Source organism: Onishia taeanensis (assembly GCF_013349955.1).
Classification (GTDB): Bacteria; Pseudomonadota; Gammaproteobacteria; order Pseudomonadales; family Halomonadaceae; genus Onishia; species Onishia taeanensis_B.
This window is the reverse complement of record NZ_JABVXC010000004.1, coordinates 1-57,671: the sequence shown is the minus strand read 5'-3', so window position 1 is coordinate 57,671 and position 57,671 is coordinate 1. Positions and strand designations below refer to the sequence as shown.

Genomic DNA, 57,671 nt, shown 5'->3' with positions numbered 1-57,671 from the left:
AAGCCCTGTCGAGCCGAATCCGGTAGCTCAGGTCTCCTGTCACTATGGTGAGCCACTGATCCGGATATGGCGGACTGCCAAGAATGATCTCTTTTGCTTAGGTCTAAGTTATGCTGACATCTGCAGGGATTTTGTTGTCCATGATGCCACTTTAACCTTAGGTGGCCCGTAGTCGGAGCGCAGTGTCAGTGGTGGCTGAACACGACCCAGAGCCCCTAGTCGATAAATCAGCGCTTCCTCCAAGGCAGCCTCCGCTATTTTGCTGCTGCCTTTGTCCGACAATCGCCAGCCATGGAACTCACGCGTAAAGCAGTCGATGATTACCGCCAGTCTGGCCCGCCGATCTTTACAACACCACACATGGGTGAGATCCGTGGCCCAGCGCTCATCTTGTCGTGAGGCCACGGACGAAAGACTCCTGACGCGAGGGCAGAAGCCCTGTGGTCGCTTGCGCGCCAGCCAGCCCTTCAACTGCAGGATGCGCTGTATCAGCTTGTGGTTCTCTCCCAGGACACACACCAGGCGGCGATAGCCGTAGGTGGGGACCGCTCCAGGGCCAGCTTTACCCGGGCTGCCAGATCAGTATTGATGACACGTCGCCGCGCCTTGGACTGGTAATACAGGCTTCGCAGTAGCAGCTCCAATCAGCGACAGAGCTTGGTTAGGGATACTACATAGCCCTCCAGGGCCAGTTCCGCCTGCAGCGACCTTACAAGTTCCCGTCCTCGTCGAGCAGGCGGCGAAACTTTTTTAATGAATAGATCTGCAGATGGGCCTCGCCCAGCGCTTCCTTAGTTTCCCGGAGCTCGGACTCGAACTGCTCACGGATATCCTTGGCACGGGCCTTGAGCCCATTTCCATGCTGCGCTGGGCTTCTTCGATCCAGCCGAAATCGTGCTGGAGGCCACTTCAGCGACCGTGGTCTTGCCCTTTAAGGTGTCCATGACCACCGCGGCCTTGCGCTTGGCGGTCCAGCGTTTGACGGTAGGTTCGTTGCTCATCGCATCCTCCTCATCGCTGCACTATAGCCTATGCAGCCATGGAGGGGATCACTTCACACATCTAACAATCTTACCAATCGGAGAGTCTAAAAATTTCATCAACAACGATATCGGCCCCCTTCTTGGATAAATGATCGTCATCATAATAAAACGGGACGCTATTCCGTTGAACTACACACCTGCCTTGCACATAGTTGTTACAAAATAGGGCACTAACGACTACCCGCTTAATACCGGGAGCCGGTATACTATCAAAAGCATCTATGACGAATTTATTTCTTGAATAAAAGTCTTCATAAGGGAATGTCACCTGCTCAAGAACTTGATTATTTTCCGAGTAATAAAACCGATTCATCTTTTCAATATCAATGCCAGTCTCAGGAACTGGGTAAACGAGATAAAGAGACCTAGCAACTTTCGCCATTTCTTCAATATACTTTATCAAGTATTCTCTCTTGGTTTTCGCGTCGCGATAAAACTCACCAGAAACCAGCACGTCATATTCTCTGTAGTTGGCATCCCTCTCGGAAAACCCTTCGCTGTTTCGATACGGCATTTTATCAATCACGCCCTCAATAGGAAAAAGCTTGAAGCTCCAACGACTAGCAAGTATCACCTCTGCATCTTGTCGCTTTATGATACTCGTAAATTCCTCGAATCTTTCCTCACAGTTTTCAACCGATCTATTCTTGTTTCTTCTTATAAAGGGCACGGTCTCACAGCCGTCCAAATTGAAAACTTTTCCCTTGATGTTCTGTCTTCTAAACACCTGGTCAAGTGAGTAACTGATGGCTTGAGCATGTGAATCACCGATCAAGATTACGACTTCACTGGAATCCTTGTCCCCAAAGGTACACTCAGATACCCAATGTGAACCCTCGGTCCTTTGTGGCACACAAACATCGCCGATGGTTTCTACTTTTTCACCAAAAGATCGAAACTCAACGTTTGGAGACATTATAAAATCACCGTTGATATATCCATTTTCGTCGTGACCGTATAAACCTATAGATACAAACATTACCAACCCTGCCGAAGAGAAGAAAAATAATCTCCTGCTGTCAATTTTTTCCTTCCTTCGAAACGGCTGCTCAATAATTTTCCAACTGACGACAGCTAGTGCTACTGAAAAACAGCTCAAAAATAGCATTAGCATGGGGCTTGGCTCCGATAGACTTTGTATCCGCGCAAAGGCAAACAGTGGCTGATGCCACAAGTAAGCGCTATAGCTAATAAAGCCTATACCGACGAGCAGGCGAGTGTTGAGAAGTCTTGCGGCGAATGTTTCCTTGTCCGCAAAAAGCACCAAGAGTACGGCGCCTAAAACTGGTGCAAGCGCATATGCACTTGGAAAAGGGGTGGCTTCATCGTAAACGAACACAGATACTAAAATTGCGGCCAAACCGACTAATGCAAGCGAATCATTCTTGACCACTCCACGCCGCTGCACGACAAAAGCCGCCATAGTTCCTGCAAGCAACTCCCACGCTCGCGTTGGTGCTAAATAGAAGTTAGGAGTTGATTTATTTCGCCATCCCCATTCGCTCAGTAAAAAGCTGATTGCGGAAAACAATACGATCATCCAAAAGACGCGATTTTTTCCATATCGCCAAGCTAGAAAGAGAAAAATTGGGAATAAAACGTAGTATTGTTCTTCGACAGCTAAGCTCCATGTGTGTAACAGAGGTTTTTCTTCGGCAGCCGCATCAAAATAACCACTTTCCTGCCAGAATAGCACATTGGACGAAAACAAGCTGACTGCGACAAGGCTGTGAGAAAAATCATCCAATTGGCTTGGCAGCATCCACATCCATGAAAACAAGATGCTGCAGAGCATTACAAAGAAGAGTGCTGGCAAGATTCGCCGTGCACGACGCTCATAGAAATCTAAGAAGCTGAATCGCTTATTATCAATATCTTCAATTAAGATGGTCGTAATGAGGTAGCCGCTGATGACAAAGAAAACATCTACGCCGACAAATCCTCCGCTAAAAATCGCAAATCCGGCGTGGAACAATATCACTGAAACAACAGCAAGTGCTCTCAAACCATCAATTTCGGAACGATATTTCAAGGTAATTATCCTTGGTTAAAAAAGCGGCCTTGATAACAATTCTAGGTTCTGTCTGAAAAGTCGGCACGCAAGCAACGGTCTATGCAAGCAAGGCATATCATTGCCCCGAAACTGCTGGCCAACTTGTCGTACCGGGCGCAGACCCGGCGCAATTCCTTGATCCAGCCGAAACAGCGCTCGATGATGTTTCGCTCTCGATAGCGAGGCTTATCGAAGCCCCGCGGAGCGCCAGGACGCGGTTTTCGCTTCATCTTGCGCCGGGCAATGATTGGCTTCATACGATGCTGGTCGCAGTAGCGACGCAACGGTTCGCTGTCATATCCCTTGTCCGCCACGATGAAGCGGCAACGCTTGCGAGGCCTGCCGGAGGGGCCAGGCAGCTGAACGCGCTCCAGGGTGGGAATAAAGTGCCGTGTATCTGAGTCCTGTCCCGGTGGCAGGGTGAAGGTCAGCGGCCAACCCTGCCGGTCACAGACCATGTGAATCTTGGTCGTAAGGCCGCCACGACTCCGTCCAAGGGCATGGCCTAAGGGGGTCTTGCTGCCCCCCTTTTTGCCGCCTCCTGAGGCGGCCCGGGTGGCGCGGATCGATGTCGAGTCAATCATCCATGTGTCCAGATCCATCAGCCCGTCTTCACGCAGCTTGAGGTGGAGTCGATCCAGCGCCGCCTCGAAAGTGCCATCGTCTCGCCATTGCCGGAAGCGGTCATAGACGGTCTTCCAGGGACCATACCGCTCTGGGAGATCGCGCCATTTGGCACCGGTGCACAAGATCCAAAAGATCCCGTTCAGCATTTGGCGGTCATCCCGGAGCGGGCGGCCCATTGTCTGAGGCGGTGAGACGATGTCTTCGATCATCTGCCAGCTTGCGTCGGAGAGTTCGTGACGTCCTGCCATGCATCACCTATGCAGTTACGGCATCGGAAACATTAGCAAATCAGACTTTTCGGACAAAACCTAACAACTGCCCCGTCATGCACCTTGTTGCCTTAACTCATTGCTATCGCCATTCTTCCTGCTCGCGCTCGTCTTACTGCTAACCTAGAACGCCACGAGCGTGGCATCTGTGCGCCCCTTCAGCGGCGTAGCGCGCCGTAAGGAGCTAGGCCCCAATGCACAGAGCCAAGTTCATACGGCATGCCCTTCCATATAGCCAGCATAGCCAACATGTGTGACTCCAACACCCAAGAAGGCGACCATTTTATCCTGTACCTCGATGACCTAATTGCTCGGCATGTGTATGGAACTGGAGAACGGCGCCAGAGAGGGCCTCAATCCGGTTCCGCACAGGGCTGCGGTTGCGATATGAAGCCACCCGATAGTTCGCCCCCTATGTCGGCGATTACTGGGAAATCTTATGCCGACATGGCTGACTTGGCTCGTGCCTCGTGGGATGCCACCGGGGATACTGGCGTCGTCACCGGCGTGAAGATGTGGCTCTTATCCAGCCCTAACGTCATAATGGTTCGCGCTGAGGCCTCATAAAATATGCGAAGAATCAGGATCTCTCGGTCCTGACCCTGCGATGCGCTCTAGGTCAGAGAAAGGGAGACATGGTTAGCCCGCACAAGATCGATACTGGCGCCCCGAAACGCCTTTCCCGTGCTTCATGGCGACGCATCATGTTGGGCATGGCGGTACTTACCGTTTTTCTCGCCACCGCTCTGGTGCTGTGGCGAACCGGCATGCTGGATGCCTTGCTGGCCGGCGACACCCTCGAACAGGCAGTGATACGGCTTGGCCCATTCGGTCCAGCACTGGTCGTTGGCCTAATGATGATCGCCATCGTCATGAGCCCGATCCCAAGTGCCCCGATCGCGCTCGCTGCCGGCGCGGCCTATGGTCATGTCTGGGGCACACTTTACGTGGCCATCGGCTCCGAGGCCGGCGCGCTCATCGCCTTCGCCATTTCCCGCCTGCTAGGATATGACGCGATGAGAGCCTGGTTGGGCATGCGTCCCTCCAGCGGTCTTCTTCATCGTTTCATCACCTCCCAGAACGCCCTGATGGCCGCCGTTTTCGTGACCCGGCTGATGCCGTTCCTTTCCTTCGACGTCGTCAGCTATGCGGCCGGCCTCTCGCCTCTCAAGGCCTGGCGCTTCGCCATCGCGACGCTGCTCGGCGTCATGCCGGCGAGTTTCCTGCTGGCGCATTTCGGCAACGAACTCGCCTCCGACGATCTGCGCCGTGCGGGCCTAACGGTGCTCGCGCTCGGCACCCTCACTCTGCTGCCGCTGGCCTGGAAGGCGGCGCCGACACGCTACCGATCCGCCCTCAAGCGCTTGCTGCATCTGAGGTAGCCGGTCAGCGTCTCACCAAACACCCGCTGAGGCCGGCTATGACTTGCACCCCGGACATTTCTCGCTGACGTATCCATGACATCCACAACAGTAGCTCCCATTCAGCCTTGGTTCAGCTTTGTCGCCCAGGCTGATGGCGTGCGACGTAGGAGTGAGAATTGCATAACCGTGATCCAGGACTGGTGCTGCCCACCCTCTAGCGGCACACCACAATTTGACCATTGGGTAACACAAGGGTTGTAGGATACTCACACATGATAAGTGGAGGCTCCGCCTGCATCATCCGGGCTGCTCCGTTCTGCGAGCCCCGTCCGGAACGATCAGAAAATCGCCCCCCTGCAGGGAAATGACGCTAGCGAGGTCATGACGACACAGACAAGAAGGAGTGCTCCACATGTCCAAGAATGAACTCCGTCTAGGCGTGAATGAGATCCATCTAGTGACGCGTAAGTTGAAGCTCGAGCCCTGCGATGCCGATGCGTTACGTCTGGCCATCGCACAGATAGACGAGCTATTCGGACTGCAACGCGTCACCTACGACACCGACAAGTGCAAGCTCATCATGGCCTATGACGGGTCGCGGCTGTGCATCGACCATATCGAAGCGATCCTCGCCCGGCACGCCATTGAGATCAGTCACGGCTGGTGGAACCGCTTCAAGGAAGACCACTACCGGTTCGTCGACCAGAACATCAAGGACAATGCCAACAAGGAGCCCTGGAGCTGTCATTGACGGCTCCCGTCGTCACCGACGCCAGGTCGTTCCACGCGGCATCGATGGTGCGGAGTGCCCCGTATTTACGTCAGACGAAGATCCCCCACTGTCAAGCTAGTTGGAGCCTCAGCGGCTGATAGACTCTGAACCCTGGAGGGGCGAGACGAGGCTCCGATGAAGTAATCCGACGAGCGCCGGGAAGCTATCCTCAAGAAGCTATTCCCGCCCCATAACCGCACGGTCGCGGAGGTAGCTGAGGAAGAAGGTATCTCGGCGACCACGTTGTACAACTGGCGGAATAAGGCCCGGAAAGCGGGTCGTCTGCTGCCCGACCAGGCGGATGATCCCGAAGGCTAGAGCTGATGTGACAAATTCCATGCCGTGCGTGAAATGGCCGCGCTGAGTGACGCCGAGCTGGCCGAATACTACCGGCAGCGTGGTTTGTACCCTGATTAGTTCCAGCATTGAACGTGCGTCAAGCGTTCGGGCGATGGGCCAAGCAACGCCCACCGGATCATAGATTTCACCGACGTGTAACTGGCTACTCTGGAGGAATAATGAACGCTACGCAGCAATACGTTCTGCTACTTGGCCTGGCGCTGGGTACCGTGGGTATGGTGCTTTCCCTTTACAGCTTGTCCCGCGCCATAGGCCCGACACGCGGGGAGCCGGGCAAGGATGTGCCGGCGAGTTCCGGAGTCCTGTCGCGGGATCCGGTATGGGGGCGGTATCACGCTCGTTACTATGGATACGCGTTGCTGTTTCTGGCTTTCGATATGGAGATGGCATTCATGTACCCGTGGGCCGTTGTGTACAAGGAAGTAGGAATGGTTGCCTTGCTTGATATGGGCGTGTTTCTTGCCATTCTTTTTCTCGGTCTGCTCTACGGGTGGAGTCAGGGGGCTTTCAGGCGGCAATGAGTTCTGATCCAGCAATAAACCTAACGGGCGCACGGCAGAAACGTTACTCAGTGCTGCAGAAGCTGGTTTCCCGGGCCCTGGCGCGTAACCTGAGCTGTCTGATCGTTCCGGGCCCGGAAGTGGCCCTGGCGCATGGTCTGGACGTGACTGCAGCAGGCTTGCGCATTGCAACCACGCCACGCGATGCCAGCGTGCTTCTGATTGTCGGAGATCTGCCCGGGAAAATGGGGGATGCCGTGGCAGTGCTCTACGCGCAGATGCCCCGGCCGCGCGCGATTCTCATGGTAGGCGGGCAGACACCGTCGACTTTATCGGGTGACGATATCTCCTCAGACCTCTCGCAAGAAGATCTGACCGAAGCCGTAGGTCAGCTAAAGCGGGCATTGGCTGACGGTGCCTTTACAGACTCGCCGGAGGATTTCGACGCCTCTGTAATGCACGCCAGGATCGAGTATGTCTGCCCCATGCATCCCGAAGTTGTGGAGGATGAGCCGGGTAGCTGCCCCAAATGTGGCATGGACCTGGTAGCCCGCGAAGCCGGGGAGTCGACCCCTGAAGGCGGCAGCGATCATGAACATCACGAAGATCACGAACACCATGGCCACGAACACGAGCATTGCCATGACCAGGAGCACCAGAGCCACCATGAGCACCAGAGCCACCATGGGCATCATGAGCATCATGATGGCCATGATCAGGACCACGGCCACGACCACGACCACAATAACGAACACCAACCGGAACACGCTCCCGAAAATGCTGGGACCGAATATACCTGCCCCATGCACCCCGAAATTGTTCGGGACGAACCGGGCAGCTGCCCGAAGTGCGGCATGGATCTGGTAGTCCGTGAATCTGACGACCACTCAGAACATGAACATTCCGGCCATGATCACGGTGAACACGATCACGGTGAACACGATCACGGTGAACACGATCACGGTGGGCATGATCATGAAGGACATGATCATGGTTCCTCGGGATTCATGTCCATGATTGAAGTCACCAAAGACCTGCCGCGCAGCGCCGACGGCCTGCAGATGGACTGGCTTGAGGTGCCGTTCGGTCCGGTCTTCCCTGGCTTGCCCGGCGGACTGAAGTTGACGCTGACCCTTGATGGTGACGGCGTAACGGAGGGGCAGGCGATCTCCCTGGTGGGGGTGACCAGCAAAGGTGACAATGTTGAAGAAAGTGAAGAGATGGATGCCGAGACCTTCATTGCGTATCTGTCAGCTGCAATTCCGCTCGCGCCGGTGAGCTACCGTCTTTTGGCTTGTCTGGCAATAGAGCAAGCGGCAGGACTGGAGGACGATTCGGCAAACGCCGGTGCCCGCACTGGCGCCCTTGAGCGTGAGCGCATCGCCAGTCATCTTGGCTGGCTGGCTCAGTTAGGGCGCCAGCTCGGCTTCGCCTGGCTGACGCAACGGGCTTCAACTCTGCAACTGCAAGTCAGAGAGGCTAACCGGGACAGTCTTGCTGCCCTGGAGCCAGCGCTGCGTACATTGGGTACCCGCCTTGAACGAACGCCTTTGCTTAAATCGCGGCTGATGGGAGTCGGTATACTGCCAACGGAATCTTCTGGTTTGCGCGGCCCCGTAGCGAGTGCTGCCAACGAAGGCGGAGATGCCTGGGCGCGCCTGTGGCAGCGCCTGGCCGAAATTTCGGCCAGCCTTGACCTTATAAAGTCGGGCGCAGAACCGGAGCTGCCGGTTCTGCGCGACGTTGGCGATGTGTCAGGAACCGGTGAGGCAACCGTTGACACTCCGCGCGGCGAGGCCCGGCTAAGTCTGAAACTGGAGCGCGGCCATGTTAAGTCATACGAGCTGGACACCGCCTGCAGTCACCATATCGGCCTGGTCCCGAAGCTTGTCGAGGGCCAGGAACTGGGCGATGCGCTGCTGGCAGTCGGGTCACTGGACCTTTCGCCCTGGGAGGTGACTTCGTGACTGTCGCCATCGTTTTGCTCGCGCTGCTTGGCAGCGCCTGGCTGCTGGCTGTGATTGAGGGCTGGATGGCCACTGGGCGTCTGAGTCCGGCGGCGCCGCTGTTCAACGGCCTGGCTCACCTCGGACGTGAATCTATTGTGCCGCGCTCGCCGGACCGGGTCTTTTTCGAGGCGGCGCCGGTGCTGCTATTGGTCGTAGCAGTGCTTGGCATGGCGGTCCTGCCGCTGGCGCCGGATCTGATCATCGCGGACCTGGGCACCGGCGCGCTCTTCATCAACGCGGCCCTGGCCTATGTGCTGGTCGCGGTGATCATGGCTGGCTGGGGGCCGGATGGCGCCTACGCGATGATCGGCGGCTGGCGTTTTCTGGGCCAGCTTATTGCCTATTCCATGCTTATTGTCATGCCGATCACGGCCGTGGCCATGCGTGCAGAGTCCCTGGTGAACACCGCGATCGTTGGTTCCCAGAGCAGCTTGTGGAACATCGTCTACCAGCCTCTGGGCTTCGTGCTGTTTTTCATTGCCGCCATGGCGCTGGCGTTCCGTGCCCCCTTCGATCTGCCCACCGCAGAAGGGGAGCTTGGCGGAGGTGTGGACGCCGAGTACACCGGGGTGCGCCTGGCAGTGCTGCGCCTGGCCCGACTGACGCTGGTGGTTACTCTGGCTTCGGCGACCACGGTGTTTTACCTCGGCGGCTGGCATGGCCCGCTGCTGCCGCCCTGGGCCTGGAGCCTGATCAAGACCCTGGCCGTAGCCGTGTCGATGCTGCTCGTCGGTCGCTACCTGCCACGCATTCGCGAGGCGGATCTGATGCGGTGGTGCTGGATTATGGGCATCCCCCTGGCACTGGTTAATATCATTATTGTCGGTTTACTGATCCTGGTGGTTCCCTAATGTACGCACAGGCTTTTTTTGTCGCTGTGTTCGGGCTGGCCGCAATCGGCTTCGGCCTGGTGGTGTTTCGCACATCGTCCATGGTCCGTTCCGCACTGGCGCTGTTGTTTTCGCAGACCGCCGTCGGCTGCATGTTTCTGGCGATGCAGACCGAATTTCTGGGTGTACTGCAGATCATGATGATGGCCACGGAGATGAGCATCATGGCCATCTTCATGGTGATGTTCATGATGGATCCCGGTGGGCTTGGCGGTATGGATATGAGCCACCAGAAGCGCTTCTCGATCGGTGCCGGGGTCAGTGCCGCCGTTGTTGCCATCGCCATTGCACTGCTGTCCGACTGGGGTCCCTTGGCGGACCAGGTGCCGGACGCGGAGGCGCAGACACGGGCGCTGGGCATGGAGCTGCTCGGGCGCTCGATGATGATCTTCGAAACCGCTGGCATCACCATCCTGACCGCGATGATTGCGGCCACGGCGGTGGCAATTCCGGTGCAGAACCTGGCGAGTAAAAACGACAAGGAGTCATCGGAATGACCGCAGTTCTGATAGTAGCGCTTCTGATCGGCGCAATACTCTTCGGTATCGGTATCTATGGCGCACTGTCCCAGACCAATCTGGTGATGATCATGATGGGCGTGGAGCTAATGCTGGCGGGCGCGATGGTGAACCTGGTCGCTTTCTGGCGCTTTCTGCACCCAGAAGCCTATTCCGGCCAGATGTTTGTGCTGGTGGTGATGACGGTTATGGCGCTGGAGATGGCGGTCGGCTTTGGCATTGCCATCGCCCGCTTCCGGGCCAAGGGCTCGGTAGAGATGGAAGAAGCGGAGGACCTTAAAGGATGAATGCAGTGGTCCTGCCGATATTACCGCCGCTGATCGCCGCCCTGGCCGTGTTGATACTGCGCCGGTGGCCGCCTGCACTGGCCCTGGCTGGCGCAACGCTCAGCCTGGCGGGAAGCCTCTGGCTTCTGGCCCGGGTGGCTAGTGGTCAGACCGAAACCCTACTTATGCCCGGTCTGCCGGACATGCCACTGCGACTGGTCGGCGTGCCGCTTACGGCGTTATTGGCCGTGACGGTGGCCACGGTGGGTACATTCGTGCTGATCCATGCCGTCGGTTACATGAAGCGAGAGTCTGGTCAGGCGCGCTTCTACGCCGTAATGTCCCTGTTCCTGGCCGCCATGCAGGCGCTGGTGCTGGCCGGCGACTGGGTTCTGCTGCTGGCGGCCTGGGAACTGATCGGCCTCTGCAGTTACCTGCTGATCGGCTTCTGGTTCCAGCGGCCCGAAGCCGCGAACGCAGCCAGCCGCGCTTTCCTCTATACCCGCAGCGCAGATCTCGGGCTTTACGTTGCGGTATTCATACTTATCGGGTCGGCAGGTACCAGTGAGATTGCCGTCTCCCTGACCGCTGGTGGTAGTGCCTCGACCGCGGCCGGGCTTCTGTTACTGCTGGCCGCCATGGGCAAGTCGGCCCAGGTTCCCCTGCAGGACTGGCTGATGCGCGCCATGGCGGGCCCGACACCGGTCTCGGCGTTGTTGCACTCGGCCACGCTGGTGGCGGCGGGCGCGATCCTGCTGATCCGCTCGGCCCCGCTGCTGACTCCTGAAGCGCTTTTCGCCATTGGGCTTGTTGGTGGCGTTACCACGGTGGCAGCCGGGGTGATTGCGCTGGCCGAGCGTGATCTCAAACGCCTGCTCGCGGCTTCTACGGCCAGTCAGTACGGCCTGATGCTGATCGCAGTGAGCGCCGGGGTTCCGCTGGCCGCCCTGTTGCACTTGCTCGCCCATGCTGCCATCAAGAGCAGCCTGTTCCTGGCTGCCGGTGATTTCCAGCATGCGCGTGGCGATACCACTTTCGATCGGCTGAAGGGCGTTGGCCGCTCCAGACCCTGGGCCTTCGCTGGCTTTGCTCTGGCGGCGCTGGCACTGGCTGGCATTCCACCGCTGAGCGGGTTCTTCTCCAAGGATGCGGTTATCACCGCCGCTCTGTCTGCACAGGGCGCCGTCTGGCTCGGCCCTCTGGCCCTGGCAGGCACTCTGCTGACCGGCGCCTATATGGCCCGGGCTTTACGCTTGCTCTGGCAGAGCTCCGGCGATACCCGGCCGGTCGCCGGTACTGGCTGGATGCGCGCTGGCATCTGGGGTCTGGCGATCCCCGCCGCAGGCCTGGGTCTGGCCTTTGGTCCACTCGAAACAATGCTTGATCTGCCGGTGCCGGAAACCGCAGGTATCGGCGCCATATTGTCCGGACTCGTCGCCGCCTTGGGTGGTCTGGCGCTGGGCTGGCTGGTGCCGGTCAAGCGTCTGCTTGGGCCTGCCCATCAATGGGCAGCATCGGGGCTAGTGGTTGCGGGCGGGCTCACCGCCTGGGTAGGTCGGCCCGTAATGGCTGTTGCCCGGCGGTGTGACCGTCTGGAAGGCCACCTTTATGCGGCCGCGCTTGGCGTCGGTCGCGCCAATCTGGCGGTGGGTCGCTGGGTTCGGGGCGGGGATGAGCGTGGTATCGACGGTCTGATCTTCGCCCTGGTGGCCGGTGTGCGGGCCCTGGGCGCGCGGGCGAGAACCCTGCAAAGCGGCCTGATCCATCACAGCCTGGCGATCAGCGCCGTAGCCACCGCTGTGCTCCTTGTCATCCTGTTTTCAGCTTCACTGAGTTTCTAAAGGAACCCTGTATTCATGCTACCACTCGTATCTCTGACCTTGTTTTTGCCTCTCGCCGGCGCCGTGCTGATTCTGTGTTTGCCGAAGCCGACGGCGCGGACAGTGCATGGCATAGCGATCGTCAGTGCCGCCCTGACTCTGGTCGGCGCTCTGGCCATGTGGCTGCAGGGGGTGAGTGGTGAGGGCTTTTCCCAGGTTGAAGAGCTGGAATGGATGCCGGCCATCGGCGCCGCTTATCGGGTCGGGGTTGATGGCATAAGCCTGCCGCTGGTGCTACTGAGTGCCGTGCTTTTCCTGGTTGCACTCATCTACGCCTCGTCGCTTCGCGATCGCCCGCGGGCCTACGTGGCCCTGGTCCTGCTTCTTGAGACCACGGCAATCGGTACCTTTACCGCCCTGGACGGGATTCTGTTCTATGTGTTCTTTGAAGTTTCCCTGGTGTCGATGTATTTCATGATCGCAGGGTGGGGACACGAAGACAGGCAACGTGCAGCGCTGATGTTCTTTATCTACACCCTGCTGGGCAGCCTGCCATTGTTGCTTGCTATTCTGGGGCTTTACCTCGGCAGCCCTGATCCTACCTTCGATATGCGGGCCTGGATTGCCCATCCTCCGCTGGAGGGGGCGGCGGCCATGTGGGCGCTGATCGCCATGCTGATTACCTTTGCGGTCAAGATTCCCGCCGTACCGTTGCATACCTGGCTGCCGGCAGCCCATGTTCAGGCGCCGACCGTTGGTAGCGTCATCCTGGCTGGCATCATGTTGAAATTCGGGACTTACGGGCTTGTGCGCTTCGCCCTGCAAATGACCCCTGACGCTTTCCGCGAAGCCGGAATCGTTGTTCTGTTCTTCGGTGTCGTCAGCGCGATTTACGGCGCCTTTGCCGCCCTGGCACAGACGGATCTCAAGCGCCTGGTGGCCTATACCTCAGTCAACCACATGGGCTACGTGATCGTCGGCGTCGCCGCGGCTGCGCTAACACTGGATCCTGCCGTGCGTGCCACCGCTCTGGACGGTGCCGTGCTGCAGATGTTCAGTCACGGTCTGGTCACCGGTGCCCTGTTTTTCCTGGTGGGCATGATCCAGGAGCGTGCCCAGACCCGCGAAATGAGCGAGTTTGGTGGCCTGCTCAAAACAGTTCCGCTGCTTGGCTGGCTCTTTGTGCTGGCAGCTTTCGCGTCTCTGGGTCTCCCGGGCCTCGCGCACTTCCCGGCTGAGTTCCAGATATTCCTCGCGACTCTCGGTACCACTCCCATTGCCGTTATCGTGATTCTGGGCATTGCCATTATCGCCGGAACCTTTCTCAAGGCACTGCGTGAAACCTTTCTGGGTGAGCCCCGGGAGCGCTGGAATAAAATGCCGGATCTGAGCCCGCGCGAAATTCTCGCTGTGGCGCCCCTGCTAGTGCTCACTGTCGCCACAGGTGTTGCGCCGTCCTGGGTGCTGGACATCATTCACCGGACCACATCGGTACTGGTGCTGTAATGGGTCGAGATCTCGCATTATTAATCCCGGAAATTGCCGTCCTGTTGACGGCTGTCGGTGCGCTGATCGCGGAAATGCTGCGCCGGCCCCGAATTTCGCTGGCTGTCGCCGTCATCGGCTTGCTCGTTGCCACGGGGCTGACCCTGCGCCTGCTGGGCACAGACACAACGGTGTTTGGAGGCAGCTTTCGAATCGATGCTCTGAGCATCTGGGCCAAGCTTATTTTGCTGCCTGCTACAGTGCTTTCGATGCTGTTGGCGCGGGTGGATGTTCGGGGGAGCGCCCGCGAAGGTACGGTCTATAGCCTGCTGATCTTTGCCACCCTCGGCGCCCTGGTTCTGGCAGGGGCAGGGGATACCATGTTCCTGGTACTGGGTACACTGCTGACCGGCCTGGCCACCTTTGCCCTGGTTGCCTATCCGGATACTGATCCGGCGACCGAAGCTGCGATGAAATTCTTTGTATTCGCTTCGGTCACCACATCGATCATGATTTTCGGCCTGAGTTACTGGTTCGGCGCTTCGGGCTCCACACTGATTGCCGATCTGCCGGGGATGGATACGATGCCGATGGCTGTCATTCTCGGGTTCGTGGCTGTTGTTGTTGGTCTGGGCTACAAGGCATCGCTGGTTCCGTTTCATTTCTGGGCGCCAGATGCCTACGAGGGCGGGCCCCTCTCGATTGCAGCTTATCTGTCTGTAGTGCCCAAGGTTGGCGCCCTGTTTGCGCTAACGCAGGTGGTTCGTGACCTGCCCCCGGAAACCGGTTGGACTGCCGTCATTGCGGGCCTCGCGGTTCTCAGCATGACCTATGGCTATCTCGCTGCACTGGTGCAGGACAACGTCATCCGGCTGCTGGCCTATTCGTCGATTGCCCAGTCCGGTTATTTTCTTCTGGGCATTGTGGCGGTGGGCTCAAGTGAGCTTGCACTACCATCGATCATTCTGTTTGCCGCCGCCTATGCGGCCATGAACCTGGGTGCTTTCGCGGTTGCCGCCGCAACCGGGCGCACTCTGAACGATTTTGACGGGCTGGGACGTGCACGGCCGATTATGGGTATTGCAATGGTGATCTTCCTGCTGTCGCTGGTCGGCATTCCGCCGCTGGCCGGCTTCGTCGGCAAATTCATGCTCTTTGCTGCTGCCATCGACGTCCAGTTCACCTGGCTGGCAATCATAGCGATCGTCAACAGCGTGCTCTCGCTCGCGGTGTATCTACGCATCGTAGTGCCAATGTACCGGACGGCGGAAAAGACAACCATTTCACCGGGCACATGGCCCGGCATCGTGGTCATGATCACGTTTGCCGCCACACTGATCATCGGACTGGCCGCTCAGATTTTCCTAGCGGGACTGGCGACGTGATCGGACTCGCTATCAAAACGTCCGAGACCATAGACTCACGGACTGGCGGAGCATCTAGGTATCGTTCTTTAGGCTTTGACACCTGGACTCAGGACAATAAACTTCTTATAGCTGCGCCTCTCCTTATAGGCGCATCAGCAGGTTAGCAGTATTTCGGAGGTCGGGCTCACGGGTCTATGTAGTTATAACCCGGCAATTTCACAGATCATCCATCCTCCCCGTCTGACGAACAAGGCGCATTGCTTCGTGTTGCTCCAGCTCAAGAAGGGATTCGAGTAATTCCTTTGCTTCAGGAATTTCTGCCTTACCTATGAGGTTGCGATAAAGGTCCGTCACCTGATCATGGAAATCGAAGATTTCCCGGCAGATCTCATTGAAACCCAGCGCAGCATAGGGTGCATCACAGGTTCGATGCGTACGGATCGGGCTTGTGTTCCAGATGATCATATATATAGGTATTCAATGCTTTGGGGGCGGCTCGACGCTTGAACTCTCTGACAACAAATTCCATCTCATTCTCATGATCCGCCAGATAAGTAAGCAGCATCCTGGCACGCTCTTCTTCATTATGATCGGCACAATGAGAAAGACAGCGTGCCAGATTCTCATGAAGCTGGCGTGTCCAGTCGACCAGATCACCAAACGTTTTTACCTCCATGATCCTGCTCCTCTGAAATCAGTGGGAATGCATGTTGTCGCTGTGATTTGATGATTCTTTACGAGACAGAAAGAGACGTTCGCCAACCAAGATAGCCGCCATGACAACCGATGCTACTATCAGCACCAGGGGATCTGTCGTCGCTTTTACCCAAAGGAAGCCTGCCAGCACGACGACATCCAGCAGTATCGCAATAACCAGCACGATTGGGTTGGCACCGACTTCCTTGCGAAGATGACGCAACACCCCCCAATGAATAGCGATATCCATGATCAAGTAAAAGATGATACCAAGTGCGGCGATACGGCTAAGGTCAAAAAATGCCGTCAGAACCAAACCAAGCACGACGGTATAGACCAGGGTATGCTTCTGGATACTTCCTGGCATATGAAAGTGACGATGCGGCACCAGTTCCATTTCCGTCAGCATTGCCAACATGCGTGAGACTGCAAATATACTGGCAATGATGCCACCCGCGGTGGCCAGCATGGCAAGAATGACGGTAAACCAAACGGCGGCCTCTCCAAAAGCCGGCCGCGCAGCAGCCGCAAGTGAATAGTCTTTAGTTTCGATGATTTCCGTCAGGGACAAGTTACTCGCTACTGCAAACCCCACCAACGCATAGATAACGACGCAAAAACCGATCGATATCATGATCGCCCTGCCGACATTGCGATGGGGATCTTTTATCTCTGAGCCACTGTTGGTAATCGTCGTGAACCCCTTGAAGGCCAGAATACCCAACGCAGTCGCACCCAGAAAGCCTGTAAAAGACCCCTCAGGAGCCGATGCCGAGGTTTCCATACCGACGGAGTCGGCGAATATGACACCGACGACGCCAAACAATAGAATCCCACCAATTTTTATGAACCCGATTACTGATGCAACGCCCTGGATCAACTTGTTGGCGGTGAGGTTGATTAAGAATGCAGAAATAAGCAGCGCCACACCCAGTAGAGGCACATACAGAGACCTATCTCCTAGATCGAAGAGTTCAAGTGTGTAGGACCCGAAGGTTCTCGCCAGGAAACTCTGAGCGATCACCATGGAGAAATACATCAAGAGCGCATGAAAAGCGGTAGGTAGCGTCGATCCATAAGCTTTCTGCAGATACATGCCGATCCCACCTGCCGAAGGATAGGCATTAGACATCTTCACATAGGAGTAGGCACTGAAGGAGACGATTAGTGCCGATGACAAGAAGGCAAGAGGGAAAAGCGCTCCCGTCATCTCGGCCATCTGTCCTGTCAAGGCAAATATGCCAGCTCCAATCATGACCCCGGTCCCTAAAGCAATCGCGCCGACCAGAGACAGGCTATCTTTTTTATATTGTGGCGTTCTATCCATTGGCTCCATTATCTTTCTCCTAGCAGTTCACCTTGCGTCTCATCGATGCTTGGTTCCCGTGCCGATCTAGTACAGGCCGATCCCCTTCTCGATCACGCAGTAGATGCCAGTCAGCCATGCGACGATTCATGCCACACCCAATCGATGGCATATAACCGGCCTGGCCATGCCCCCCTGATGTGCGCTAGCTGCCATGAATCCTTCTCGATCGTAAGAAGAAATAATTCTATCGCGTGTCCAGTGAGATCTGGTGACCTATTCCATCGAGCGAAATGGTGTATAGAACCTCGAGAGAAGCCGGGTCGAGCACCCAGAGCTTGCTTTCCTCACGACTGGTGACAAGCAGCCGGCCATCATCCGGTACCACCGCCAGATGGTAAGGGGCCGTGGACAGGGTGATACTCTGCCGAGTCCCGTCGTCGAGCGTAATCCGGACTAACCGATCATCGCCCTGGCTGGTCGCGTAGAGGATTTGCCCATCTGGGCTCAGACCGACACCATGGGGGGCATCGCCGACCTCATATTCGCCCGTCACGCTGCCGGCAGGCAGATCGATCACGACGACGCGTCCGGCCGAGTCATCATTGACATAGAGCCGCTGATTGTCGCGTGAGAGCACCATATGCTCCGGGCTGCCGCCGACACGCAGGTTTCGCTCAACGAACCAGTGCTGAGTGTCGATTTCGCTGACCGTCCCGTTACCCGCGTTGCTGACCAGCAGCGACTGACCGTCTTCGCTTTCGACGACGTAGTTCGGATTCGGACCCGTTGCCACCGTCTCGATATGCTTTCCGGAATCCAGCGACACGACGCTGATGCTGCCCCCCATGGGATGAGTCGAGACGGCATAGCGACCATCGGCCGTCACCAGCACATGATGAACCGGGCCGGGAACTTCCAGCTTTCGCACAATGGCATTGGTGGTCGTATCCACCATATACAGCACGCCGGTGTTCTGCTGATTGGCCGCTGACTTTTCTCCGCCACCGTGATGGGCCGCATGTTCGTCTTCCGTCACGCCCTCCGGGGGGCTGACGTTTTCCTTCGTATCGCGTGGTGTGAGGCTGCCGGCGATCAGGTAGCGACCGTCCGGCGTTAGTGCAGAACCGTGCGTATTGAGGGTATTCGGAATGGAGGGCATCACCTGGTAGCTCTCCAGGTCAATGACGCCAATGGCATCTGCCGAGCCCATCGGCACGAAGGCGCGACTACCGGCTGCCATCGCGGCCATCGATGCGCCCAGCATGACCCCTGCCACGATTGCGTTGAGCCATTGCTTCGTTGATTTGCGTTCCATGCTGGCACCTCTTTGCTGGATACGCCGCGGGACGTAGGCCCCATAGGGGCGATGCCCACACAGCACTTAGTTGTTGGGTCCCGAGAAGAAGTCCTAGCGCTTGTCCTCGACCATGGTCAGATCTTCACCCGACGCAGCCGCAGCGAATTCGTGACCACCGACAAGGACGACGCGCTCATCGCAAAGGCGGCGAACATCGGCGAGATAAGGATACCGAGGAACGGAAACAGGACCCCGGCCGCGACAGGCACGCCGGCCCCGTTGTAGATCAGCGCGAAGAACAGGTTCTGCTTGATGTTGCGCATCGTGGCCAGCGACAACTTGCGGGCCCGCACGATGCCGTCGAGATTGCCCTTGACCAGGGTGAAGCTTGCGCTTTCGATCGCCACGTCGGCGCCGGTGCCCATGGCGATGCCGACATCGGCCTGAGCCAGGGCGGGGGCATCATTGACCCCGTCGCCCGCCATCGCCACCTTGCGGCCTTGTTCCTGCAGTTCACGGATGATGCGGGCCTTGTCTTCAGGCATCACATCAGCGCGGATCTCGTCGATGCCCAGTCGCCCAGCCACCGCTTTCGCCGTCCGCTCGTTGTCGCCCGTCGCCATGATGATGCGGAAGCCCAGTTGGTGCAGCGCCTTCAGTGCCTCGGGCGTTGTCTCCTTCACCGGGTCGGCGACACTGACCAGACCCGCGATGGCGCCGTCGAGTACGACGAACATCACCGTCTCGCCCTGGTCACGGCGGTCATTGGCGGTGTCCGACAGCTTGCCGCCGTCGAGGCCCAGTTCGGCCATCAGCTTGGCATTACCCAGCGCCACCGGCTTGCCGTCGACCACACCCTTGACGCCCATGCCGGTCACGGCCTCGAAATCGCTGGCATCGGCGAGTGTCACCCCACGTTCCTCGGCGCCGCCTACAATCGCCTCGGCCAGCGGGTGTTCGGAGCCGCGCTCCAGACTGGCCGCCAGGCGTAGCACCTCGGCCTCGTCATGCCCCTCTTCCGGCAACACCGCCACCAGCTTCGGTTTGCCCTCGGTCAGGGTGCCGGTCTTGTCGACCATCAACGTATCGACCTTGGCAAAACGCTCCAACGCCTCGGCATTCTTGATCAGCACTCCCAGCTGGGCGCCGCGCCCGGTGGCCGTCATGATCGACATCGGCGTGGCCAAGCCCAGCGCACAGGGACAGGCGATGATCAGTACCGCCACCGCCGAGACCAGCGCATAGGACAGCGCTGGCGCCGGCCCCCAGATCGCCCAGGCGATGAAGGAGAGAATGGCGACGCCGATCACCGCAGGGACGAACGTGCCCGCCACCTTGTCGGCGAACTTCTGGATCGGCGCGCGGGAGCGCTGGGCATTTGCCACCATCTCGACGATCTGGCTGAGCATGGTATCGGCGCCGACACGGGTGGCTTCCATGACCAGACTGCCGGTGCCATTGATCGTGGCCCCGGTGACCTTGTCGCCGTCGACCTTTTCCACAGGCACCGGCTCGCCCGTGATCATCGACTCGTCGATCGAGGAGCGGCCTTCGACCACCACGCCGTCCACCGGCACCTTGTCACCCGGCCGCACCCGCAGGTGATCACCCACCTGCACGTCATCCAGCGCGACCTCTTCTTCGCTGCCATCGGGCCGGATCACCCGCGCGGTCTTGGCAGCCATGTCCAGCAGCGCGCGAATCGCTTTGCCGGTGCCTTCACGGGCGCGCAACTCCATCACCTGACCCAGCAGGACCAGCGCGACGATCACCGCAGCGGCCTCGAAATAGACGCCGACATTGCCGCTCTCGTCGCGAAAGCCCTCGGGAAAGATGCCCGGCGCCAGCAGCGCGACGATGCTGAACAGATAGGCCGAGCCGACTCCCATGGCAATCAGGCTGAACATGTTAAGATTCATCGTCCGAAAAGAGTTGACACCGCGGACGAAGAACGGCCAGCCCGACCACAGGATCACCGGCGTCGCCAGGACGAATTCGATCCACAGCGTGGTGCGCTCGCCGAAAACGTCGCGGATCGCCGTGAGGCCCAGGAAGGGAGACATCGTCAGCACCAGCAACGGGACCGTGAAGATGGCCGCGACCCAGAAGCGCCGGGTGAAGTCGATCAGCTCGGGATTCGGCCCCTCATCGCCGACCGCCGACGATTCCAGCTCCAGCCCCATGCCGCACAACGGGCAAGCGCCGGGGGCGGTCTGGCGCACCTCGGGGTGCATCGGGCAAGTGTAGACGGCGCCGGCATGCCCGGCCGGCACCTTGTCGTACTTGCCGCCACGCACCGGCGTACTAGCCTCATGGTTGGCATTATGGTCCGCCTCGTGCTCGTGACACTGGTCGTGGACAGTATCGTCATGGCCGGCGAGGGCCTTTGGGTCATCGCTTACCACGGGCACGAGGTGCATGCCGCATTTCGGGCAGTCACCCGGCTGGTTGGCCACCACCTCCGGGTGCATCGGACAGATGTACTGGTCGACACTCTGGTGGTCTCCCTGGCAGCCGGCAGAGACGTGGTCCGTCTCGCCACTGCCTCGTGCTGATACATCATGCGATGCATGCCCGTGACAATGGTCGTGCTGATCTTGTTTCATGGAATCGTCTCCGTCGCCTTCATTGGCAGATGGAATCTCAGGATCGCCTGTTCCGTGATCGATTTGTCGCCATGGTGCTCATGCAGATCCATCAATGACGCAGATCGTTCCTGCGTTGCTCGTATTCCTCACGGTCGATCTCTCCCCGGGCATAGCGTTCTTGAAGAAGGTCCAGTGCCGTTGGCCGGGGCGGGTCCATGGCGTCGCCCCGCCCCCGGCTCAGGCGACGTACCAAGAAAACGGCCAAGGCGATAACGGCGCCCCAGAACAGCACCATCATGAACCCGCCGAAGAGCACATGCCCCCAGCCATCGTTGCCCATATACCCCATCATATCGCCCCACATGGTCGGATCTCCTTTCGTCATGAGGCACTCTGATGTCAGGCTAAGACCTGTGTGTTGCCCAAGGGTCAAGCTGAAGAGGCGAACGCATGCAGCTCTCGACTTCGGTCAACGTTCGGCCTGGATCATGGCATTTCGGCCTTAAGTGGCCGCTACTCCGGGATTCTGGCAAGAGCTCTTAGTGCCGCCCTGCCTGCTCATCATGAGAAATACGTGATCCATCGGCTAGCGTTCGCCACTGCCCCCAGCGAGGAATGAACATCGGCACCCTCCGCTGATAGGCGCGATAGGCGTCACCGAAATGGGCCAGCATCTGCTGTTCCTCGCGATGGGCCAGCCAGGCATAGGTGATTACGATCAACGGAAACAAACCAACCGAGAATAGCGTTGGCCAATGCACCACCCCCTCACCGAACAAGGCGATGAACAAACCCGTGTATTGCGGATGCCGTACGAGGGCATACAGTCCTCCGGTAACCAGGCGGTCCTCGCGCCGTGCCTTGTAGACTTGCCGCCAGCCTTGGATAAAGATCCCGATACCGGTAAACGCCAGTCCATAACCGAGCAGCATGGAGACAAGCATGCCGGTTTCTCCCAGCCCCACCAGCGTCGACCAGAGACTGGCGCTAACATACTCGCTATCCAGGCCGAAGAAACGCACCAGCAGATAGATAGTGAGTGGAAAGCCATACATCTCGGCGTAGAGCGCGATGATGAAGGCCTGCACCGCGCCGGCACCGGCCCATTCGCGCCAGTTCTTCGGTGCGAAATAGCGATAGAAGAACCAGGACACCAAGACGATGACGATCAGCGCGAGGCCCCAGGCCCCGGTATGATTGATGGATTCGTTCATAGCCTAGGCTCCGCTGTGCCGGTGGAGGCGTGTGACAAAGAAGTTGTAGAGCGGGCCGAAGACCAGGGCCACGTACCAGCCGTAGCCGAAGCTTTCAGCCAGGCCCAGGAAAAAACTTGGCCAACTCAACCAGGTGAAGCCAGGCAGGAATCGCAACCAGCTTTCGTACATCGCCTGGTCGGGAAACAGCAAGTCGAAGCCGACACATAGGATGAAGGTCACTGCCAGAAATAGCCCCAGGCTCATCCCCAGTGCGATCACGGGAATCCGCGGCGCGGCTTGACCCGGCAAGGGCGTGCCATGACGCGACCTGGGCTTGGCCATCGGAGCTGGATCGACGTCAGGCATCTTGGTTCTCCAGTTGGGCTGGCCGACTTTCGGTATCCGGGCTGACATATTGCTCGGGCGCTGCCTCGAAGCGTTCCCGACAGTCACGCGAACAGAAGTAATAGACGGAACCGTCGTGGACGCTCGGCTTGGCCTTCTCGGTGCTAACGGTCTTGCCGCAGACAGGATCCACGTCTTCGGCTGGCGGAATCCAGCGCGGGCCTTCGGAGGCCGCCCGGCTCTCTGACGCCACCTCGCCATGCTTGCCCTTGTCACGGCCATGCCCCATCACGTGAGCACCGCAGCCGAAGCGCATCATCAGGAAGATGAGTCCTGCCCAGAGCATGAAATACACCAGTTCGTTCATCGCCCTTCTCCTTTATCATCAACGCCTCACCGCTGGACGCCAGCGAGCTCGATGCCAGTCTGAGGCCTATGGGCAACCCAAGAGGCAAGCAGAACGAGATGTCACGTACTGCGATGCGATTCTTATCCCTAGAAAGCGTATCCCGCCAAGCTGAATCGATGCTGAATGCTGATCTTCGACTCCCGACGAGTATCACTCTCCCGTCCCTATCTAGCGATCGGAGGCACCCATTCTTCTGCGGTCACCGTAAGCGGCCTGTGACCGCGCGGCCTGTCGAGGCTTATCCGTGAGTCAGTGCAGTCAGGGGCGGCGGGTGCCAAAGCAAGTGATCGAACACCGCACGATTAGGCCTAGCTAACTGGACTCAGCCTGGTTTCAGCTTCGCCCTCTACACTAAAAAAAGACAGTAAGAGGTGTCTCATCGAGCATCTCTGCGTGCCGCCCTCAGAGTGGTGACGGCTCTCGATTCCAGGAGGCGATCATGAAACAACGACGCTTTCTCATCGGCGCGTCGAAGGTAGGAGGTTGCATAGGGGCGACATTCACGACGGAACCAACACCGATCAATCTGGAGGTTCCGCCTTACCGTTTCCTGTCCGAGGCTCGAGTCAAGATCGGCGTCGACCCCCAATCAATGACAGCCTAATACCGAGAGGCAAGTCACCATGACCGCCAACACAGCGACAGACAAGGCACCAACGGTCCGCCGGGCCAAGCGCAAGCGCAAGCGCCAACCGGCAGCATCACAAGAGCTGCCCGAGCAGATGGCCGCACCCGGTCCAGATGAGGTTACTGTCCCAAGCAACGCAGCAACGGAACTGCTCGCCTATCAGGGCGACCTGTGGCGGCGCGGTCTGCGCTACCTGGATACCCTGCGTGAGCGCGCCGATAAAATGCTCGAACATGAGCAGGCGGGTAAGCCGCCACTGCTCGACTTCGACTACGAGATGATCCTCGATGGTCGGCAACTGGCGCGGCCTGCCAACTATGCCCTGCTGCGCATCACCCGGGTCGGCGACGACTGCCTGGAGGACTGTCTCGACGAGAGCAAGCCGCCGGTCATGATCATCGATCCCCGCGCGGGTCATGGGCCCGGCATCGGTGGCTTCAAGCGCGACTCCGAGGTGGGCATGGCGCTCCACTTGGGGCACCCGGTCTACTTCGTGATCTTCTTCCCCGAGCCCGTTGCCGGGCAGACTCTGGAGGATGTGCAGCATGTCCTGCGACGCTTCGTCGAGACCCTGGGGGAGCGTCACCCCGGCAAGCCGCCGGTGCTCTACGGCAACTGCCAGGCGGGCTGGGCCATCGTCCTGCTCTCCGCAGACTGTGAGGGCCTGGTCGGGCCGGCAGTTCTCAACGGCTCGCCGTTGTCCTACTGGTCCGGCGAATCCGGGGTCAATCCCATGCGCCTGGCCGGCGGGCTGCTGGGAGGGGCCTGGCTGACCCACCTGATAGCAGACCTAGGAGACGGGCGCTTCGACGGCGCCCATCTGGCCGCCAACTTCGAGAGCCTCAAGCCGGCGAATACCTTGTGGCAGAAAGACTACCAGCTGTTTGCCGACATCGACGGCCAGCGCGAGCGGTTCCTGGCGTTCGAGCGCTGGTGGGCGGGTTTCTATACGCTAAGCAAGGAGGAGATCACCGCCATCGTCGAAAACCTGTTCATCGGCAACAAGCTTGAGCGTGGTGAACTGCAGATCTGCCCGGGGTGTACCGTCGACCTCAAGCACATCCGCAACCCGCTGGTGATCTTCGCCTCCAGCGGCGACAACATCACCCCGCCCCACCAGGCACTCAACTGGGTCCCGGCGGTGTACCCCGACACCGAGGCACTCAAGGCCGCTGGCCAGCGCATCATCTATCTGCTCAATCCGCATGTCGGCCATCTGGGGATCTTCGTTTCCGCCAAGGTCGCACGGCTGGAGCACCGGGCGATCCTCGAGAGCGTCGGCGAGCTGAATGACCTCGCGCCGGGGCTCTACGAGATGAAGATCGACAACCCCACCGGCGATCCCGACTGCCACAAGCCGCAGTTTCAGGTGCACTTCGAGGAGCGCCGCGTGGAGGAGCTGGACTACCCCGAGCAGGAACCGGCGTTCGAGCAGGTAAAAGCACTTTCCACGCACAATGTGGCCCTCTACGAGACCTTCGTCGGGCCCTGGGTACGATTGTTCGTTACACCTTGGTCCGCCGAGGCACTGCGTCAACTGCATCCGGCGCGGACCAGCCGGCTGATATTCTCGGAGCGGTTCGCGCCCTGGATGGGCAGCGTGAAGTGGCTGGCCGAGATAGTGGAGACCATGCCAACGCCGGTCGATAGCAACAATCCCTATCGGCAATGGGAGACCTTGATGAGCGAGGCGATCACCTCGACGCTGACGCTTGCCGGCACGAGTCGCGACAGCGTCTTCGAGATGGTGTTCAAGGGGCTCTATGGCCGTCGCCCAGCCCGATGAGTCGCGGCCCTACAGGGGCCAATGGATAGATCGAGGTCATTCACACCCTGCGCCAGCCGTACTTGATGCGAGTCATGGGCCAAGGCATCCGGCAGGGGTATCCTGCGAGAACCACCGCTTTGGTGCAGGCCTATCGCCGACCAGGCATCCCATAACACAAGAGGGCGTCAACATGCAAGTCGAAACCTTTCAGGATCTCATCGACTGGACCCGGGAGCTCCATGGCTTCCTGGCCAAGTGCCTGCAGCACTGCTCTGTACAGCAAGATGAACCCCGGGCCAAAGCGCTGCTTGAGTACCTTGCCACTCATGAAGCGAACCTGGAAAGTACCGTGGCGAGCTTCGAGCAGCAGGCCGATCCCAAGGCCCTGCATACCTGGGTCTATGACTACTTGCCCCATCCGCCCATCTCGCCCCATCAGGAGTGTGACCTGCCCTACGCCAACATGAGTTTTGATGAGATCTGTCGTGAGGTATTCGCCTTCCATGATCAGGTCGTCGAGCTGTATCAATATCTAGAAGGCCGCGCCGAGATCCCCGAGGCACGCACCTTGATCCAGCAGCTGCTGAAGATGGAGGAACACGAGGCGATGCGACTTTCCCAACAGGCCAATCGCGCCAGAGACCTGTAAGCGTGTATCTTGCTGAGGCCACAGCGCGCCATCATCGTCAATGCGGGTATCGGTGGAGCGGTACTGATGGTGATCCCATTTGCTACGTCGCACTGAAGGAAAGTGACTCGTGGAAACGCTCTCGTCCATTGGACTGATCGGCGCCCTCGTCGGCGGGCTGCTGTCGTTTTTCTCGCCCTGCACCCTGCCACTGCTGCCCGCCTATCTGTCGGTAGTCACCGGCGGCAGTGCCGGCAAGGCGGATCGGCGCTTCGAGGCGTTGCTGCTGAGCACCTTCTTCGTCTTCGGATTCAGCGTGGTCTTCATCCTGATGGGCCTGGGTGTGACCAGCATCGGCCAGCTTCTGCGCGGCTATCGTCAGGAGCTCAACTGGATCACCGGCAGCATTGTCATCGTGCTCGGCCTGTTCATGACCGGCGTGTTCCGACTGCCCGCCCTACAGCGCAGCTTTCAGTGGTCGCCCGAGTTGCGAGGGGGCTCCCCCATGGCAGCAACCTTCTTCGGCGTTTCCTTCGCCATCGGCTGGACGCCCTGCATCGGCCCGATCCTGGGCGCCATCCTGATGGCCACCTCGACCACCGCCAATGCCCAGGCCGGCATGCTCTATCTTGCGACGTACTCGATGGGATTGGCCCTACCCTTCCTGGCCAGCACACTGCTGCTCAACAAGTTCAGCCGCTATCGGGGCAGTCTGGGCAAGTGGAGTGCCTATGCCCGTCCGATCGCAGGCGTGATCCTGATTCTGATGGGGCTTCTGATCGTCTCAGGGACGCTAACCAGGCTCTCCAGCATGCTGGTGGACTGGTTCCCGGCCCTTGCCACCATAGGCTAAATGCTGCCTTCCTGAGACATCTTACCCTTTACACTACCCAATTCGGCACGGGTGAAACCCTACCAAGGATACTCAGTGCGCAGTTCGTGGCACAGAACCGTAAGCTCGGGTGGCAGTGATGAGCCGGAGACCTAACAGGAGAAATTGTCCGTGCTAGTCCAACTACATCTTGTAGGAGCCAGGTACAAAGTATGGGCTAGAGTATGGGCTGATAGAATTTAGACATAAAAAAAGCCGCTGAAATCAGCGGCTTATCTTTGTTTGGTGGCGGAGGGACAGGGATTCGAACCCTGGGTAGGTATTAGCCTACGCCGGTTTTCAAGACCGGTGCATTAAACCGCTCTGCCATCCCTCCGGCTTACGAGTGCATATATTACCAGCTTCGCTTGATTCGTCAAGAGGCAGTTTGCGATCAATGCGTTACGACACAATGTCGCAGCGGACCGAGCCTAATAGTAGAGACGCAGACCGACCCGGGTGATCTGGTTACCGCGCATTTCGCTGACGACCCAGTGGAAGCCGTGCCAGTCCACGTCATCGCCCACTACCGGGTGCCCGCCGACGCGCAGCGAGACGTATTCACCCAGCGTCATTTCTTGTTCGCCGGGGCTTAACGTCAGGCCATAGGCCTCGGCCACGTCCGACATCAAGGCATCACCCTGCAAGGTAAAGGTGCCAAAAAAGGCACGGGCACGTTCCAGTTTTGCATCGCCATTGAAGAGGCGGTTCAGGGCCGGAAGATCATCAGTGCGACCGATGACACAGACCACATCGCCCTCGCGTAGCCGAGTGCTGCCCTTGGGATGCAGCATCACATGCTGACGAAACATGGCCGATATCAGGGCCCCCGAAGGGAAACGCAGCAGGCGAATCGGCACGTCGTCTAGGGCCTTATCCTCAACCTGATAGACGAACATCTCATAGTCGTTCTCCGGCAATATGCCGAGCGGTCCACGGCGGTTCGGCGTGATCGTGGCGGGGACTTCGACCTTCATCCAACGCGCCATGAATGGCAATGAACCGCCCTGAATCAGCAGCGATAGCAGCACCACAGCGAAGGCGACATTGAAATACAACGAAGCATTCTCGACGCCGCCGATAACCGGGAAGATGGCCAGCACGATCGGCACGGCACCGCGCAGCCCCACCCAGGAGATGAAGCTGACTTCCCGCCAGCGAAACTTGAAGAAAGGCTTGATCGCGATCAGTACCGCCAGCGGACGCGCCACGAAGATCAGTGCGAGAGCGACCATCAGCGACGGCAGCGCGAACTCAAATACCTCACTGGGGTTAACCAGCAGCCCCAGCACCAGGAACAGTCCGATCTGACTGAGCCATGCCAGCCCGTCGTGAACCGGCAGGATAAAATCCAGGTGGCGCCCAGGCTGATTGCCAATCATCAGCCCCGTCAGATAGATAGCGAGGAAGCCGCTACCACCTAGCCAGCTGGTGGCACCGAACACGAAGAAACCGAGCGCCAGCGCCAGCAGCGAATAGAGCCCCGGCGCCAGATCCAGCCAGCGCAACAGGCGGGCAATGCACCAACCAGCCCCCAAACCGATCGCCAGGCCCAGGCCGAATTGGGAAAGCAGGAACATCAGGGTGCCGGTCACGCCGCGCAGATCACCGACCAGTATCTCGACCAGTGTCAGCGTCAGGAAGATCGCCATTGGGTCGTTGGTGCCGGATTCGATTTCGAGCGTGGCCCCCACCCTCTCGTTCAGGTTGATGCCCTGCCCGCCAAGCATCGAAAACACGGCGGCAGCATCGGTAGAGCCGACGATGGCGCCAACCAATAGCCCCTGGATCAAGGTCAGGTCGAAGACCAACATGGCAATCAGTCCCACCACGCCGCTGGTGATGAAGACCCCCAGAGTGGCAAGCGACAAGGCAGGCTTGAAGCCCACGCGGAAGGTTTTCAAACGAGTGCGCAGGCCACCATCGAGCAGAATCATGGCCAGCGCCAGGTGGCCGATCAGAAAGGCCAGGGAATAGTCATCGAACTTTATACCCAGCACCCCTTCCTCGCCGGCAAGCATGCCAAGGCCGAGAAAGATGACCAGCAGAGGAAGCCCAAACAGGGTAGAAAGGCGGCTTGCGAGGATACTCAAGGCAATCAGAAAGCCACTGAGCAGAAAGAGGGTATTGATGCTATCCATGATCATCCGTGGTCAAGCCAAACCAAGGCTCATTATGTCACAGCCACGGAAAGCCAGCGACGTACTCACGCGTTGGCGGGTGGCTCATACATGCTCAAGAGGGATAAACTACTGCCGAATTGGCCGATGGGCCCGACAAACCCTTTGCCTTGGGAGTCCCCCAGTTGATGACAACATGCTCGATGCTGCCCTCCAGGCGCACCGCCCGACTCGCCAGGCTGCTGCCAGCCACCCTGATGGCAGCGACATTGGCGATCGCTCCCGCCTGGGCCCAGTCGGCCGACGATGAAGCACCGGCGCAAGCGCCTTCGGCGACAGAAGAAGCCCAAGCAGGCGCATCACCGCAAGCCTCGTCCGCCGAGGCCACAGGAGGCGATTCACCGAGTAGTGCCAAACAAGACGCCGCCTCTGACAGTGCCCCCAAGACGTCGGAGGCAGTCGTCGACGTTCCCTCTGTGGTGCAGGGGTCTCCTGAACCCATCGAGCCGCCGCCGACGCGCGAATTGCGCCTGGTGCTCGATTGGTACCCATCGCCTCAACACGCTGCTCTGTTGATCGCACAGGCGCATGGAGAGCTCAAGCGTCGCGGAGTGTCGCTAACCATCATCACCCCAGCTGATCCAAGCGTACCGGCGAAACTCGTGGCCGCCGGCCGTGCCGACCTGGCGGTGGGCCGCGAACCGCAACTGCATATGCTGATCGACAAGGGGCTACCGTTAGTGCGTGTCGCCACCCTGATCGATACGCCACTGTCTTCCCTGATTGTGCGTGAAGACAGTGACATCACCGATATCACTGACCTGGCGGGCAAGACCCTCGGCTATGCCTTTCAGGACAGCATTAACCCCACCCTTGCCACGATGCTGAATCATCACGGCATGACGCTGAACGACGTGACTGTCGAGAAGATCGACTTTGCCATGGTGCGCGCACTGGCCGAGAAGAGCGTGGACGCACTCATTGGCGCACCTCGCAACGTCATACCGGCACTGCTCGGCCAGGAAGGCCTTCCTACCCGCCGATTCCTCCCCGAGGAGCACGGCCTGCCGCTGCATGACGGCCTGGTACTGATCGCCAACCGGGACCACCTCAGTGCCAAGCGCGACGACATCGATCACTTGCTTGCCGCTCTCGAGGAAGCCACCAATTGGATGATCAATCACCCGGATCAAGCATGGCAGCTGCTCGTCAAACAGGAGCCAAGCCTTGATAGCGACGCCAATCAGCAGGCCTGGCAGGCCAGCCTTAGGCGCATGTCACCCAGCCCAGCCCAACTCAACGTCAGCCGCTATGCCACCTTTGAAACCTTCCTGAAGAAAAAGGCCTTCATTGACGAGGCGACGCCGATAAAGCGTCTCGCCGTGGATCCCAGCTCGTCTTAGGTATCATCCTTTATCATCAGGCAGCACCACATGACCAAGGTTTTTCTGGACCTGGAGACCACCGGGACGCGCACCACTCGGGATAGAATCACCGAGATCGCCGCCCTGAAAGTTGAAGACGGCAGGGTGGTAGAACGCTTCGTACAGCTGGTCAATCCGGGCCAACCGATTCCCGCCCAGATCCAGCGTCTGACCGGCATTTCGGATGCGATGGTGGCAGATGCCCCACGCTTTGCTGAGTTGGCCGATGCCTTGCACGACTTTCTTGGTGGTGCCGAGCTCGTCGCGCATAACATGCGCTTCGACTACGGCTTTCTACGCAACGAGTTTGCCCGCGCGGATATCTCGTTTCGCGCCCCCACACTGTGCACCCTCAAACTGTCCCGGCGCCTGGCACCCGAGCACCCACACCACAACCTGGATGCCTTGATCGAACGTCACGGTCTGACCGGCCATCAGCGCCACCGAGCCGAAGGCGATGCCGAAGCGTTGCTGGCACTTTGGCAGCACTGGCAGCAACGGGAAGACGGCGATCACTTCGCCTCGCTGATCGCCGCTCAGCGCCGCCTGCCGAGCCTGCCAAGCCAGCTCGACCCCGGCTTGCTGCAGGAGGTCCCTAAACGCCCTGGCGTCTATCTGTTCTATGGGCACAATCGTTTGCCGCTCTATATTGGCAAGAGCGTTAACCTGCGTGCCCGGGTGTTGTCACACTTCCATGATGACCTGAGTCAGGATCGCAAGATGCGTCTCACCCAGCAGATTCAGGATCTGGAGTGGCACGAGACGTCTGGCGACCTGGGCGCCCAGCTTCTCGAAGCACGGCTGATCAAGACCCAACTGCCCATCATGAATCGTCGCCTGCGTCGCCAAGGCAAGCTGATGGGCTGGCAATGGCCGCAAGACGAGCAAGCGCCTAGGCTGGTGTCGGCCGAGGACATCACGACGCACCCGAAGGTACCGTTGTACGGCCTATTTCGCGCCGCCAAAGAAGCACGGCAAGCACTCAAGCAAATCGCCGAACATCATGGCCTCTGCCCGCGCCTGCTGGGATTGGAAAAAGGCCGCGGGCGCTGCTTTGCAAGCCAACTGGGACGCTGCCGCGGCGCCTGCCACGGCGCAGAATCCAGAGACGTCCATGACGTTCGCGCTCGAGAGGCCCTGGAACGGCTGCGTGTGCAGCACTGGCCCTGGCCCGGTCGAGTCGCCATCGGCGAGAACATCGCTACCAATGCCGGGGACACGCTCGCTTGGCATCTGGTGGATCATTGGTGCTACCTGGGCAGCGTCGAGGCCCTGGATGACGCTTCGTTAGCAGCGCTCGACGACCAGCCGGTTGCCTTCGATATCGACACCTACAAGATCCTCAGCCGCGCCCTCGATAAACATAGGGACGGTGACGACGCCGATGCACCGCTGACGGTTCACCGGCTGGACAGCGACGATGCCCCCCAGACTCGAGAGGACTAATCGAGCGATTCGATAAACTCGCTCACGGATCGCTGGAAGGCCATGGGTTGCTCTGCATGCAACCAGTGACCGGCATCCAGGGTCGCAATCTGGGCTGACGGCAATACTTCTTTAACTGCCGGCACTAGGTCATCGGTCACGTAATTCGAACGTCCGCCGCGCAGCAGCAGACTCGGGCCTGCGAAGGCGCCCTGCCCGGCCGGCTCACCACGAATGTCTTCATACCCCGCCTCGATGTGATCGAGCCCGATCCGCCAGCGCATGCCGCCCGCCTCGTCACGCTCCAGGTTAGTCGCCAGAAACAGGCGAATCGCTTTTTCGTCGATATGCTCGGCCATCAAGGCGTCGACCTCGCGACGGTTGGCCGGCTCATTGGCTTCGACATAGCGCAATGCCTTGAAGATCTCATCGTGACCGTGGCCGTAGGTGACCGGGGCGATATCGGCGATGATCAGCGAGGCAACGCGCTCGGGCGCCAGCCGCGCCAGGCTCATGGCGACCTTGCCCCCCATCGAGTGCCCGAGCAGATGACAGCTTGTGATTTCCAAGCGATCCAGCGCCGCCAGCACATCATCGGCCATGGCCTGGTAGGCCATGCCTTCCAGGTGCGGCGATCGACCATGATTGCGCAGGTCCAGCGCCACCACCCGGTGGCGACGCTGCCATTGTTTGACGTGAGAACGCCAGTTATCGGCGCTGCCCAGCAGGCCGTGAATGACCACCAGCGGCGTGCCTTCTCCGCCGCTGTCGAGGGTATGCAGTTCCGCTGTCATGAGAGCTCCTCTATCGATGCGGGACGATAAACGTCAGTGAAAGCCCGTGAAAGACATAAACCCAGGCCGGTAACCGTCCCAGGCGTCACCTGGCCATTGCCGGGTCGCGATCGCACTGCCCCGTCCAGGCCACCAGACGGCGACTCAGCCAGCCAAGCAGCAGGCCGTATAGCGGCAGGAACAACAACAGGCTGATGCCGAGCTTGATGCTGTAATCGACCCAGGCAATTTCCGGCCAGTTGGCAGCCATGAAGGCATCCGGGCTTTCATGAAAGGCGATCGAGAAAAAGGCAAAGGTGTCCGCCAGATTGCCAAACAGCGTCGACACCGCCGGTGCGACCCACCAGGCACGCAGGCGCCGCAACCGGTCGAAGACCTGAATATCCATCAACTGGCCCAGCACATAGGCCATGAAACTCGCCAGGGCAATGCGCCCCACGAACAGGTTCCACTCCGTCAGAGCCCCGAATCCAGCAAAGCTGCCTTGCGGAAAGATCACCGACACGCCATAGGACACCAACAGCGCCGGCAGCATCACCCTGGCAATGATCATGCGTGCCGGCCCCTTGCCAAAGAGTCGCACCGTCAGATCAGTGGCAAGAAAAATGAACGGAAAACTGAACGCGCCCCACGTGGTGTGAAACCCAAACAGCGTGAAAGGCAGTTGAACGAGATAGTTGCTAGCGGCAATCACCGTAATATGAAACGCCACCAGAATGGCCATGCAGCGGCTGGCTTGGGCGGGGGTCAACGTGAACATCGGTCACCTTTTTGGAAAACGGAGGGGTGAGGGAACCCTCGAAACACAGGGCGCCACGGCATAAGCCGTGGCGCCCCTCGTGAAGATCATTATACCCGCTCACCCGCAGGGGTGAAACGCGCTTAGCGCGCCTGGGCAGGCTTGTTGCTCTTGGTCGTGGTCGAGGCATCGCGCTCGGGCCAGGCTTTGGGATCGACCTTGCCAGCAAGCTTGGGGAAGCGGCGCGGATCGAAGACCGGCTCCACGCCAGCGCGCATTTGGCGGTCATAATCCTTGAACAGCGCCACGGCCAACGGCGACAACAGCAGAATCGCCACCAGGTTGATCAGCGCCATCATACCCATCGACAGGTCGGCGAAGCCCCAGATGGCCTTCAGGCTACTCACCGAGCCGATCATCACCATGGCCAACACCGCCAGGCGGTAAATGAAAACCGCAGCACGTGCGCGGCGCGGACCGGCCAGATACTCGATATTGCTCTCACCATAGGAGTAGTTGGCAATCACCGAGGTAAAGGCGAACAGCAAAATGGCCACGGCGATGAACATGCCGCCCCAGTCGCCCACATGAGAAGACAGCGCCATCTGGGTGAGCTGAATGCCGTTAGGTGAATCACCGCTGTCCATCATCGGGCCAGAGATGATGATGATCGCCGCGGTCGCAGTGCAGATCACCAGGGTATCGAGGAAGACACCCAGCATCTGGATGAAGCCCTGGGCCGCCGGGTGGTTCGGTGTCGTACTAGCGGTCGCAGCGGCATTGGGCGCCGAGCCCATACCCGCCTCATTGGAGAACAGGCCGCGCTTGATACCCTGTATCATGGCCTGTGCCACGGCATAGCCCATGGCGCCGCCGGCCGCTTGCTCGATGCCGAAGGCACTGCGCAGGATGGTCATGATCGCACCCGGCAGCTCGGAGGCATTCATCGCCACCACCACCAGCGCCAGGGCGAGATACAGCACCGCCATCAGCGGCACGATCAGCTCGGCGACCTTGGCGATCGATTTCAGGCCACCGAAAATGATCGGCGTGACGACCACTAGCAGGGCCACGCCCACGATCCAGGTCGGCACTTCAAAGGCCTGCTCCATGGCAAGTGCAATGGAGTTGGCCTGCACACTGTTGAAGGCAAGGCCGAAGGCGATGATCAGACACACCGAGAAGACCGTAGCCAGCCAGCGGGAGCCGAGGCCACGCTCAATATAGTAGGCCGGACCACCGCGGAACGTCTGGTCGCCGTGATTGACTTTATAGGCCTGTGCCAGGGTCGACTCGACGAAACTGGTCGACATGCCGACGATGGCCGTCATCCACATCCAGAAGACAGCACCGGGACCACCGAAGTAGATCGCGACCGCCACACCGGCCAGGTTGCCGGTACCCACGCGAGCGGCCAGGCTGGTCGACAGGGCCTGGAAGGAAGAGATGCCCTCACCGCCTTCCCGAGAGCGCCTGAGCAGCTTGAACATGTGGCCGAAATAACGGAACTGAACCCCGCCCGTCATGATGGTGAACAGCAGACCGGCACCGATCAATAGATAGATCAGCACACTGCCCCAGATCAGGCCATTGCCGGCGCTGACCAGCTGGGTAAAGAAATCAGAGAATGAAACATCCATGGTAACGCTGGGCACCCTGTGTCATGTTGGTGCCCGCCATTCTTCATAGAATGGATTCATGCGCAAGTATCTCCATGAAAGGAGGTTTCCTGTCACCCATCTACCAGGCTTTCACTCATCCGCCCTATTTTTTTCTGCGGCAACCTTCGTGTCTTTCTCCTACCCCGCCACTCGGGCATAATCCGCGCCCCAGTGCCCTGCGGCATCACTCTTTCCTATAAAAAATCGCGCCCTGCGCCCGACACGATATCAATCATCATGGAACTGACCTCACACGCCACCTCGTATCTGTCCTTGCTGGCACCACTGGTCGCCATCGGCATGGCAGTGATCACCCGTCGCGTACTGCTTTCGCTGACGATGGGCAGCCTGGTCGGCGCCCTGCTGCTCAATGACTTCCAGCCGCTAGCGACCCTTGAAAGCCTGGCCAGACGACTGGTCGGCGTGTTCTGGACGCTGCCCGAGAGCGGTGCCGCTGACCTGGGCACCGCCAACATCTGGAACCTTTCCATCCTTGCTTTCCTGCTGCTACTGGGCGCCATGGTGGCATTGGTTACCCTATCTGGCGGCACCAGAGCCTTTGGTGAATGGGCCCGTGAACACGTCAAGACTCGCCGCGGCGCTCAGGTCACCACGGTCGTGCTGGGAGCGGTCATTTTCATTGATGACTACTTCAATAGCCTGGCGGTGGGCAACATCAGCCGCCCGCTGACCGACCGCCAGGGTATCTCTCGCGCCAAGTTGGCCTACCTGATCGATTCCACTGCTGCGCCGGTGTGCGTGATCACCCCGATCTCCAGCTGGGGCGCTTACATCATCAGCCTGATCGGCGGTGTGCTCACCGCCCATGCGGTCACCGACATCACGGCACTGCAGGCCTTTGTGGAAATTTCGGCGCTGAATTTCTATGCCATCAGTGCCTTGGTGCTGGTGCTGCTCAGCGCCTGGCTGGATCTGGATATCGGTGCCATGCGCCGCCATGCCGACATGGCACGCCAAGGGCAGGTGTTCGACGCCTCTCGCGGCGAACCGCCCGGCAACCTGACCATCGAAGAGGCGCAAGGCGGCCGCACTCGCGACCTGCTGCTACCGATCCTGATTCTGGTGGCGGCCACCGTGGCGATGATCTTCTACACCGGGGCAGCGGCGCTCGATGCCGCTGGCCTCGCCTTCAGCCTGCTAGGCGCTTTCGAGCAGACCGACGTCGCCCGATCGCTGCTGGTCGGCGGCGCCGTGGCCCTGCTCGCCACCCTCGGTATGTTGTGGCCTCGCTCGACGGTGCGCCGTCACACGGGACAGGCCCTACTGCACGGCGTGCACAGCATGTTGCCGGCGGTGTACACCCTGGTACTCGCCTGGCTATTGACCGGCATCATCTCGGACCTGGGCACGGGGGCTTATCTGGCAAGCCTCGTCGAAGGAATTCTTGCCGCTCAATGGCTGCCGATGCTGTTATTCGCGCTGGCCGGTATCATGGCGTTCGCCACCGGCACCAGTTGGGGCACCTTCGGCATCATGCTGCCCATCGCTGGCGACATGGCCGCCGCCACGGACCTCGCCATGCTGCTACCAATGATGGGGGCGGTGCTGGCAGGCGCCGTTTTCGGCGATCACTGCTCGCCGATCTCCGACACCACCATCCTTTCCTCCACCGGCGCCGCCTGCCATCACATCGATCACGTACTCACCCAGCTACCCTATGCCGGCCTGGGCGCGCTATCCACCCTCGCCGGCTACCTGACGCTGGGCCTTGGCGGCACGAACCTCCTGGCGCTGAGCGTGACACTGGCCACCTTGACACTTGCCGTGGCCTGGCAACACCAGCGCCGTCTGAATCATCGACGGGATAAGGCGACGAGCTGATACGAACTCGTTGGATAGCTAAAGACTCCCCCGCCTACCGACATGGCATCAAAAAGGCCGCCCCCTGAAGGGCGGCCTCTTGCTTGGGCAATGCGTCTTACGCATGCTTGGCTATTCGCCTCACATGACGATCAGTCCTGGGGCTTGGCCTGAGCCGCCAGCCCTAGATCACGGTCACACATCAGGTCATGCACTTCCTGGAGGCTGGTGGGATCATCAATGGTGGAAGGAATCGAGAACTCCTTACCGTCGGCGATGGTGCGCAACAGCTTGCGCAGTATCTTGCCCGAACGGGTCTTGGGCAGGCGGTTGACCACCAGCACCTGCTTGAGACTGGCAATGGCGCCGATTCGCTCTCGCACTAGCGCGATCAACGCCTCCTCGAGAGCTGGCTCATCGCCGTCGAAACCGTCCTTGGGAATCACCAGGCCGACCGGCACCTGCCCCTTGAGGGCATCGTGAATGCCGATCACCGCGCACTCGGCCACCGCCGGATGACCACCGAGCACTTCTTCCATCTCGCCAGTGGAAAGCCGATGGCCCGCCACATTGATGACGTCATCGGTGCGCCCCATGATGAACAGATACCCATCCTCATCGAAGTGGCCACCATCACCGGTCAGGTAACAGCCCGGGAAGGCCGACATATAGGCATGCTGAAAGCGAGCCGGGTCGCCCCATATGCCCACCAAACAGCCCGGCGGCATCGGCTCACGAATGACTACGCTGCCCTCTTGCCCCGCCGCGACTGGCTCACCATCGCGCCCCAGCACCTGCACGTTGAAGCCGGGTACCGGGAAGGTCGCCGAGCCTGCCTTGCTAGGCATGGGCGCCAACCCCTGAAGGTTGGAGGCAATCGGCCAACCAGTCTCGGTCTGCCACCAGTGGTCGATGACGGGAATCTTCAACAGGTCATTCAGCCAATGGTACGTCGGCGGGTCGAGGCGCTCACCGGCAAGGAATAGCGATTTGAGGCAGGAGATATCGTATTTCTCGAGCCATTTAGCGTCCGGGTCCTCTTTCTTGATGGCACGAAAGGCCGTTGGCGCAGTGAAGAATGTCTTTACACCGTATTCGGCGATCACACGCCAGAAGGCACCGGCATCCGGGGTTCGCACCGGCTTGCCTTCATAAACCACGGTGGTACAGCCGCGCAGCAGCGGCGCATAAACGATGTAGGAGTGCCCCACCACCCAGCCAACGTCCGAGGCCGAAAAGAATACTTCGCCAGGCGCCATGTCGTAGATGACATCCATGGAATAATGAAGAGCAACGGCGTGGCCGCCATTATCGCGCACCACTCCCTTGGGTTTGCCGGTAGTGCCAGATGTGTAAAGTATATACAACGGATCGGTCGCTTTAACCGGCACGCAATCGGCTGGCTCAGCCCGAGCCACCAGTGACGCCCAGTCATGGTCCCGAGCCCCCAGCTCTGCAACGGTCTGATCTCGTTGCAGAATTACGCAACCTTCGGGCTGATAGCGGATTTGCGCCAGCGCTTCATCGAGCATTGGCTTGTAAGGGATGACCCGGTCGACCTCGATTCCGCAGGAGGCGGCGATGATGACCTTGGGCTCGGCATCGTCGATGCGCATGGCAAGCTCGTGCGGGGCGAAGCCGCCAAACACCACTGAATGAATGGCGCCCAACCGTGCGCAGGCATACATCGCGACCAGGGCTTCGGGGACCATAGGCATATAAATGACCACCCGATCCCCCTTGCCGACGCCTAACCCGGCTAGCGCGCCAGCAAATACCGCTACCTCATCGCGCAGCTCGCGATAGCTCAGGCGTCTACGCTGTCCGGTGACGGGAGAATCCCACAGCACAGCAGCCTGCTGTCCCCTGCCCTGCTCGACATGATAATCCAGAGCGGCATGACAGGTGTTCATCTCGCCATCGACAAACCAGCGCGCATGCCCATGCTCGTCATAGTCGAGAATCGTCTTGGGCGGCGTGATCCAGGGTATGCGGCGGGACTGCTCGGCCCAGAAAGACTCGGGGCGATCGATGGCATGACGATAGGTGTCGTGATAGCGGCTCATGGCAGCACCTTTAATGGAAATGAGCGTCCTGGGTATACACAGGAAGGCCCCCACAGGCGGCCTCTGTGCGAACCGATTGTTGACACTCTAGAGGTTTTGTCACGATTTTCTCTGCGACAATGGGCTAACCATCCACCTTTACACCAATATTGTTGACAACGATCAAGGTGTCGGTGGCTGACGCTGGTTATTGCCGCCCTGTTTTCAGGCGTTGATACTGCGTTGGCCTTAAGGGATTCATGCTTGCAGTGTTAATAAAACTTTACTAAACCCATATTGATGATTCGCTTAATGAAGCGACACAATCCGTCCGATTGCCCAGTAGGCAGCATCGTTATTGACCCACGAGCATCGTGATGAACGACACGCTTGGTGCCGTCCAACAGCCAGGGAAGGTGATCTTTCGGCATTTCTCTATCCTGCGTGTTCTGTATGTGCCGATGACGATCAGTCAGGCGCACGGACCGCAAAGCCAGGAGGTCACTTCATGAGCTCGCGCCAATCCGCCATTCAACTGCTCGAAGCCGGCGACACTGTCTTGAGCACGGCGACTTCGTTGCTCAAGGCCATGGCAAACGAAAACCGGCTGCGGATCCTCTGCCTGCTAGACGGGGCTGAGCTCTCTGTTTCCGAGCTCAACGTCCGCCTGAGCCTCAGCCAATCCGCGCTGTCTCAGCATCTGGCGATTCTTCGCCGTGAAGGCATGGTCTCCACTAGACGCGCATCACAGACCATCTACTACTCGCTGAAGGGCGACCAGGCGAGAGGCATCATCGAGGCGATCAGCCGGCTTTACCTGGGCAAGCCGGCCTGAAACACCTAGCGCGACTGCCATTGAAAGCACAACGCCGCGGGCCATGTGAACTGCCCCAATCACAGGAACGGTTCCCTCGCCTTGCTCTCAAGGCCAGAGGCCTGAACCCTGGTCGACTCAGGGCTCCTCGCTGGGCGAGACCCTCCCAAGCAATGCCTAGCCCAGACATCATGAGCCGGAGTCAACCGCTCGGGCCACCCCTAGCGCTTGAGCCATCGGCTTGCGTCAACAGCTTCCAGCAATCTTGTGACACCACGCTCAACGCCCGCCGAGAGGGACAACCCCAGACGCTCGGGAAGGCGCTTCTGCGCCTCGAGGCGCACCGAGAGCACCCGCGCGTCCTGCATACGAGTCAGCAGATACGCATCGCTGGTCATGACCTCATCTGCCAGCCCCTTGTCGACGGCTTCTCGGCCATACCATATCTCACCGGTCGCCAACTGCTCGATATCCATCGACGGACGCCGTTCGGCGATATGGCGTTTGAAAAGTTCATGGGTATGTTCGATATCGGCGAGAAACTTGTCGCGACCCTCTTCAGTGTTCTCGCCCAGCACCGTCAGCGTGCGCTTGTAGCGGCCAGCGGTCAGCACTTCGACATCGACATCGTGACGCTTGAGCAGACGATGCACATTGGGAACCTGCGCCACCACCCCAATCGAGCCCAGCACCGCGAAGGGAGCGACCTGCAACCGGTCTGCACAACAAGCCATCATGTAGCCGCCGCTGGCGGCCACCTTGTCGACGCATATCCGAGTCGAGACACCGGCTTCACGCAAACGATCCAACTGCGCGGCAGCAAGGCCATAGGCATGCACCAGTCCCCCTGCAGACTCTAGGCGCAGCACCACTTCATCGCCTTGTGCAACGACGTCCAGCAAGGCGGAGATTTCCTCGGCAAGGCGCGCTGTTCCCGTGGCTTTCAGGTCACCATGAAAGTCGAGTACCCAGACATTGCCGCGAGCGGATTCTTCACCGCCTTTCTTGCGCGAATGCTTATCGTCGCGACGAAAACCCTTGAGTAGCCGCTTGCGGGCCTGTGGCTCGGTCACCGCCAGTTTCAGGCGCCGTACCCGCTTGCGCTGACGAAGGTTGAGCTCCTCGATGCACAGCTGTGAGCCCGCATCTCCCTGGCCACGGCCTTTATTGATCAGAACCATGATGGCCGCCAGTATCGCCAGCAATGTCAGGACCTGGGCAAAAAACAGGGCGTAGTCCTGTATCCATTCGTTCACTGCAATCTCCTTGAATGCGCACATTATCAGTCAGTCGATTCCACCATTCAGCCGGCGCACAGGAAAGCTTTTCGTCCGGTTGACATATAAAGTCTTGATCAGAACGCTCGTTTTAAATAGCCTCAGTCACTATAGTGGCTGTCCGTGCCCATATCCGTTTTCGTCGCTGAACTCGTCACAGCTGAACTCGTCATAAATAGGATTCGTCATGACCGACAATGTACTCGAGAAACTCCAGACACGCTTCGACCCCCAGGCGGCACAGGGCATGGACGATGTATTCCAGTTCAATTTCAGCGACAAGGGTAACTACTACCTGGTGGTCAAGGATGGCAGCCTGGATATCCAGGAGGGCGAACACGAGGACCCGTCGGTAACGCTGAAGCTCTCCAGTGACACCTTGAAAGGCGTAATGAGTGGCGAAATCAGCGGCATGAGTGCCTTCATGAGCGGCCAGCTCAAAGCCACGGGCAACATTATGCTCGCCACGCGTCTGAATAGCCTGTTTCCCAGCCGGTAAGCCGGCCCGAAGCGTTGCCATCCGCCGCCGCGGGCCGATGGCACCCTGCCTGCCCCAGCAAATGCTTCTTGCAAATCCCTGCGTTGTTCTGCCTGCGTCATTGACCGCGGGCAGCAACGGATTTGAGATGTGTGTCGATCAACTGCCGTGAGATGGAAAATGTCGGCGGCAGTTCGGGCAGGTCCTCCGGCAAGAACCAGGCAGCATCGGCGATCTCCCGATCGTCGATACGAATATCACGGCTCGCCGCTTCGGCGAAGTACCCAAGCATCAGCGAATGCGGAAACGGCCAGGCCTGACTGCGGAAATAACTGGTCCGCCCCACCGAGACACCCACCTCTTCAAAGACCTCGCGCCGGACGGCCTCTTCTGCTGACTCCCCCGGTTCGATAAACCCCGCAAGGGTTGAATAGCGCCCCACCGGGAAACGCGGACTGCGTCCCAGCAACATGGCATCACCGTGGGTCACCAGCGTGATGATACAAGGAGAGATGCGGGGGTAGTTGCGGTGCCCGCAAGCATCGCAGTGCATCGCAAACTCCCAGGCAACATGCCGCGTGCGGCTCCCACAGCGGCCACAGAAACGATGATTTTGCCACCAACTGGCGACCTGCAGCGCGGTCGACAACAGCGGAAAATAGGCATGCGGCATATTCGCCAGCCAGGCACGGCCATCAGGCCAGTCTTCGGCCGCCCGAGGATTGTCATCATCGAATACCAGCGCGACCGGCTCATCGCGCCAGTAGCCGAGCGGCAGGGCCTCAGAGGGCCAGCGGCCGGGCCCCTGAAGGGGAGCGCCATCAACCCCGGGGGCAATACGGCCGCGATGGAGGTGCAGCGTCCAACCGGACACTGCCCCCTTGGGAAGAACACGCTGAAACATCAGTGCGTCTCACCTTCGATAGAACCCGGTGCCGGCGACCATCCAGGTAAACTATCCCAGGCGCACTCTCCTGCTGCCTCGCGAATACCCGCCAGCTTGGCATGATGCGCCGCTAGCTCAGCGTCGTTGGGCGCGACGACCGACAGGCGAGGCCGCTGTTCGTCGAGACGACGGATGCCGCTGCTTTGCTGGGTGTTTTCTTGCTCATTGCCGGCCTGAGCATCCAAAGTCAAAGCCGTTTGTCCACCGGTCATGTGCAGGTACACATCGGCCAGGATCTCAGCATCCAGCAGGGCGCCGTGCAGGACGCGGTGGCCATTTTCGATCTGGTAGCGCTTGCACAGGGCGTCGAGGCTATTGCGCTGCCCCGGGTGCATCTTGCGCGCCATGACCAAGGTATCGAGAATCCGGCAATGCTCGGCGACGGGGCCGAGCGTTACGCTGCGCTTGGCATTGAGCAACGAGAGCTCATTATCGATAAAGCCAACATCGAAGGGCGCATTGTGAATGACCAGTTCGGCACCTTCGATGAAGGCCCAGAATTCATCGGCGATGGCCGCAAAGACCGGCTCGTCTGCTACCCGCTCATTGGTAATGCCGTGAATCCCGATCGCCTCTTCCTCGATCGCACGCTCCGGGTTGATGAACTGATGATAGGTCCGCCCGGTCAGGCGCCGGTTGATCATCTCCACCCCCCCGATCTCGATCAGGCGATGTCCATCTCGAGGGTCGATGCCGGTGGTCTCGGTATCAAGAATGATCTGACGCATGGTGTCTCTCTTGGGAACGGGCTTGTTTAAACGGGCTTGCTGGGGCGCAGCGGGCGCGAGCAGTCTAGGCAGCTTGCTGCGGTGTCGCGGTTCTTAAGGCTATCGCCGTCTGGGAAGCGCTGAAGCGCCATCTAGGCCAACGGCATGAGCCGCACCGTCGCGGAGGACGGAGCTCACGCGCGCGACGCCTGGTGTTCGTCAATGGCTTCGTTGGCCAGGGCATCGGCCGCTTCATTGCCAGGATGGCCGCTATGCCCCTTGACCCAGTGCCACTCAATTCGATGGCGATGCGTCTCTGCCAACAGCTCTTTCCATAGTTCGGCGTTCTTCACCGGCTGACGAGAGGCGGTCTTCCAGCCCTTCTTTTGCCAGCCGTGGATCCACTCGGTAATGCCCTTACGCAGGTACTGGGAGTCGGTCCACAATTCCACCTGGCATTCTCGCTTGAGCTCACGCAGGGCCATGATGGCCGCCATCAGTTCCATGCGGTTATTGGTGGTCTTGGCCTCGAATCCGTTGAGGCGTTTCTCGTGATCACCGCTCTTCATGAGAGCTCCCCACCCTCCTGGGCCAGGATTGCCACGACAGGCTCCATCGGTATAAATCGTCACGCGGGGCAGTGCGGTGTCAGTCACCCTCGGTCATCCTATCGGGTTGTCGTGCCAGGCCGGTGGCTCGCCCTATGCCAGCGGCTCCCAGAGAAGAGCCGAGTGTCAGGCGTGGCCGCTGAACCGTTGCCAGCTGCGAACGCCGCCGGGCACGTATCATGAACGTATCCCCGAGCGGCAGATTATAGCGCCGCCCCAAGGCCTCGAGACCGGCATTGCGGGGGGCGCTGCCAGGCCAGTGAAAACCGCAGTAGTCTACCCGCTCGATCTCGAAATCGACAAATGCCAGCCAGTCCTTGAGCCGCCCCTGGGTTCGCCAGTGCCCACACCAAGGCAACCGTCGGCGCCTGTTTGGCATCAGGCGACTCCAGCCGGAGACGCCATGAGGGCTCCAGCCAAAGATAAACAACCGACCATCATCTGCGGTGACCCTAGCGGCTTCCTGCAAGACATGATGGGGCTGATCAACCACCTCGAGCAGGTGGTGAATCACCACCAGCGCCAGCGATTCATCCGGCAAGGGGAGCTGATTGGGTGTGCAAATCAGTGTAGAGGCGTGTTCGGCCAACTCACGGGTCGGCGACCACTGCATGGCATGGTTGATCGGGCACATATCGGTAAGACGGGGCGCCATGCCAAGCTCGAGGCTGTGGCCACCAAACAGCCGCTCACACGCCGGGCCCAGGCAGGCGCGCTCTGCAGCCCAGTGAGCGCGACCGTCCTCGGTGGACCAGTAACGTCGGGCGTCTCGCACCATTTGTGCCAGCAATATCGGATTTGGTGAATTTGACACGCTATGCCGGAGCCTCCAAAGTAGCGACTATTTTTGACATCGGCCACCTTGACTTGATCCAGAGTGGCCTGTCATGGAGTGGCGGCAAACAGGCAAGGTTCAATTCCTCTTGATGTGCTGTGTGTCTCGAGCGGCCTTGACGCAATGCCTGTCTCGAACTGCCTTGTGGCTCGCCAGTTCCTGGGCATCACGAATCGCTGCCCCTAGAAGCCGCTTCGGGCGCCACCGTCACCAGACATCGCTCTCTGAAGTACTGGGTACTGTCAGGATTCAAGGCAGAACCGCCATGTCGGTAGCGTCATGGTGCATCAGGATGATGGCGCGAGCAGATGGTACTGAGTTGGTGCTGTAGAGACTGCTAATGCATAAAGGCGTCACCTAACGTCACCATGCTCGTCTGGTCACCCGTTCGCAACTGTTGACAGCAATATAGCAGTTGGCGCCGCACGACATGACGCAGCCATAATCGAGGACACTACCCCATGCTGAGCGTGACACCGATCCCGGCCTTCAACGACAACTACATCTGGCTACTTCGCCAAGACACCAGCGACAAGGTGGCGGTTGTCGATCCGGGTGATGCTGCGCCGGTCATCGAGATCCTTGAGCGCGAGGGCTTGACGCTTGCCTCAATCCTCATTACCCATCACCACCACGACCACACTGGCGGACTTCCCGAGCTTATCGAGCGCTACCACCCACGCGTTATCGGCCCGGACAACCCACGCATTGATGGCATCGACGAGCGCCTGGGAGACGGCGACGAATGCCTGGTGATGGGTCGCCGCTTCGAGGTGATGGCGGTACCTGGCCACACCCTTGATCATATCGCCTTCTTCGCCGCCGGTGTGCCACCCCTGCTGTTTTGTGGCGACACGCTGTTTTCCGGGGGCTGTGGTCGACTCTTCGAGGGCACGGCACAGCAGATGCATACCTCGCTGTCTCGCCTAGCCGCCCTGCCCGGCGACACCCTGGTGTTCGCCGCTCACGAATATACGCTGGCCAACCTGCGTTTTGCCAAAGCGGCCGATCCAGACAATACCCTCCTGGATGCCTATCAGCGCGACTGTCAACGCTCGCGTGAGCTGGAGCGCCCGACACTCCCCAGCAACATGGCCCGCGAACTGCAGATCAATCCCTTCCTGCGTAGCGACCAACCCGGCGTTCAGCGAGCGGCTGGCTCACAAGGCGATACCGACACGCCCCTCGCCACTTTCACCACTCTGCGCGCCTGGAAGGATGCCTTTTAAGTCATCCCCACCATGATTCCATTGCCCCTGGACGCAGTACGCTAGCGCCCACGAGGACCCCTATTGCTATGTCGACCTATATCACTACGCGGCGGCGGGCCATTTGCCTGGCAAGTACGCTTTTCATCAGCAGCATGACACTGGCTGCAGTCGCCGCCAAAGCCAGCACTTTCCACCCAGGCCAAGCACCCAGCGGAGAACGCCAGGGCCTCCAGGCTATCGACCAGTCGAACACGACGTTTTGGGATGCCTTGGTCCTCGAGCCACCGGGATTCTGGGAAGTCCTGCGCCAGCGCTTTGCCTGGCAGGACCAGATCGACCATCCGCGCGTACAGGAGTGGATAGATCATTATCAGGCGCATCCCGAGAGCATCGCCGACATCATCAAACGCTCTCGGCCGTGGATGCATTGGATCACTAGCCGCGTGGAGGCTCGCGGCCTGCCCGGCGAGATTGCGCTTCTGCCGTTCATCGAGAGTGCCTACGATCCCATGGCCCGCAGCCACCGAGGAGCGTCCGGCCTTTGGCAGTTCATGCCACGAACCGGTGATGCCCTTGGGTTGACCCGCACCCACGGCTATGACGGTCGCCTGGACGTGGTCGCCGCCACAGAAGCGGCGCTGGACTACCTCGAAGGGCAGGCTGCACAGTGGTATGAGGGCGATATGGAGCTCTCGTTGGCGGCCTACAATGCGGGTGCAGGGACAGTGAACCGAGCCCGACGTGACGCAGCTGGCCGGGGCGAGCCGACTGACTATTGGCACCTGCGCCTGCCGGGCGAAACCATGGACTATGTCCCCAAACTGCTGGCCATCTCGGCGATCATCAATGACCCTGATCGCTATGCGCTGTCTCTGCCGACCATTGACAATACGCCTACCGTGGCCGCGATCGAGGTCGACGTGCCCCTGAGCCTCGAGCGCCTCGCGCAAATGGCCAACGTCAGCGTGCGCCGCCTAAAATCACTCAACCCGGGGCACTTGGATGGTTTCGTTGATCCAGCTTACACCCCAGAGCTGGTAGTGCCCGCGGGCGCCAAGGATACCCTGCTGGCCAACCTGGATGGCGTTTCGACCGGCACCGTCCGCTATGTCGTGCGCCGTGGCGACAACCTCTCGGCCATTGCCAATCTGCACAACGTCAGCCTGGCGTCCCTTCGCCAGCGCAACGGCCTCAATGGTGACATGATCCGCGCCGGTCAGACGCTTTACATTCCCAACCAGACGATCCTAGCCTCCAACTAGATGCGGCCTATCTTGAGCCTCGTCGGAAAAGACGCTTCTGGCCTTTTCCTCTCGCCCCTCGCCCCTGCCGCTAGGGGCTCGGCAAGGGCCTAGGCTCTGTACGAAAACTACCTGCGCTCGGCAATACGGCGTTAAAAATTGGTTCAAAATGCTCATTTACACCTCGTAAACTGGTGCGCCAGCCCGGTCCGCTTTTTCGCCAATTTTTGCCTTGTCTTGCCTTCGCTCGCTGACTTTTCGCACAAGTCCTAGCAGAGTTTACAAGTGGCGCGCCGGCTGACACTTTAGCGGCTGGGCTCACATCCTCAGAGGTGGGCCGCCTGACCGGATTCAAGGACGTCACTAATGACAACTGCTGCCCTTCCCCCAAGCTCCCGACCAACCTGCCGTCTCGCAGCACCGTGGATCGCGCTGGCTGGCTTGATACTTCCAGTCGTGGCACTGGCATCGCCCAAGGTAGCGACAGTGCATGGTCTGGCGCTTTACGGTGAGCCCGCTCTGCCGGCGGACTTCAGCCATTTTTCCTACGTCAATCCCGAGGCACCCAAGGGGGGCAGCCTGTTACGGGCCGCAATCGGCAGCAGCTTCGATTCCACCAATCCTTTTATCGTGCGCGGCACCCCCGCTGCCGATCTTAATCAGATCTATGACACCCTGCTCGAGAGCAACCCCAACGAGACCTTCTCGAGCTATGGTCTGCTGGCTGAGGGTATCCGCCTTGACCCAGAACGCCACTGGATCGAATTCGATCTGCGCGCCGAAGCGCGCTTTCATGACGGCGAGCCGGTCGAGGCCAGCGACGTGGTGTTCAGTTTCGAGACGCTGACGCAAAAGGGCCAACCCTTCTATGCAGGCTACTACGCAGACGTGACCAAGGTCCGAGCGTTGGATGACGACACCGTTCGCTTCGAATTCGCAGCCAATAATTCCCGCGAGCTGCCGTTGATCATTGGCCAGCTACCTATCCTACCCGAGCATTACTGGGCCGATCGCGACTTCACCGCTACCACGCTGGACCCACTGCTGGGCTCGGGGCCGTATCGCATCAGCGAGGTACAGCCTGGCCGGCGCATTGTCTATGAGCGAGTCGAAGACTACTGGGGCAAGGACCTGCCCGTAAACCGGGGCCGTCACAATATCGACGAGCTGGTCTATGACTATTATCGCGACCAGACAGTTGCCCTCGAGGCCTTCAAGGCCGGCAACCTGGATATGCGCATCGAGTCCAGTGCTCGCCAGTGGGCCACCGCCTATGACTTCCCGGCGGCCGAGAACGGTTTCGTCAAGCAGTTGAACATTCACGACGGCCAACCTGCGGGCATGCAGGCCTATGTGATGAACCTGCGCCGCGAGACCTTCAAGGACCCGCGTGTCCGCGAGGCCATCAACCTGGCCTTCGACTTCCCGTGGCTCAACGACAATCTTTTCTATGGCGCCTACGAGCGCACCGAGAGCTTCTTCGAGAACTCACCCATGGCGGCCAGCGGCCTGCCCTCCACGGAGGAACTCGCGCTTCTCGAGCCATTGAGGGATGAGCTGCCTGCAGCGGTTTTCGATACCCCGCTGCCAATTGAAGAGCCCGAAAAGCTGCGCCCGCGCCTGGCCAAGGCACTAGAATTGCTCAACGAGGCCGGCTATGTGGTGCGTGAGGGCGTGATGACGCAGGTGGAAACCGGCGAGCCGCTGAATCTCGAGGTGCTCCTCTACGACACCCAGTTCGAGCGGGTCGTCCAGCCGCTGCTGCGCAATCTGGCCCGTCTCGGGGTGCAAGGCGACATCCGTATCGTCGATGTCAACCAGTACCTCAACCGGCTGCGCAAGTTCGATTACGACATGATCGTGGGCAGCTTCCCGCAGTCGAACAACCCCGGCAACGAGCAGCGCGAATACTGGACCAGCGCCTATGCCGACCAGCCTCAGAGTCGTAACCTGATTGGCCTGCAAAACCCGGCCATTGACTCCCTGGTCGAGACGCTGATTCGCGCCGACAGCCGCGAAGAGCTCAATACCGCCGCTAGAGCCTTGGACCGCGTGCTGCGCAATGGCTTCTACGTGGTGCCTCAGTGGTATCTCGACAAGACGCGGATCGCACTATGGGACATGTTCGACTATCCCCAGCCGTTTCCGGAGTACAATCTCGACCTGTCTGCCTGGTGGGTCGACCCAGAGCGAGAGGCCGAGATCCGCAAGCGACAGCGCAGTCGCTGAGGAAGACGGCCCCATGAACCAAAGAGACGCTGTAGGGTTCGGTGTGGCTGCGCCATTACAGGCACTTGCATGATGGCGTCTAGGCTCGGCTTCTAATGCGCTAATGCTTAATTTATGGCTTAGTTTCTGGTGCAGGCCGATGACGTTCCTTTTATATTGCTCGTTGCCTTTATTTCCGGCGACCTGATCATGCAAGACCGGCGATACAAGCCGGTCATGCGCGTTCAGGACCGCTCACAGACATTACCGCTGTAACGCTGAAAAGGACTCTTCGTGGCTGCCTATGTCCTTCGTCGCCTGCTGCTGATGATCCCTACCCTATTGGGGATCCTGCTGCTCAACTTCATTATCGTCCAGGCTGCCCCCGGTGGCCCCATCGACCAGATGCTGGCCCGCAGCCAAGGGCTGGACAGTTCGGCCAGCACCCGTCTGGATGGCGGCGGCGGCGATAGCGTCAAGGGCGAGTCTCGTGGCTCACGGGGCGTCGAGAAACGCTTCATCGCTCAACTGGAGGAGCAATTCGGCTTTGACAAGCCTGCTCATGAGCGGTTTTTCGACATGCTTCGCGCCTATGCCACCTTCGATTTCGGCGAGAGTTTCTTCCGTGATCGCCCGGTGGTCGACCTGATGGTCGAGCGGCTGCCCGTGTCGATTTCGTTGGGGCTATGGACGACCCTGTTGGTCTATCTGATCTCGATCCCACTGGGAGTACGCAAAGCCTTGCGGCATGGCTCACCCTTCGATGTCTGGACCTCAGGCCTGGTGATCGTCGGCTATGCCATTCCCGGCTTCCTGTTCGCTATCCTGCTGATCGTGCTATTCGCTGGCGGCAGCTACTTCGATGTCTTTCCGCTGCGCGGCCTGACGTCACCGGACTTCGACACCCTTTCGGCCTGGGGCAAGGTCAAGGACTACTTCTGGCATATCTCCTTGCCGGTGCTGGCCTCGGCCATCGGCAGCTTCGCCACCCTCACCATGCTGACCAAGAACAGCTTTCTCGACGAGATTCACAAGCAATACGTGCTGACCGCCCGCGCCAAGGGGGCCGGAGACCATCAGGTGCTCTACGGCCACGTCTTCCGCAATGCCATGCTGATCATCATCGCCGGCCTGCCCTCGGCATTGATCGGCATTTTCTTCACCGGCTCACTGCTGATCGAGGTCATCTTCTCACTCAACGGCCTCGGGCTGCTCGGCTTCGAGGCGGTGATGCAGCGTGATTACCCGGTGATCTTCGGCACGCTCTATCTGTACACCCTGATCGGGCTGATCCTGAAACTGATCTCCGACTTGACCTATGTGTGGGTTGATCCGCGCATCGACTTCGCGACAAGGGAGGCTTGATGCGCATTTTCCGCCGCTTTTATCAGTCGCTGTCGCCGATCACGCGCCGTCGCCTGGCGGTATTCCACGGCAATCGCCGGGCGCGCCTGTCGCTGTGGCTATTTCTGTTCATGTTCATACTGAGCCTCGGCGCCGAACTGATCGCCAATGACAAACCGCTGGTGATGCAGTATCAGGGAGACTGGTATGTGCCACTGCTGGTCGACTACCCGGAGACCGAGTTCGGCGGTTTTCTGCCTACCGCCACCGACTACCGTGATCCCTATGTGCGCGAGGCCATCGAGGACGACGGCTGGATGCTGTGGCCACCCATCCCCTTCTCCTACCAGACGCTGGACATGGAGCTCAGCCGGCCGGCGCCTTCCTCACCGGATGGTCGTCACTGGCTGGGTACCGACGATCAGGGACGCGATGTGCTGGCCCGTGTCATCTATGGCTTCCGTCTGTCAGTGGTCTTCGCCCTGGTGCTGACCATTGGCTCGCTGACCATGGGCGTGGTGATCGGCGGCGTGCAGGGCTACTTTGGCGGCAAGGTCGACCTGATCGGCCAGCGGCTGATCGAGATATGGTCGGGTCTGCCGGTACTTTTCCTGCTGATCATCCTGGCAAGCCTGGTACAGCCCAATCTGTGGTGGCTGCTGGGCATCATGCTGCTGTTCTCCTGGCTGGGCCTTGTCGACGTGGTACGCGCCGAGTTTCTGCGCGCTCGAAACCTTGAATATGTACGCGCGGCCAAGGCCATGGGCCTGCCCTCGCACCTGATCATGTGGCGCCACGTGTTGCCCAATGCCATGGTCGCCACCCTGACCTTCATCCCCTTCTTGTTCACCGGCGCCATCACGACCCTGACCGCGCTGGATTTCCTCGGTTTTGGCCTGCCGCCAGGCTCGCCCTCGCTAGGTGAACTGGTGGCACAGGGCAAGAACAACCTGCAGGCGCCATGGCTCGGCATCACGGCTTTCGTGAGCCTGTCGTTGATGCTTTCGCTGCTGGTTTTCATCGGCGAAGGACTGCGCGATGCGTTCGATCCGCGCCATATCCAGACCAGCCCCAAGGCACTCGCCGCGACGAGGTCTGCGACCACGTATGACGCCGCCAGGAGCCCGGACGATGCCTGAAACGCCCATGCAATCTCATCATCATCCGCTGCTGCACCTGGACGATCTGACCATTGGCTTTGACGGCCAGAATGTCGTGGATTCGCTGTCGCTGCATATCCATGCCGGCGAAGCGCTGGCCCTGGTGGGCGAATCCGGTTCCGGCAAGTCAGTCAGCGCCCTGGGGGCCATGAACCTGCTGCCAGCCAATGCCAGCATCAGCGGCCGGCGCCAGCTTGGCTATACCGACCTGGCGAGCCTGAAAAAACGTGACTGGCAGGGCCTGCTGGGCAGTCGCGTGGGCTTCATTTTTCAGGAGCCCATGACTTCGCTGAATCCGCTGCATACCGTCGAGAAGCAGATCGGTGAGACCCTGCGCCTGCATCAGGGCCTCAGCGGCAAGGCCGCCCGCGCCCGGGCCAGGGAGCTGCTGATCCAGGTCAAGCTGCCACGGCCGGACGAACTGCTGGACGCCTGGCCCCATCAGCTATCCGGCGGCCAGCGACAGCGCGTGATGATCGCCATGGCGATCGCCAATGAACCGGAGCTGCTGATCGCCGACGAGCCGACGACGGCACTCGATGTCACCGTGCAGCAGGATATCCTGGCCCTGCTCAGAGAACTTCGCGAGCGCCATGGTATGGGCATGCTGCTGATCACCCATGACCTGAACCTGGTGCGCCGCCATGCCGACCGGGTCTGCGTGCTCTATCAAGGTCGCGAGCAGGAAACCGGCCCGGTGGAGCGCGTCTTTCGCGATCCACAGAGCCACTATACCCGCACGCTACTGGATGCCGAGCCACAGGGCCGGCCACGCCCCATCGGCAGTCCCCCGATGCTGATGGCAGCGCGAGCCTTGCGAGTGGCCTTTTCGCGCCCCAAGCGCCTCTTCTCTCGCAACCCACCGCCCTTCGTGGCTGTGCAGCCGCTCGATCTGACCCTGCGTAGCGGCGAGACCCTGGGCATCGTCGGAGAATCGGGGTCCGGCAAGACGACCCTGGCCATGGCACTGCTTCGCCTGACGGCCAGTGATGGCGAAATCGACTTCGCCGGGGAGCGGCTGGATACCCTCAGTGGCAAGCCGCTTCGAAAGCAGCGCCGACGCTTCCAAATCGTCTTCCAGGACCCCTATGGCTCGCTGTCGCCGCGCCTGCCTGTAGCGAGGATCATCAGCGAGGGGCTGCGCTTTCATTACCCCGAGCTCGATGATGCCGAGGTCGAACGGCGCGTTCAGGCGACACTGCTCGAGGTCGGGCTGCCCGCCGACTGCGCTTCTCGCTACCCTCATGAGTTCTCCGGCGGTCAGCGCCAGCGCATTGCCGTCGCCCGCGCCATCATTCTCGAGCCAGAACTGATCGTGCTCGATGAACCGACCTCGGCGCTTGACCGGACCGTGCAGAAACAACTGGTCGAGCTGCTCAGGGATTTGCAGGCCCGGCGCGGGCTGAGCTATCTCTTCATCAGCCATGACCTGGCCGTGGTGCGCGCCATGGCCCACCGCGTCATGGTGCTGAAGGATGGCGACGTCATCGAGGAAGGCTCGACCGAGCAGGTGCTGGGCAGGCCTCAAACGCCCTACACACGAGCACTGGTCGACGCCGCGGGCCTGGTGCCGGCCATCGGCTGATGCTGGTTGGGCTTTACAGCCCGCCGATCGATAGAGATAGTGAGCGCACTGAACGACGGGGGCGCCGGCAATCGTCGGCTGAGAGGCACCCTTGGAACCTGACCCGGATAATGCCGGCGGAGGGAGTCGTGTGGCGGGCGCACTCGACGCCGGCCACACGAACGCCTCCGCTCAGGAGGCACAATGACCACGATAGACCCCGCTGCCCATCTGGCGCGCGTCCGCGAGACGGCGCCGCTGATCCACAACATCACCAACTTCGTCGCCATGAATGCCATGGCCAATGTGCTGCTGGCCATCGGTGCCTCACCGGCCATGGTGCATGCGCGGGAGGAAGCCGCCGAGTTTGCCGGGCTGGCCAAGGCCCTGACCCTCAATATCGGTACGCTGTCGCCCCACTGGGTCGAGGCCATGCGCGAGGCGGCGAGCGCCACCCGAACGGCCGGCACGCCCTGGGTACTGGATCCGGTGGCAGTGGGTGCCACCGCCTATCGCCGCAAGACCGCCCGCCAGTTGATGGCCCTGTCACCCACGGTGATCCGCGGTAATGCCTCGGAGATCATTGCTCTTGCGACCGAGAGCGCGAGTGGCCGAGGCGTCGACAGCACCGATGCCGCCGACAGTGCCCGCGAGGCGGCTCTGCAACTGGCCAGGGAGACCGGTGCTGTGGTCGCCGTCACCGGCGAGCAGGATCTCGTCACAGACGGGAAGCGCGTGACATGGGTCGAGGGCGGTCATCCGCTGATGCCAAGGGTCACCACCCTGGGCTGTTCACTGACCGGGGTGGTCGCGGCCTTCATCGCCGAGGCCGAGGATCCCTTTGTTGCGACCGTCGCGGCCCTTGCCTGCTATGCCAAGGCCGGCGAACTGGCCGGCCAGGACGCCAAGGGGCCCGGCAGCTTCGCGGTTGCCTTTCTCGATGCCTTATATGGACTCGACGCTCAAGCGCTGACAGGTCGCCATCTGGAGATCCACCATGTCTGATCACCGCCCTGCCAAGGCATTCGATCTGTCCCTGTACCTGGTGACCGACGCCACGCTTTGTGCAAAGAAAGGACTCATCGATACGGTACTTGCCGCCGTGCGCGGCGGCGTGACCATGGTTCAACTACGCGACAAGGCCGCAAGCGATGATGAGCTCATCGCCCAAGCCCGCCAACTGATGACCGCACTGCACGACACTGGGGTGGCATTGATCATCAACGACCGTCTGAACGTTGCCATTGCCGCCGGAGCCGACGGCCTGCACATCGGCCAAGGGGATGGCGACGTAACCGAGGCACGCCGCCAACTGGGGCCCGATGCCATCCTGGGACTCTCAGTCGAAAACAGTGCCCAACTCGCCGCTCTCGACCCAGAGGGACTGGATTACATCGGCATCGGCCCGGTGTTCGCCACCGCTAGCAAGCAGGACCATGCCCCGCCGCTGGGTATGGAAGGCCTCACCGAATTAGTCGCTTCGAGCCCGCTGCCCAGTGTGGCCATCGGCGGCTTGAACACGCGCCATGTCGAAGCCATCCGGCAGTCTGGGGCCAATGGGCTGGCGGTAATATCCGCCATCTGCGGTCAGCCCGACCCACAAGCTGCCGCCGCGGCATTTGGCCTTTCGTCTGCATAAACGGACAAAAGTGAAAGCCCAGACTTCCCCATGCTCTCTGCTCTACCCTTGTCTATCTTTGGGTACTTATCTTATTGAGCGAATACCGTGAAACCTCATCCCTTGCTCATGAAACAGCTACGCTGAAAGCAGGCAGAAACGCTGCCCACCCTGGCATGAGATGCCGGGCCGCCTAATCCGAGATTGGGAGACGCAAATGAAGCTACTGACGCAAGGTACCGGTCGCTGGTTAACTGCGCTAGCACTAGCCATGCTCGCCATGCCGGCCATGGCCATGGAGGGAGTCGGTTTTGCGGCACCGGAGGACGGTGCAGAGGTATCGAATCCGATAGAGGTCGAAATGGAAGTCATGGGCATGCAGGTCGAGCCTGCGGGCACCATGGAGGAAGGCACCGGCCATCATCATCTGATCATTGATGGCGGGCCGGTGGCCAAGGGAGAAGTCATTCCCGCCGATGATAGCCATATCCACTTCGGCGGCGGTCAAACCCGCTACGAGCTCAGCCTGCCTCCGGGCGAACACACCCTGACGCTTCAATTCGCCGATGGCAAGCACCAGTCCTATGGCCCTGACTGGTCGAGCACCATCAGGGTAGACGTGGTCGAATAAACCGATTCAGGCTCACCCTTGCCTTAGCTGTCGGTGAGCCTGATTTCCCGCAGCGTTCCTGCATACCTCTTTTGAATATCTCTCTTGCATATCTTGCTTGCAACGACGGGTGCCTCGAGCCAAGGGGGCATTGCCTGCCCTCGCCTTAGCCACTGCTCTTTGCTACTGCTGCACGCCATGGTTTGGTGGCCTTTGACGCGCTCACAGTGCATTCATGGTTAGCCGCTGCAAACTCTGCCTGAGTTTCTCGCGCTGCGCGATGTAGGAGTATTGCTGGACGTAAGTGGCAAGCTCGCCCCCGATGGAGGTCTCCTCCTGGTCGAGCAACGCACCTATTCGGTCTGCCCATTCGGCACTGGTCGCCCCGTGGGGCATCACCAAATCAGGGTGCGACTCCGCTAGCAACTCGGATGCACCAACACGATCAGAGACCAGCACAGGTGTCGCGCAGGCCATAGCCTCTGCCACCACCAATCCAAACTCCTCGATGTGGGCAGGTAGAACGAACAAGTCCAGGGCGCCGAAAACGGCCTCGACGTCAGGCATGGTCGAGCGCCAGATCACTCGCTCGGCGACTCCCACCTCCTTCGCCTGCTGCTGGTAGGCCATCGCCTTGTCTTTACCAACCACCAGGAAACGGTAGCGCCCTGGAGCACGGCGCTGAAGTTCGGCTGCCATCTCGACGAACCCCCTGACATTTCGCTTCGCGAAATTGCCCGAGGTGACCAGACCAATCAACTTTTCATCCTCGGCCACGCCCAGCGCCTCTCGCACGGACGATCGGTGGACACGAGCGCGCTGCACATTGAACTGCTGAGGGTCATATCCCGGATAGCTGACCTCGATCTTGGCAGGATCGATGCCATAGCGATGCGACAGCTCATTGCCCATCAACCGCGAGTTAACGACCACCTGACGAAACTTGCCGCCACCCAGCACATGATCATGTATCGAGGCGACCTCATGCTGCGCAGGAAGCTCGCGCCCGCGGATATATCGCTCGGCCAGGTGAACGCAGTTATGCAAATACAGGCTATCCGTCGTTTCGCAATCGCCGTGGCTCAACAAGACATCAGGACGGTTCCGGCGACACCAGGACTGCACACGCCGATTGAACCAGAAGCGCCGAAAAGCCCCCTTGAACGGCCAGCGCCACAGTTTGACGACTGAAGCGCCGTGCTCAGCCACGACCTCAGCATTGCCGCGCTCGACCAGCAGCGACACCTCGAACCCCAAGTCGTTGAGGAGTTTGGCTTGTGCCAGGGCAACGCGACTGGCTCCCGTGGATTTTTCCACCTGCCGAATCGCGATTGCCGCTCGTCTAGCGCTGATGCTCCCGGCACTCATGCCGAAGCTGAGGCCAAGGAGTCACCACGGCCCACGGCGTAGTACATCAGGCCCGCAGCCTTGACGGCCTTCGGCGGGAACAGGTTACGCCCGTCGACCACCACTGGCATGGCAAGCTGTGCCTTGAGCCAGTCGAAGTCGAGAATGCGAAATTCCTTCCACTCGGTACAGATGACCAGCGCGTCCGCGCCCTTCACGGCCTGAATGCGATCGGCCACCAGCACCAGGTCATCGCGATCCCCATAGATGCGCCGGCATTCCTTCATGGCCTCCGGGTCATAGGCTTGAACCCTGGCGCCAGCGGCCCACAGCGCTTCCATGACATCGCGGCTCGGCGCATCGCGCATGTCATCGGTGTTGGGCTTGAAGGCCAGCCCCCACAGGGCAATGGTCTTGCCGGCCAGGTCACCGTCGAAGGCCTGATTGAGCTTGGCGAACAGGGTACTCTTCTGGCGACGATTGACGCTCTCGACGGCATTGAGCAATTCGGCCGGATAGTCGACCTCGCTGGCGGTGCGCGCCAGCGCCTGCACGTCCTTGGGGAAACAGGAACCGCCGTAACCGCAGCCCGGATA

54 protein-coding genes, 1 tRNA gene and 1 riboswitch are annotated in these 57,671 nt (G+C 59.8%); of the genes, 30 read left to right on the top strand and 25 right to left on the bottom strand.

Annotated elements, in window-relative coordinates; translation table 11 throughout:
* Window positions 1–108: 108 nt before the first annotated feature.
* The 4 genes from HUS66_RS18075 to HUS66_RS06640 all read right to left on the bottom strand — a co-directional run bounded on the left by HUS66_RS18075 (window position 109) and on the right by HUS66_RS06640 (window position 3,971).
* Window positions 109–405 (bottom strand): DDE-type integrase/transposase/recombinase, encoded by a 297-nt coding sequence (locus HUS66_RS18075; RefSeq protein WP_168709139.1) that lies wholly within the window; start codon window positions 403–405, stop codon window positions 109–111.
* 416 nt (window positions 406–821) lie between these two features.
* On the bottom strand, window positions 822–1,001 hold the full coding sequence (locus tag HUS66_RS17645; protein ID WP_205742483.1) for a hypothetical protein: 180 nt from the start codon (window positions 999–1,001) through the stop codon (window positions 822–824).
* Window positions 1,002–1,071: 70 nt separating this feature from the next.
* Window positions 1,072–3,075: an acyltransferase family protein gene (locus HUS66_RS06645; protein WP_168709140.1), complete on the bottom strand. Its 2,004-nt coding sequence runs from the start codon at window positions 3,073–3,075 to the stop codon at window positions 1,072–1,074.
* Between the two features lie 41 nt (window positions 3,076–3,116).
* On the bottom strand, window positions 3,117–3,971 hold the full coding sequence (locus HUS66_RS06640; RefSeq protein WP_136246724.1) for an IS5 family transposase: 855 nt from the start codon (window positions 3,969–3,971) through the stop codon (window positions 3,117–3,119).
* Between the two features lie 656 nt (window positions 3,972–4,627).
* Here HUS66_RS06640 and HUS66_RS06635 point away from each other — a divergent pair.
* From HUS66_RS06635 to HUS66_RS06585, 11 genes are all read left to right on the top strand, one after another.
* Window positions 4,628–5,374, top strand: coding sequence for a TVP38/TMEM64 family protein (locus tag HUS66_RS06635; RefSeq protein WP_205742751.1), 747 nt, complete (start codon window positions 4,628–4,630; stop codon window positions 5,372–5,374).
* Window positions 5,375–5,768: 394 nt separating this feature from the next.
* Window positions 5,769–6,107, top strand: a complete 339-nt coding sequence (locus HUS66_RS06630) for a cation transporter (protein ID WP_112056292.1) — start codon at window positions 5,769–5,771, stop codon at window positions 6,105–6,107.
* A 186-nt stretch (window positions 6,108–6,293) separates the two neighbouring features.
* Window positions 6,294–6,446: a transposase gene (locus tag HUS66_RS18070; RefSeq protein WP_112056372.1), complete on the top strand. Its 153-nt coding sequence runs from the start codon at window positions 6,294–6,296 to the stop codon at window positions 6,444–6,446.
* A 200-nt stretch (window positions 6,447–6,646) separates the two neighbouring features.
* On the top strand, window positions 6,647–7,009 hold the full coding sequence (locus tag HUS66_RS06620) for an NADH-quinone oxidoreductase subunit A (RefSeq protein WP_112056293.1): 363 nt from the start codon (window positions 6,647–6,649) through the stop codon (window positions 7,007–7,009).
* Between the two features lie 50 nt (window positions 7,010–7,059).
* The gene (locus tag HUS66_RS17770; RefSeq protein ID WP_282848354.1) at window positions 7,060–8,955 is read left to right on the top strand and encodes a heavy metal-binding domain-containing protein; all 1,896 of its coding nucleotides are present in this window, start codon (window positions 7,060–7,062) and stop codon (window positions 8,953–8,955) included.
* On the top strand, window positions 8,952–9,848 hold the full coding sequence (locus HUS66_RS06610; RefSeq protein ID WP_112056301.1) for a complex I subunit 1/NuoH family protein: 897 nt from the start codon (window positions 8,952–8,954) through the stop codon (window positions 9,846–9,848). The genes HUS66_RS17770 and HUS66_RS06610 overlap by 4 nt, the downstream gene beginning before the upstream one ends.
* Entirely contained in the window at window positions 9,848–10,384 is a 537-nt protein-coding gene (locus tag HUS66_RS06605) for an NADH-quinone oxidoreductase subunit J family protein (protein ID WP_112056303.1), read from the top strand. Before HUS66_RS06610 ends, HUS66_RS06605 begins: the two co-directional genes overlap by 1 nt.
* Window positions 10,381–10,692, top strand: coding sequence for an NADH-quinone oxidoreductase subunit NuoK (gene nuoK / locus HUS66_RS06600; RefSeq protein WP_136246725.1), 312 nt, complete (start codon window positions 10,381–10,383; stop codon window positions 10,690–10,692). Before HUS66_RS06605 ends, nuoK begins: the two co-directional genes overlap by 4 nt.
* On the top strand, window positions 10,689–12,512 hold the full coding sequence (locus tag HUS66_RS06595) for an NADH-quinone oxidoreductase subunit L (RefSeq protein ID WP_175070161.1): 1,824 nt from the start codon (window positions 10,689–10,691) through the stop codon (window positions 12,510–12,512). Before nuoK ends, HUS66_RS06595 begins: the two co-directional genes overlap by 4 nt.
* A gap of 15 nt (window positions 12,513–12,527) precedes the next feature.
* Window positions 12,528–13,997: a complex I subunit 4 family protein gene (locus tag HUS66_RS06590; RefSeq protein ID WP_175070160.1), complete on the top strand. Its 1,470-nt coding sequence runs from the start codon at window positions 12,528–12,530 to the stop codon at window positions 13,995–13,997.
* Window positions 13,997–15,361 carry an NADH-quinone oxidoreductase subunit N gene (locus HUS66_RS06585; RefSeq protein WP_112056311.1) on the top strand — a complete coding sequence of 455 codons (1,365 nt, stop codon included), beginning with the start codon at window positions 13,997–13,999 and terminating at the stop codon, window positions 15,359–15,361. The genes HUS66_RS06590 and HUS66_RS06585 overlap by 1 nt, the downstream gene beginning before the upstream one ends.
* A 400-nt stretch (window positions 15,362–15,761) precedes the next feature.
* On the opposite strand, the gene HUS66_RS17765 is transcribed toward HUS66_RS06585, so the two are convergent.
* The 8 genes from HUS66_RS17765 to HUS66_RS06545 all read right to left on the bottom strand — a co-directional run bounded on the left by HUS66_RS17765 (window position 15,762) and on the right by HUS66_RS06545 (window position 23,141).
* Window positions 15,762–16,019, bottom strand: coding sequence for a hypothetical protein (locus HUS66_RS17765; RefSeq protein ID WP_240724529.1), 258 nt, complete (start codon window positions 16,017–16,019; stop codon window positions 15,762–15,764).
* 18 nt (window positions 16,020–16,037) lie between these two features.
* Window positions 16,038–17,366: an APC family permease gene (locus HUS66_RS06575; protein ID WP_240724537.1), complete on the bottom strand. Its 1,329-nt coding sequence runs from the start codon at window positions 17,364–17,366 to the stop codon at window positions 16,038–16,040.
* A gap of 226 nt (window positions 17,367–17,592) precedes the next feature.
* Entirely contained in the window at window positions 17,593–18,663 is a 1,071-nt protein-coding gene (locus tag HUS66_RS06570; protein WP_175070159.1) for a YncE family protein, read from the bottom strand.
* 116 nt (window positions 18,664–18,779) lie between these two features.
* On the bottom strand, window positions 18,780–21,251 hold the full coding sequence (locus HUS66_RS06565) for a copper-transporting P-type ATPase (protein ID WP_175070158.1): 2,472 nt from the start codon (window positions 21,249–21,251) through the stop codon (window positions 18,780–18,782).
* 91 nt (window positions 21,252–21,342) lie between these two features.
* Window positions 21,343–21,597: an SHOCT domain-containing protein gene (locus HUS66_RS06560; RefSeq protein WP_205742484.1), complete on the bottom strand. Its 255-nt coding sequence runs from the start codon at window positions 21,595–21,597 to the stop codon at window positions 21,343–21,345.
* A gap of 175 nt (window positions 21,598–21,772) precedes the next feature.
* A complete protein-coding gene (locus tag HUS66_RS06555; protein WP_112056318.1) occupies window positions 21,773–22,447 on the bottom strand; it encodes a methyltransferase family protein in 675 nt (224 codons plus the stop codon).
* 3 nt (window positions 22,448–22,450) lie between these two features.
* Complete coding sequence (locus HUS66_RS06550) at window positions 22,451–22,795, bottom strand: DUF5676 family membrane protein (protein WP_205742485.1); 345 nt, start codon at window positions 22,793–22,795, stop codon at window positions 22,451–22,453.
* Entirely contained in the window at window positions 22,788–23,141 is a 354-nt protein-coding gene (locus HUS66_RS06545) for a YHS domain-containing protein (protein WP_112056319.1), read from the bottom strand. The genes HUS66_RS06550 and HUS66_RS06545 overlap by 8 nt, the downstream gene beginning before the upstream one ends.
* 481 nt (window positions 23,142–23,622) lie before the next feature.
* Here HUS66_RS06545 and HUS66_RS06540 point away from each other — a divergent pair, with 481 nt between their 5' ends.
* The 4 genes from HUS66_RS06540 (at window position 23,623) to HUS66_RS06525 (ending at window position 27,060) form a co-directional block, all read left to right on the top strand.
* The gene (locus HUS66_RS06540; protein ID WP_168709072.1) at window positions 23,623–23,787 is read left to right on the top strand and encodes a hypothetical protein; all 165 of its coding nucleotides are present in this window, start codon (window positions 23,623–23,625) and stop codon (window positions 23,785–23,787) included.
* Between the two features lie 19 nt (window positions 23,788–23,806).
* Window positions 23,807–25,597, top strand: a complete 1,791-nt coding sequence (locus HUS66_RS06535; protein ID WP_168709071.1) for a DUF3141 domain-containing protein — start codon at window positions 23,807–23,809, stop codon at window positions 25,595–25,597.
* A gap of 172 nt (window positions 25,598–25,769) precedes the next feature.
* Complete coding sequence (locus HUS66_RS06530) at window positions 25,770–26,228, top strand: ATPase (RefSeq protein WP_112056322.1); 459 nt, start codon at window positions 25,770–25,772, stop codon at window positions 26,226–26,228.
* A gap of 109 nt (window positions 26,229–26,337) precedes the next feature.
* Complete coding sequence (locus HUS66_RS06525; protein ID WP_112056323.1) at window positions 26,338–27,060, top strand: cytochrome c biogenesis CcdA family protein; 723 nt, start codon at window positions 26,338–26,340, stop codon at window positions 27,058–27,060.
* A gap of 265 nt (window positions 27,061–27,325) precedes the next feature.
* Here HUS66_RS06525 and HUS66_RS06520 read toward each other — a convergent pair.
* Together HUS66_RS06520 and HUS66_RS06515 are read right to left on the bottom strand one after the other, a co-directional pair.
* Window positions 27,326–27,415, bottom strand: a tRNA-Ser gene (locus tag HUS66_RS06520).
* A 94-nt stretch (window positions 27,416–27,509) separates the two neighbouring features.
* Window positions 27,510–29,219 carry a potassium/proton antiporter gene (locus HUS66_RS06515; protein WP_175070157.1) on the bottom strand — a complete coding sequence of 570 codons (1,710 nt, stop codon included), beginning with the start codon at window positions 29,217–29,219 and terminating at the stop codon, window positions 27,510–27,512.
* A 167-nt stretch (window positions 29,220–29,386) separates the two neighbouring features.
* Here HUS66_RS06515 and HUS66_RS06510 point away from each other — a divergent pair, with 167 nt between their 5' ends.
* Together HUS66_RS06510 and HUS66_RS06505 are read left to right on the top strand one after the other, a co-directional pair.
* Complete coding sequence (locus HUS66_RS06510; protein WP_175070156.1) at window positions 29,387–30,601, top strand: ABC transporter substrate-binding protein; 1,215 nt, start codon at window positions 29,387–29,389, stop codon at window positions 30,599–30,601.
* 30 nt (window positions 30,602–30,631) lie between these two features.
* Entirely contained in the window at window positions 30,632–32,068 is a 1,437-nt protein-coding gene (locus tag HUS66_RS06505) for a 3'-5' exonuclease family protein (RefSeq protein ID WP_175070155.1), read from the top strand.
* Here HUS66_RS06505 and HUS66_RS06500 read toward each other — a convergent pair.
* From HUS66_RS06500 to HUS66_RS06490, 3 genes are all read right to left on the bottom strand, one after another.
* Window positions 32,065–32,841, bottom strand: coding sequence for an alpha/beta fold hydrolase (locus tag HUS66_RS06500; RefSeq protein WP_175070154.1), 777 nt, complete (start codon window positions 32,839–32,841; stop codon window positions 32,065–32,067). The two genes, HUS66_RS06505 and HUS66_RS06500, sit on opposite strands and share 4 nt — an antisense overlap.
* 85 nt (window positions 32,842–32,926) lie before the next feature.
* Entirely contained in the window at window positions 32,927–33,601 is a 675-nt protein-coding gene (locus HUS66_RS06495; RefSeq protein ID WP_175070153.1) for a 7-cyano-7-deazaguanine/7-aminomethyl-7-deazaguanine transporter, read from the bottom strand.
* Between the two features lie 122 nt (window positions 33,602–33,723).
* On the bottom strand, window positions 33,724–35,220 hold the full coding sequence (locus tag HUS66_RS06490; RefSeq protein WP_175070152.1) for an alanine/glycine:cation symporter family protein: 1,497 nt from the start codon (window positions 35,218–35,220) through the stop codon (window positions 33,724–33,726).
* A gap of 258 nt (window positions 35,221–35,478) precedes the next feature.
* On the opposite strand from HUS66_RS06490, the gene HUS66_RS06485 reads away from it, so the two are divergent.
* The gene (locus HUS66_RS06485; RefSeq protein WP_175070151.1) at window positions 35,479–37,083 is read left to right on the top strand and encodes a Na+/H+ antiporter NhaC family protein; all 1,605 of its coding nucleotides are present in this window, start codon (window positions 35,479–35,481) and stop codon (window positions 37,081–37,083) included.
* A 131-nt stretch (window positions 37,084–37,214) separates the two neighbouring features.
* On the opposite strand, the gene HUS66_RS06480 is transcribed toward HUS66_RS06485, so the two are convergent.
* Window positions 37,215–39,128 carry a propionyl-CoA synthetase gene (locus HUS66_RS06480; RefSeq protein ID WP_175070150.1) on the bottom strand — a complete coding sequence of 638 codons (1,914 nt, stop codon included), beginning with the start codon at window positions 39,126–39,128 and terminating at the stop codon, window positions 37,215–37,217.
* Window positions 39,129–39,484: 356 nt separating this feature from the next.
* On the opposite strand from HUS66_RS06480, the gene HUS66_RS17940 reads away from it, so the two are divergent.
* Together HUS66_RS17940 and HUS66_RS06475 are read left to right on the top strand one after the other, a co-directional pair.
* Entirely contained in the window at window positions 39,485–39,619 is a 135-nt protein-coding gene (locus HUS66_RS17940; RefSeq protein WP_302675510.1) for a hypothetical protein, read from the top strand.
* Entirely contained in the window at window positions 39,616–39,942 is a 327-nt protein-coding gene (locus HUS66_RS06475; RefSeq protein WP_175070149.1) for an ArsR/SmtB family transcription factor, read from the top strand. Before HUS66_RS17940 ends, HUS66_RS06475 begins: the two co-directional genes overlap by 4 nt.
* Window positions 39,943–40,142: 200 nt before the next feature.
* On the opposite strand, the gene sohB is transcribed toward HUS66_RS06475, so the two are convergent.
* Window positions 40,143–41,177 (bottom strand): protease SohB, encoded by a 1,035-nt coding sequence (gene sohB / locus HUS66_RS06470; protein WP_175070148.1) that lies wholly within the window; start codon window positions 41,175–41,177, stop codon window positions 40,143–40,145.
* Between the two features lie 208 nt (window positions 41,178–41,385).
* On the opposite strand from sohB, the gene HUS66_RS06465 reads away from it, so the two are divergent.
* Window positions 41,386–41,697 (top strand): SCP2 sterol-binding domain-containing protein, encoded by a 312-nt coding sequence (locus HUS66_RS06465; protein WP_175070147.1) that lies wholly within the window; start codon window positions 41,386–41,388, stop codon window positions 41,695–41,697.
* A gap of 97 nt (window positions 41,698–41,794) precedes the next feature.
* Here the strand turns inward: HUS66_RS06465 and nudC are convergent, their stop codons facing one another.
* From nudC to HUS66_RS06445, 4 genes are all read right to left on the bottom strand, one after another.
* On the bottom strand, window positions 41,795–42,580 hold the full coding sequence (gene nudC, locus HUS66_RS06460) for an NAD(+) diphosphatase (protein WP_175070146.1): 786 nt from the start codon (window positions 42,578–42,580) through the stop codon (window positions 41,795–41,797).
* Window positions 42,580–43,350, bottom strand: coding sequence for a DNA polymerase III subunit epsilon (gene dnaQ / locus HUS66_RS06455; protein ID WP_175070145.1), 771 nt, complete (start codon window positions 43,348–43,350; stop codon window positions 42,580–42,582). Before dnaQ ends, nudC begins: the two co-directional genes overlap by 1 nt.
* Before the next feature lie 173 nt (window positions 43,351–43,523).
* Window positions 43,524–43,985 (bottom strand): ribonuclease HI, encoded by a 462-nt coding sequence (rnhA, locus tag HUS66_RS06450; RefSeq protein WP_175070144.1) that lies wholly within the window; start codon window positions 43,983–43,985, stop codon window positions 43,524–43,526.
* Window positions 43,978–44,751 carry a class I SAM-dependent methyltransferase gene (locus HUS66_RS06445; protein WP_282848329.1) on the bottom strand — a complete coding sequence of 258 codons (774 nt, stop codon included), beginning with the start codon at window positions 44,749–44,751 and terminating at the stop codon, window positions 43,978–43,980. The genes rnhA and HUS66_RS06445 overlap by 8 nt, the downstream gene beginning before the upstream one ends.
* Before the next feature lie 482 nt (window positions 44,752–45,233).
* Between HUS66_RS06445 and gloB the strand changes: the two genes are divergently transcribed.
* The 9 genes from gloB (at window position 45,234) to HUS66_RS06400 (ending at window position 55,749) form a co-directional block, all read left to right on the top strand.
* Window positions 45,234–46,001: a hydroxyacylglutathione hydrolase gene (gene gloB, locus HUS66_RS06440; protein ID WP_175070143.1), complete on the top strand. Its 768-nt coding sequence runs from the start codon at window positions 45,234–45,236 to the stop codon at window positions 45,999–46,001.
* Between the two features lie 68 nt (window positions 46,002–46,069).
* Window positions 46,070–47,245: a transglycosylase SLT domain-containing protein gene (locus HUS66_RS06435; protein ID WP_175070142.1), complete on the top strand. Its 1,176-nt coding sequence runs from the start codon at window positions 46,070–46,072 to the stop codon at window positions 47,243–47,245.
* A 345-nt stretch (window positions 47,246–47,590) separates the two neighbouring features.
* Complete coding sequence (locus tag HUS66_RS06430) at window positions 47,591–49,453, top strand: extracellular solute-binding protein (RefSeq protein WP_175070141.1); 1,863 nt, start codon at window positions 47,591–47,593, stop codon at window positions 49,451–49,453.
* A 273-nt stretch (window positions 49,454–49,726) separates the two neighbouring features.
* Window positions 49,727–50,797: a microcin C ABC transporter permease YejB gene (locus tag HUS66_RS06425; RefSeq protein WP_175070140.1), complete on the top strand. Its 1,071-nt coding sequence runs from the start codon at window positions 49,727–49,729 to the stop codon at window positions 50,795–50,797.
* On the top strand, window positions 50,797–51,915 hold the full coding sequence (locus HUS66_RS06420) for an ABC transporter permease (RefSeq protein WP_175070139.1): 1,119 nt from the start codon (window positions 50,797–50,799) through the stop codon (window positions 51,913–51,915). Before HUS66_RS06425 ends, HUS66_RS06420 begins: the two co-directional genes overlap by 1 nt.
* A complete protein-coding gene (locus HUS66_RS06415) occupies window positions 51,908–53,521 on the top strand; it encodes an ABC transporter ATP-binding protein (protein WP_254628727.1) in 1,614 nt (537 codons plus the stop codon). Before HUS66_RS06420 ends, HUS66_RS06415 begins: the two co-directional genes overlap by 8 nt.
* A 47-nt stretch (window positions 53,522–53,568) precedes the next feature.
* A riboswitch (TPP riboswitch) is annotated at window positions 53,569–53,663 on the top strand.
* A 41-nt stretch (window positions 53,664–53,704) separates the two neighbouring features.
* Window positions 53,705–54,505 (top strand): hydroxyethylthiazole kinase, encoded by an 801-nt coding sequence (gene thiM / locus HUS66_RS06410; protein ID WP_175070138.1) that lies wholly within the window; start codon window positions 53,705–53,707, stop codon window positions 54,503–54,505.
* On the top strand, window positions 54,498–55,139 hold the full coding sequence (gene thiE, locus HUS66_RS06405) for a thiamine phosphate synthase (protein ID WP_175070137.1): 642 nt from the start codon (window positions 54,498–54,500) through the stop codon (window positions 55,137–55,139). The genes thiM and thiE overlap by 8 nt, the downstream gene beginning before the upstream one ends.
* Window positions 55,140–55,335: 196 nt before the next feature.
* Window positions 55,336–55,749, top strand: a complete 414-nt coding sequence (locus HUS66_RS06400) for a DUF4399 domain-containing protein (protein WP_175070136.1) — start codon at window positions 55,336–55,338, stop codon at window positions 55,747–55,749.
* 201 nt (window positions 55,750–55,950) lie between these two features.
* On the opposite strand, the gene HUS66_RS06395 is transcribed toward HUS66_RS06400, so the two are convergent.
* Together HUS66_RS06395 and HUS66_RS06390 are read right to left on the bottom strand one after the other, a co-directional pair.
* Window positions 55,951–57,096: a glycosyltransferase family 4 protein gene (locus tag HUS66_RS06395; protein ID WP_175070135.1), complete on the bottom strand. Its 1,146-nt coding sequence runs from the start codon at window positions 57,094–57,096 to the stop codon at window positions 55,951–55,953.
* On the bottom strand, window positions 57,093–57,671 hold a 579-nt coding region (locus HUS66_RS06390; RefSeq protein ID WP_175070134.1), incomplete at its 5' end, for a UDP-glucose/GDP-mannose dehydrogenase family protein. The genes HUS66_RS06395 and HUS66_RS06390, both read right to left, overlap by 4 nt.

Coding starts and splice junctions, on each gene's coding strand:
- HUS66_RS17645 (WP_205742483.1), bottom strand. CDS start 1,001: ATGAGCAACGAACCTACCGTCAAACGCTGGACCGCCAAGCGCAAGGCC.
- HUS66_RS06640 (WP_136246724.1), bottom strand. CDS start 3,971: ATGGCAGGACGTCACGAACTCTCCGACGCAAGCTGGCAGATGATCGAA.
- HUS66_RS06635 (WP_205742751.1), top strand. CDS start 4,628: ATGGTTAGCCCGCACAAGATCGATACTGGCGCCCCGAAACGCCTTTCC.
- HUS66_RS06630 (WP_112056292.1), top strand. CDS start 5,769: ATGTCCAAGAATGAACTCCGTCTAGGCGTGAATGAGATCCATCTAGTG.
- HUS66_RS06620 (WP_112056293.1), top strand. CDS start 6,647: ATGAACGCTACGCAGCAATACGTTCTGCTACTTGGCCTGGCGCTGGGT.
- HUS66_RS06605 (WP_112056303.1), top strand. CDS start 9,848: ATGTACGCACAGGCTTTTTTTGTCGCTGTGTTCGGGCTGGCCGCAATC.
- nuoK (WP_136246725.1), top strand. CDS start 10,381: ATGACCGCAGTTCTGATAGTAGCGCTTCTGATCGGCGCAATACTCTTC.
- HUS66_RS06595 (WP_175070161.1), top strand. CDS start 10,689: ATGAATGCAGTGGTCCTGCCGATATTACCGCCGCTGATCGCCGCCCTG.
- HUS66_RS06590 (WP_175070160.1), top strand. CDS start 12,528: ATGCTACCACTCGTATCTCTGACCTTGTTTTTGCCTCTCGCCGGCGCC.
- HUS66_RS06585 (WP_112056311.1), top strand. CDS start 13,997: ATGGGTCGAGATCTCGCATTATTAATCCCGGAAATTGCCGTCCTGTTG.
- HUS66_RS17765 (WP_240724529.1), bottom strand. CDS start 16,019: ATGGAGGTAAAAACGTTTGGTGATCTGGTCGACTGGACACGCCAGCTT.
- HUS66_RS06575 (WP_240724537.1), bottom strand. CDS start 17,366: ATGGATAGAACGCCACAATATAAAAAAGATAGCCTGTCTCTGGTCGGC.
- HUS66_RS06570 (WP_175070159.1), bottom strand. CDS start 18,663: ATGGAACGCAAATCAACGAAGCAATGGCTCAACGCAATCGTGGCAGGG.
- HUS66_RS06565 (WP_175070158.1), bottom strand. CDS start 21,251: ATGAAACAAGATCAGCACGACCATTGTCACGGGCATGCATCGCATGAT.
- HUS66_RS06560 (WP_205742484.1), bottom strand. CDS start 21,597: ATGTGGGGCGATATGATGGGGTATATGGGCAACGATGGCTGGGGGCAT.
- HUS66_RS06555 (WP_112056318.1), bottom strand. CDS start 22,447: ATGAACGAATCCATCAATCATACCGGGGCCTGGGGCCTCGCGCTGATC.
- HUS66_RS06550 (WP_205742485.1), bottom strand. CDS start 22,795: ATGCCTGACGTCGATCCAGCTCCGATGGCCAAGCCCAGGTCGCGTCAT.
- HUS66_RS06545 (WP_112056319.1), bottom strand. CDS start 23,141: ATGAACGAACTGGTGTATTTCATGCTCTGGGCAGGACTCATCTTCCTG.
- HUS66_RS06540 (WP_168709072.1), top strand. CDS start 23,623: ATGAAACAACGACGCTTTCTCATCGGCGCGTCGAAGGTAGGAGGTTGC.
- HUS66_RS06535 (WP_168709071.1), top strand. CDS start 23,807: ATGACCGCCAACACAGCGACAGACAAGGCACCAACGGTCCGCCGGGCC.
- HUS66_RS06530 (WP_112056322.1), top strand. CDS start 25,770: ATGCAAGTCGAAACCTTTCAGGATCTCATCGACTGGACCCGGGAGCTC.
- HUS66_RS06515 (WP_175070157.1), bottom strand. CDS start 29,219: ATGGATAGCATCAATACCCTCTTTCTGCTCAGTGGCTTTCTGATTGCC.
- HUS66_RS06510 (WP_175070156.1), top strand. CDS start 29,387: ATGACAACATGCTCGATGCTGCCCTCCAGGCGCACCGCCCGACTCGCC.
- HUS66_RS06505 (WP_175070155.1), top strand. CDS start 30,632: ATGACCAAGGTTTTTCTGGACCTGGAGACCACCGGGACGCGCACCACT.
- HUS66_RS06500 (WP_175070154.1), bottom strand. CDS start 32,841: ATGACAGCGGAACTGCATACCCTCGACAGCGGCGGAGAAGGCACGCCG.
- HUS66_RS06495 (WP_175070153.1), bottom strand. CDS start 33,601: ATGTTCACGTTGACCCCCGCCCAAGCCAGCCGCTGCATGGCCATTCTG.
- HUS66_RS06490 (WP_175070152.1), bottom strand. CDS start 35,220: ATGGATGTTTCATTCTCTGATTTCTTTACCCAGCTGGTCAGCGCCGGC.
- HUS66_RS06485 (WP_175070151.1), top strand. CDS start 35,479: ATGGAACTGACCTCACACGCCACCTCGTATCTGTCCTTGCTGGCACCA.
- HUS66_RS06480 (WP_175070150.1), bottom strand. CDS start 39,128: ATGAGCCGCTATCACGACACCTATCGTCATGCCATCGATCGCCCCGAG.
- HUS66_RS17940 (WP_302675510.1), top strand. CDS start 39,485: ATGAACGACACGCTTGGTGCCGTCCAACAGCCAGGGAAGGTGATCTTT.
- HUS66_RS06475 (WP_175070149.1), top strand. CDS start 39,616: ATGAGCTCGCGCCAATCCGCCATTCAACTGCTCGAAGCCGGCGACACT.
- HUS66_RS06465 (WP_175070147.1), top strand. CDS start 41,386: ATGACCGACAATGTACTCGAGAAACTCCAGACACGCTTCGACCCCCAG.
- nudC (WP_175070146.1), bottom strand. CDS start 42,580: ATGTTTCAGCGTGTTCTTCCCAAGGGGGCAGTGTCCGGTTGGACGCTG.
- dnaQ (WP_175070145.1), bottom strand. CDS start 43,350: ATGCGTCAGATCATTCTTGATACCGAGACCACCGGCATCGACCCTCGA.
- gloB (WP_175070143.1), top strand. CDS start 45,234: ATGCTGAGCGTGACACCGATCCCGGCCTTCAACGACAACTACATCTGG.
- HUS66_RS06435 (WP_175070142.1), top strand. CDS start 46,070: ATGTCGACCTATATCACTACGCGGCGGCGGGCCATTTGCCTGGCAAGT.
- HUS66_RS06430 (WP_175070141.1), top strand. CDS start 47,591: ATGACAACTGCTGCCCTTCCCCCAAGCTCCCGACCAACCTGCCGTCTC.
- HUS66_RS06420 (WP_175070139.1), top strand. CDS start 50,797: ATGCGCATTTTCCGCCGCTTTTATCAGTCGCTGTCGCCGATCACGCGC.
- HUS66_RS06415 (WP_254628727.1), top strand. CDS start 51,908: ATGCCTGAAACGCCCATGCAATCTCATCATCATCCGCTGCTGCACCTG.
- thiM (WP_175070138.1), top strand. CDS start 53,705: ATGACCACGATAGACCCCGCTGCCCATCTGGCGCGCGTCCGCGAGACG.
- thiE (WP_175070137.1), top strand. CDS start 54,498: ATGTCTGATCACCGCCCTGCCAAGGCATTCGATCTGTCCCTGTACCTG.
- HUS66_RS06400 (WP_175070136.1), top strand. CDS start 55,336: ATGAAGCTACTGACGCAAGGTACCGGTCGCTGGTTAACTGCGCTAGCA.
- HUS66_RS06395 (WP_175070135.1), bottom strand. CDS start 57,096: ATGAGTGCCGGGAGCATCAGCGCTAGACGAGCGGCAATCGCGATTCGG.